Origin of the sequence: Pseudomonas iridis (assembly GCF_017980685.1) — a bacterium.
GTDB lineage: Bacteria > Pseudomonadota > Gammaproteobacteria > Pseudomonadales > Pseudomonadaceae > Aquipseudomonas > Aquipseudomonas iridis.
Genome location: NZ_JACXXO010000015.1, coordinates 57672 through 112581, shown reverse-complemented (window position 1 = coordinate 112581; position 54910 = coordinate 57672). Strand labels below are relative to the sequence as shown.

The 54910-nt window shown below is 58.6% G+C and carries 56 protein-coding genes, 1 other RNA gene and 1 riboswitch (2 of these 58 only partly in view); of the genes, 22 read left to right on the top strand and 35 right to left on the bottom strand.

Going from position 1 to position 54910, the window contains the following annotated elements:
* The 6 genes from IEQ42_RS21525 to rsmI form a co-directional block, all read right to left on the bottom strand.
* Positions 1–790 carry the start of a peptidoglycan D,D-transpeptidase FtsI family protein gene (locus IEQ42_RS21525; protein ID WP_210705117.1) on the bottom strand. It extends 950 nt beyond the left edge of the window, so the window shows 790 of its 1740 coding nt (coding positions 1–790); its start codon is at positions 788–790; the stop codon falls past the left edge of the window.
* Positions 790–1083: a cell division protein FtsL gene (gene ftsL, locus IEQ42_RS21520; protein WP_210705105.1), complete on the bottom strand. Its 294-nt coding sequence runs from the start codon at positions 1081–1083 to the stop codon at positions 790–792. Before ftsL ends, IEQ42_RS21525 begins: the two co-directional genes overlap by 1 nt.
* Positions 1080–2027, bottom strand: a complete 948-nt coding sequence (rsmH, locus tag IEQ42_RS21515; RefSeq protein ID WP_390896372.1) for a 16S rRNA (cytosine(1402)-N(4))-methyltransferase RsmH — start codon at positions 2025–2027, stop codon at positions 1080–1082. Before rsmH ends, ftsL begins: the two co-directional genes overlap by 4 nt.
* A complete protein-coding gene (gene mraZ, locus IEQ42_RS21510; protein WP_003228026.1) occupies positions 2024–2479 on the bottom strand; it encodes a division/cell wall cluster transcriptional repressor MraZ in 456 nt (151 codons plus the stop codon). Before mraZ ends, rsmH begins: the two co-directional genes overlap by 4 nt.
* Positions 2480–2881: 402 nt before the next feature.
* Positions 2882–3235, bottom strand: an RNA gene (gene rnpB / locus IEQ42_RS21505) — RNase P RNA component class A.
* Positions 3236–3308: 73 nt separating this feature from the next.
* On the bottom strand, positions 3309–4214 hold the full coding sequence (gene rsmI / locus IEQ42_RS21500) for a 16S rRNA (cytidine(1402)-2'-O)-methyltransferase (RefSeq protein WP_150592668.1): 906 nt from the start codon (positions 4212–4214) through the stop codon (positions 3309–3311).
* 178 nt (positions 4215–4392) lie between these two features.
* Between rsmI and IEQ42_RS21495 the strand changes: the two genes are divergently transcribed.
* The 4 genes from IEQ42_RS21495 (at position 4393) to IEQ42_RS21480 (ending at position 7839) form a co-directional block, all read left to right on the top strand.
* Positions 4393–6204, top strand: coding sequence for a penicillin-binding protein activator (locus IEQ42_RS21495; protein ID WP_210705104.1), 1812 nt, complete (start codon positions 4393–4395; stop codon positions 6202–6204).
* The gene (locus tag IEQ42_RS21490) at positions 6204–6566 is read left to right on the top strand and encodes a YraN family protein (RefSeq protein WP_150592666.1); all 363 of its coding nucleotides are present in this window, start codon (positions 6204–6206) and stop codon (positions 6564–6566) included. Before IEQ42_RS21495 ends, IEQ42_RS21490 begins: the two co-directional genes overlap by 1 nt.
* A 104-nt stretch (positions 6567–6670) precedes the next feature.
* Entirely contained in the window at positions 6671–7264 is a 594-nt protein-coding gene (locus tag IEQ42_RS21485) for a phosphoheptose isomerase (protein WP_008082788.1), read from the top strand.
* Positions 7261–7839: a BON domain-containing protein gene (locus IEQ42_RS21480; RefSeq protein ID WP_042560996.1), complete on the top strand. Its 579-nt coding sequence runs from the start codon at positions 7261–7263 to the stop codon at positions 7837–7839. The genes IEQ42_RS21485 and IEQ42_RS21480 overlap by 4 nt, the downstream gene beginning before the upstream one ends.
* 64 nt (positions 7840–7903) lie before the next feature.
* Here IEQ42_RS21480 and IEQ42_RS21475 read toward each other — a convergent pair whose 3' ends face one another.
* The 7 genes from IEQ42_RS21475 to rplM all read right to left on the bottom strand — a co-directional run bounded on the left by IEQ42_RS21475 (position 7904) and on the right by rplM (position 12789).
* Positions 7904–8317, bottom strand: a complete 414-nt coding sequence (locus IEQ42_RS21475) for a ClpXP protease specificity-enhancing factor (protein ID WP_150592664.1) — start codon at positions 8315–8317, stop codon at positions 7904–7906.
* Between the two features lie 16 nt (positions 8318–8333).
* On the bottom strand, positions 8334–8951 hold the full coding sequence (locus tag IEQ42_RS21470; protein WP_047303097.1) for a glutathione S-transferase N-terminal domain-containing protein: 618 nt from the start codon (positions 8949–8951) through the stop codon (positions 8334–8336).
* A gap of 146 nt (positions 8952–9097) precedes the next feature.
* Entirely contained in the window at positions 9098–9880 is a 783-nt protein-coding gene (locus IEQ42_RS21465; RefSeq protein ID WP_210705102.1) for a cytochrome c1, read from the bottom strand.
* Positions 9880–11091 (bottom strand): cytochrome b, encoded by a 1212-nt coding sequence (locus IEQ42_RS21460; protein ID WP_210705101.1) that lies wholly within the window; start codon positions 11089–11091, stop codon positions 9880–9882. The genes IEQ42_RS21465 and IEQ42_RS21460 overlap by 1 nt, the downstream gene beginning before the upstream one ends.
* Complete coding sequence (gene petA, locus IEQ42_RS21455; RefSeq protein ID WP_007917031.1) at positions 11091–11684, bottom strand: ubiquinol-cytochrome c reductase iron-sulfur subunit; 594 nt, start codon at positions 11682–11684, stop codon at positions 11091–11093. The genes IEQ42_RS21460 and petA overlap by 1 nt, the downstream gene beginning before the upstream one ends.
* A gap of 269 nt (positions 11685–11953) precedes the next feature.
* A complete protein-coding gene (gene rpsI / locus IEQ42_RS21450) occupies positions 11954–12346 on the bottom strand; it encodes a 30S ribosomal protein S9 (protein ID WP_008080273.1) in 393 nt (130 codons plus the stop codon).
* Between the two features lie 14 nt (positions 12347–12360).
* Entirely contained in the window at positions 12361–12789 is a 429-nt protein-coding gene (rplM, locus tag IEQ42_RS21445) for a 50S ribosomal protein L13 (RefSeq protein WP_007917032.1), read from the bottom strand.
* A gap of 245 nt (positions 12790–13034) precedes the next feature.
* On the opposite strand from rplM, the gene IEQ42_RS21440 reads away from it, so the two are divergent.
* A complete protein-coding gene (locus tag IEQ42_RS21440; RefSeq protein ID WP_210705100.1) occupies positions 13035–14075 on the top strand; it encodes an NADP(H)-dependent aldo-keto reductase in 1041 nt (346 codons plus the stop codon).
* 105 nt (positions 14076–14180) lie between these two features.
* Here the strand turns inward: IEQ42_RS21440 and IEQ42_RS21435 are convergent, their stop codons facing one another.
* Positions 14181–15317 (bottom strand): acyl-CoA dehydrogenase family protein, encoded by a 1137-nt coding sequence (locus IEQ42_RS21435; RefSeq protein ID WP_042561001.1) that lies wholly within the window; start codon positions 15315–15317, stop codon positions 14181–14183.
* 250 nt (positions 15318–15567) lie between these two features.
* Between IEQ42_RS21435 and IEQ42_RS21430 the strand changes: the two genes are divergently transcribed.
* The 5 genes from IEQ42_RS21430 to IEQ42_RS21410 all read left to right on the top strand — a co-directional run bounded on the left by IEQ42_RS21430 (position 15568) and on the right by IEQ42_RS21410 (position 21952).
* Positions 15568–16464 (top strand): GlxA family transcriptional regulator, encoded by an 897-nt coding sequence (locus IEQ42_RS21430; RefSeq protein WP_196304183.1) that lies wholly within the window; start codon positions 15568–15570, stop codon positions 16462–16464.
* 179 nt (positions 16465–16643) lie between these two features.
* A complete protein-coding gene (locus IEQ42_RS21425; RefSeq protein ID WP_210705099.1) occupies positions 16644–18593 on the top strand; it encodes a flavin monoamine oxidase family protein in 1950 nt (649 codons plus the stop codon).
* Between the two features lie 196 nt (positions 18594–18789).
* Positions 18790–19677: a nitrilase family protein gene (locus IEQ42_RS21420; RefSeq protein WP_210705098.1), complete on the top strand. Its 888-nt coding sequence runs from the start codon at positions 18790–18792 to the stop codon at positions 19675–19677.
* A gap of 15 nt (positions 19678–19692) precedes the next feature.
* The gene (locus IEQ42_RS21415; protein ID WP_210705097.1) at positions 19693–20901 is read left to right on the top strand and encodes a hypothetical protein; all 1209 of its coding nucleotides are present in this window, start codon (positions 19693–19695) and stop codon (positions 20899–20901) included.
* A 67-nt stretch (positions 20902–20968) separates the two neighbouring features.
* Positions 20969–21952: an asparaginase gene (locus IEQ42_RS21410; RefSeq protein WP_210705096.1), complete on the top strand. Its 984-nt coding sequence runs from the start codon at positions 20969–20971 to the stop codon at positions 21950–21952.
* Positions 21953–22012: 60 nt separating this feature from the next.
* Here IEQ42_RS21410 and zapE read toward each other — a convergent pair whose 3' ends face one another.
* The 3 genes from zapE to IEQ42_RS21395 all read right to left on the bottom strand — a co-directional run bounded on the left by zapE (position 22013) and on the right by IEQ42_RS21395 (position 25207).
* Positions 22013–23107: a cell division protein ZapE gene (gene zapE / locus IEQ42_RS21405; RefSeq protein WP_042561007.1), complete on the bottom strand. Its 1095-nt coding sequence runs from the start codon at positions 23105–23107 to the stop codon at positions 22013–22015.
* Positions 23108–23197: 90 nt separating this feature from the next.
* Positions 23198–24553 carry a tryptophan--tRNA ligase gene (locus tag IEQ42_RS21400; RefSeq protein ID WP_210705095.1) on the bottom strand — a complete coding sequence of 452 codons (1356 nt, stop codon included), beginning with the start codon at positions 24551–24553 and terminating at the stop codon, positions 23198–23200.
* Between the two features lie 24 nt (positions 24554–24577).
* Positions 24578–25207 carry an alpha/beta hydrolase gene (locus IEQ42_RS21395; protein ID WP_210705116.1) on the bottom strand — a complete coding sequence of 210 codons (630 nt, stop codon included), beginning with the start codon at positions 25205–25207 and terminating at the stop codon, positions 24578–24580.
* 144 nt (positions 25208–25351) lie between these two features.
* On the opposite strand from IEQ42_RS21395, the gene IEQ42_RS21390 reads away from it, so the two are divergent.
* Positions 25352–25786, top strand: coding sequence for a Z-ring associated ZapG family protein (locus tag IEQ42_RS21390; RefSeq protein WP_210705093.1), 435 nt, complete (start codon positions 25352–25354; stop codon positions 25784–25786).
* A gap of 254 nt (positions 25787–26040) precedes the next feature.
* Here IEQ42_RS21390 and IEQ42_RS21385 read toward each other — a convergent pair whose 3' ends face one another.
* Both IEQ42_RS21385 and IEQ42_RS21380 read right to left on the bottom strand, forming a co-directional pair.
* The gene (locus IEQ42_RS21385) at positions 26041–26772 is read right to left on the bottom strand and encodes a YiaD family glycine zipper/OmpA-like lipoprotein (protein ID WP_042561010.1); all 732 of its coding nucleotides are present in this window, start codon (positions 26770–26772) and stop codon (positions 26041–26043) included.
* A 116-nt stretch (positions 26773–26888) separates the two neighbouring features.
* Positions 26889–27533, bottom strand: coding sequence for an MBL fold metallo-hydrolase (locus tag IEQ42_RS21380; protein ID WP_042561011.1), 645 nt, complete (start codon positions 27531–27533; stop codon positions 26889–26891).
* A gap of 175 nt (positions 27534–27708) precedes the next feature.
* Between IEQ42_RS21380 and IEQ42_RS21375 the strand changes: the two genes are divergently transcribed.
* A complete protein-coding gene (locus IEQ42_RS21375; protein ID WP_210705091.1) occupies positions 27709–28518 on the top strand; it encodes a PP2C family serine/threonine-protein phosphatase in 810 nt (269 codons plus the stop codon).
* A 52-nt stretch (positions 28519–28570) separates the two neighbouring features.
* Here the strand turns inward: IEQ42_RS21375 and IEQ42_RS21370 are convergent, their stop codons facing one another.
* The 5 genes from IEQ42_RS21370 to IEQ42_RS21350 form a co-directional block, all read right to left on the bottom strand.
* Positions 28571–31303: a winged helix-turn-helix domain-containing protein gene (locus IEQ42_RS21370; protein ID WP_210705089.1), complete on the bottom strand. Its 2733-nt coding sequence runs from the start codon at positions 31301–31303 to the stop codon at positions 28571–28573.
* A 309-nt stretch (positions 31304–31612) separates the two neighbouring features.
* Positions 31613–32977 carry a DUF1329 domain-containing protein gene (locus tag IEQ42_RS21365; protein ID WP_210705087.1) on the bottom strand — a complete coding sequence of 455 codons (1365 nt, stop codon included), beginning with the start codon at positions 32975–32977 and terminating at the stop codon, positions 31613–31615.
* A gap of 27 nt (positions 32978–33004) precedes the next feature.
* Complete coding sequence (locus tag IEQ42_RS21360) at positions 33005–34894, bottom strand: DUF1302 domain-containing protein (RefSeq protein WP_210705085.1); 1890 nt, start codon at positions 34892–34894, stop codon at positions 33005–33007.
* A 337-nt stretch (positions 34895–35231) separates the two neighbouring features.
* Positions 35232–36914, bottom strand: coding sequence for a fatty acid--CoA ligase (locus tag IEQ42_RS21355; RefSeq protein ID WP_210705083.1), 1683 nt, complete (start codon positions 36912–36914; stop codon positions 35232–35234).
* Between the two features lie 192 nt (positions 36915–37106).
* Positions 37107–37736, bottom strand: coding sequence for a LysE family translocator (locus tag IEQ42_RS21350; RefSeq protein ID WP_042561016.1), 630 nt, complete (start codon positions 37734–37736; stop codon positions 37107–37109).
* Positions 37737–37893: 157 nt separating this feature from the next.
* On the opposite strand from IEQ42_RS21350, the gene IEQ42_RS21345 reads away from it, so the two are divergent.
* From IEQ42_RS21345 to IEQ42_RS21335, 3 genes are all read left to right on the top strand, one after another.
* Positions 37894–38859, top strand: a complete 966-nt coding sequence (locus tag IEQ42_RS21345) for a 2-hydroxyacid dehydrogenase (RefSeq protein ID WP_210705082.1) — start codon at positions 37894–37896, stop codon at positions 38857–38859.
* Between the two features lie 32 nt (positions 38860–38891).
* On the top strand, positions 38892–39890 hold the full coding sequence (locus IEQ42_RS21340; protein WP_210705081.1) for a class I SAM-dependent methyltransferase: 999 nt from the start codon (positions 38892–38894) through the stop codon (positions 39888–39890).
* 39 nt (positions 39891–39929) lie between these two features.
* A riboswitch (yybP-ykoY riboswitch) is annotated at positions 39930–40054 on the top strand.
* 88 nt (positions 40055–40142) lie between these two features.
* The gene (locus tag IEQ42_RS21335; RefSeq protein ID WP_042561019.1) at positions 40143–40727 is read left to right on the top strand and encodes a TMEM165/GDT1 family protein; all 585 of its coding nucleotides are present in this window, start codon (positions 40143–40145) and stop codon (positions 40725–40727) included.
* 148 nt (positions 40728–40875) lie between these two features.
* Here the strand turns inward: IEQ42_RS21335 and IEQ42_RS21330 are convergent, their stop codons facing one another.
* From IEQ42_RS21330 to IEQ42_RS21315, 4 genes are all read right to left on the bottom strand, one after another.
* Positions 40876–41694, bottom strand: a complete 819-nt coding sequence (locus IEQ42_RS21330) for a M48 family metallopeptidase (protein WP_210705080.1) — start codon at positions 41692–41694, stop codon at positions 40876–40878.
* Positions 41695–41999: 305 nt separating this feature from the next.
* Positions 42000–42623, bottom strand: coding sequence for an SOS response-associated peptidase (locus IEQ42_RS21325; protein WP_210705079.1), 624 nt, complete (start codon positions 42621–42623; stop codon positions 42000–42002).
* 36 nt (positions 42624–42659) lie between these two features.
* The gene (locus IEQ42_RS21320) at positions 42660–42920 is read right to left on the bottom strand and encodes a putative signal transducing protein (RefSeq protein ID WP_210705078.1); all 261 of its coding nucleotides are present in this window, start codon (positions 42918–42920) and stop codon (positions 42660–42662) included.
* Positions 42921–42929: 9 nt separating this feature from the next.
* Positions 42930–43112: a CPXCG motif-containing cysteine-rich protein gene (locus tag IEQ42_RS21315; protein ID WP_042561023.1), complete on the bottom strand. Its 183-nt coding sequence runs from the start codon at positions 43110–43112 to the stop codon at positions 42930–42932.
* Positions 43113–43254: 142 nt separating this feature from the next.
* Here IEQ42_RS21315 and IEQ42_RS21310 point away from each other — a divergent pair, with 142 nt between their 5' ends.
* On the top strand, positions 43255–44418 hold the full coding sequence (locus IEQ42_RS21310; protein WP_210705077.1) for a 1-acyl-sn-glycerol-3-phosphate acyltransferase: 1164 nt from the start codon (positions 43255–43257) through the stop codon (positions 44416–44418).
* Between the two features lie 90 nt (positions 44419–44508).
* On the opposite strand, the gene IEQ42_RS21305 is transcribed toward IEQ42_RS21310, so the two are convergent.
* The gene (locus IEQ42_RS21305) at positions 44509–44787 is read right to left on the bottom strand and encodes a hypothetical protein (protein ID WP_210705076.1); all 279 of its coding nucleotides are present in this window, start codon (positions 44785–44787) and stop codon (positions 44509–44511) included.
* Between the two features lie 191 nt (positions 44788–44978).
* Here IEQ42_RS21305 and IEQ42_RS21300 point away from each other — a divergent pair, with 191 nt between their 5' ends.
* Positions 44979–45185, top strand: coding sequence for a hypothetical protein (locus tag IEQ42_RS21300; RefSeq protein WP_008083982.1), 207 nt, complete (start codon positions 44979–44981; stop codon positions 45183–45185).
* A gap of 187 nt (positions 45186–45372) precedes the next feature.
* Here IEQ42_RS21300 and IEQ42_RS21295 read toward each other — a convergent pair whose 3' ends face one another.
* Positions 45373–45957: a YajG family lipoprotein gene (locus IEQ42_RS21295; protein ID WP_007912832.1), complete on the bottom strand. Its 585-nt coding sequence runs from the start codon at positions 45955–45957 to the stop codon at positions 45373–45375.
* A gap of 205 nt (positions 45958–46162) precedes the next feature.
* Between IEQ42_RS21295 and IEQ42_RS21290 the strand changes: the two genes are divergently transcribed.
* Both IEQ42_RS21290 and mqo read left to right on the top strand, forming a co-directional pair.
* Positions 46163–46396, top strand: coding sequence for a hypothetical protein (locus tag IEQ42_RS21290; RefSeq protein ID WP_042561026.1), 234 nt, complete (start codon positions 46163–46165; stop codon positions 46394–46396).
* Positions 46397–47105: 709 nt separating this feature from the next.
* Positions 47106–48614: a malate dehydrogenase (quinone) gene (gene mqo / locus IEQ42_RS21285; RefSeq protein WP_042561027.1), complete on the top strand. Its 1509-nt coding sequence runs from the start codon at positions 47106–47108 to the stop codon at positions 48612–48614.
* Positions 48615–48758: 144 nt separating this feature from the next.
* On the opposite strand, the gene IEQ42_RS21280 is transcribed toward mqo, so the two are convergent.
* The 3 genes from IEQ42_RS21280 to IEQ42_RS21270 all read right to left on the bottom strand — a co-directional run bounded on the left by IEQ42_RS21280 (position 48759) and on the right by IEQ42_RS21270 (position 50327).
* A complete protein-coding gene (locus IEQ42_RS21280; RefSeq protein WP_210705074.1) occupies positions 48759–49046 on the bottom strand; it encodes a PA4642 family protein in 288 nt (95 codons plus the stop codon).
* A 63-nt stretch (positions 49047–49109) separates the two neighbouring features.
* The gene (locus tag IEQ42_RS21275; RefSeq protein WP_047303133.1) at positions 49110–49589 is read right to left on the bottom strand and encodes a hypothetical protein; all 480 of its coding nucleotides are present in this window, start codon (positions 49587–49589) and stop codon (positions 49110–49112) included.
* Between the two features lie 180 nt (positions 49590–49769).
* The gene (locus IEQ42_RS21270) at positions 49770–50327 is read right to left on the bottom strand and encodes a hypoxanthine-guanine phosphoribosyltransferase (protein ID WP_042561030.1); all 558 of its coding nucleotides are present in this window, start codon (positions 50325–50327) and stop codon (positions 49770–49772) included.
* A 177-nt stretch (positions 50328–50504) separates the two neighbouring features.
* Between IEQ42_RS21270 and upp the strand changes: the two genes are divergently transcribed.
* Positions 50505–51143 (top strand): uracil phosphoribosyltransferase, encoded by a 639-nt coding sequence (upp, locus tag IEQ42_RS21265; RefSeq protein WP_042561031.1) that lies wholly within the window; start codon positions 50505–50507, stop codon positions 51141–51143.
* A gap of 2 nt (positions 51144–51145) precedes the next feature.
* Complete coding sequence (locus IEQ42_RS21260; RefSeq protein ID WP_210705073.1) at positions 51146–52420, top strand: uracil-xanthine permease family protein; 1275 nt, start codon at positions 51146–51148, stop codon at positions 52418–52420.
* A 119-nt stretch (positions 52421–52539) separates the two neighbouring features.
* Here IEQ42_RS21260 and hemH read toward each other — a convergent pair whose 3' ends face one another.
* Together hemH and IEQ42_RS21250 are read right to left on the bottom strand one after the other, a co-directional pair.
* Entirely contained in the window at positions 52540–53565 is a 1026-nt protein-coding gene (gene hemH / locus IEQ42_RS21255; protein ID WP_210705072.1) for a ferrochelatase, read from the bottom strand.
* A gap of 13 nt (positions 53566–53578) precedes the next feature.
* On the bottom strand, positions 53579–54481 hold the full coding sequence (locus IEQ42_RS21250; protein WP_210705071.1) for a TIGR01777 family oxidoreductase: 903 nt from the start codon (positions 54479–54481) through the stop codon (positions 53579–53581).
* A 197-nt stretch (positions 54482–54678) separates the two neighbouring features.
* Here IEQ42_RS21250 and IEQ42_RS21245 point away from each other — a divergent pair, with 197 nt between their 5' ends.
* Positions 54679–54910, top strand: partial view of an NAD(P)/FAD-dependent oxidoreductase gene (locus IEQ42_RS21245; RefSeq protein ID WP_047303137.1) — the 5' end (the start) only. 755 nt of this gene lie beyond the right edge of the window; only the first 232 of its 987 coding nucleotides appear in the window; the start codon lies at positions 54679–54681; its stop codon lies beyond the right edge, outside the window.

Sequence of the window (54910 nt, the reverse complement as noted above, 5' to 3'; positions counted from 1 at the left end):
TGGGCTGGTTGACCATGGCGAGGATCTCGCCGGTCTTCACGTCCATGATCACCAGGCTGCCAGCCTTGGCGCCGTTCTCGATGATCGCGTTACGCAGCTCGCGGTTGGCCAGATATTGCAGGCGCAGGTCAATGGACAACGCCAAGGGCTTGCCGGCCTTGGCGTTCTTGGTGACCTGGACATCCTTGATCAGCCGACCGCGCCGATCCTTGATGACTTGTCGCTTGCCCGGCACACCGGCCAGCCATTCGTCGTAGGCCAGTTCGACGCCTTCGCGCCCGTGATCATCGATGTCGGTAAAGCCGACCATGTGCGCGGTAACCTCACCGGCAGGGTAGAACCGGCGGAATTCTTCGATGCCGTAAACGCCCGGCACTTTCAGGTCGAGCACGGACTGGCCCTGCTCAGGGGTTAGCCCGCGCACCAGATAAATGAATTCTTTACTGGCCTGCGCCTCAAGGCGTTCGGCCAGGGCTTTAGGGTCCTGACCCAGTGCGGCAGCCAGTGCTGGCCACTTCTCTTTGGCCGCCTGCATTTCCTTGGGGTTGGCCCACAGGGTGGTCACCGGGGTACTGACGGCCAAAGGCTCGCCGTTACGGTCGGTGATCAGACCACGGTGAGCAGGAATCGGGATGTGACGAAGACTGCGTGCATCGCCCTGACCCTTGAGGAAGTCACGGTCAACCACTTGCAGGTCAATGATGCGCCAGCAGATCGCAGCCACCATCAAACCGAGCAGCGTCACCATCAGGCGGAAGCGCCACGGAAACAGTGCGCCTTCAAGTTTCATCATGGCGCCACCATCTTCACGTCAGCCGCGCCAGGGATATGCATTTTCAGTTGTTCGGTGGCCAGCACTTCGATCCGGCTGTGCGCGGTCCAGGTGCTTTGCTCGAGAATCAAGCGCCCCCACTCGGCCTGCGCCTTGTCGCGCACGCTGAGTTCGTTGTAAAGATTGTTGAGCAGCTGGCGGTTCCAGTGAGCGCTGTAAGACACAGCGATGGCCGACACGAGCACGCCAATAAACAGCAGCAGCATGAAAAAGCTGCCGCCGGGCAGTGGCTTGGCGAAAAGCTTGCTCAACGCAGTTTCTCCGCGACGCGCATGACGGCGCTACGGGAACGTGGGTTGGCTTTGAGTTCGGCGTCGGAGGCCGTCTGCGCTTTGCCATGGACTTTGATTTTCGGCTCGAACGCCACATGGCGAACCGGCAGGTTGCGCGGCAGGTTATCGGCTTCGCCTTTCACCAGCTTGCGCATGAACAATTTGACGATGCGGTCTTCCAGCGAATGGAAGCTGATCACGACCAGACGGCCGCCCACTTCCAGGGCTTCCAGCGCCGCTTCGAGGCCGGCTTCCAGATCGCCCAATTCGTTGTTGACGTGAATGCGCAAACCCTGGAACGCACGGGTGGCCGGGTTCTTGCCCTTTTCCCATGCCGGGTTGGCAACCTTGAGCACTTCGGCCAGATCGGCGGTACGCTCGAAAGGTTTGATATCGCGACGCTCGGCGACGGCACGCGCCATGCGACCGGAGAAACGCTCTTCACCGTATTCCTTGAACACCCGGGCGATTTCTTCAGCCGGCGCGGTGTTGACGAATTCAGCGGCGCTGATGCCGCGGGACGGATCCATGCGCATGTCCAGCGGACCGTCGTTGAGGAAACTGAAACCGCGCTCAGCGTCATCGAGCTGCGGCGAGGACACGCCCAGGTCGAGCAGAATACCGCTGACCTTGCCGGCCAGACCGCGTTCGGCGATTTCCGAACCGAGTTCGGCAAAGCTGCGCTGCACAACGACAAAGCGGCCGTCTTCGGCCGCTAGCGTTTGCCCGGTGGCAATCGCTTGAGGATCTTTGTCGAATCCGATGAGTCGACCGTCCGGCCCGAGCTGGCTGAGGATCAACCGACTGTGTCCGCCGCGCCCGAACGTACCGTCCAGATAGCAGCCATCAGGACGTACGGCGAGAGCCTCGACGGCTTCGTCAAGCAGTACGGTGATGTGGTTAAAGCCGCTATCAATAGTCACAGGATCAAATCACGCAGTTCATCAGGCATCGCGCCCGGTTGTTGAATGGCAGCAAGGTCAGCGGCAGATACCGCATTCCATGCATCCTCGTCCCACAATTGGAACTTGTTCAGTTGGCCCACCAGCATCGCTTTCTTATCAAGCTTTGCGTATTCGCGCAGACGCGGTGGAACCAGAAAACGACCACTGCCATCGAGTTCGAGGTCGACGGCATTACCAATCAATAAACGCTGCAAGCGGCGGTTCTCTTCACGAAGCGAAGGGAGCGCGCGCAACTTGGTTTCAATAATTTCCCACTCGTCGAGCGGGTAGACGCAAAGGCACGGATCAACGGCATCAATGGTGACGATCAATTGGCCAGAACTACGCGAAACCAGCTCGTCACGGTACCGGCTCGGCATAGCGAGACGGCCCTTTGCATCGAGACTGATAGCGTTAGCTCCGCGAAACACGTCTGCGTTTCTCCAATTTTTATCGTTTTGAGCTCAAAAAACCCACTTCATGCCACTTTCCGCCACTTGTGCACACTATAGGAATGCGGCCACCACACCGTCAAGGCGCGGATTAAAGGAAAAGCCTTACAGAACGGAGATTTAGGAGCATAAAAGGAGGAGTAACGAGAATCTGACGGAGACTTTTGACCCATAACTTGATGCAGCACTGAAAGCTGCGCTCGAAAGTTAAAGTAATTTGTTAAGAGTAAGATTTTTTCGGTATTACAAAAGCGCTTCTGCTGTTGATTGAAGCAAGGTGGGAAAAGGCTATTACTGCAATTGCCGCTGCCGAACTTTCAGAGCAGGCCTGCTGATATTACACAGCCCCGATGCCATTGATTCAAGCAGGGAAAGAAAAAGGTGGAGAGTCGATCTGTAAGCCGGGTTCTGTCTTGAACAGTCATTCGTCTACGATGGCCATCACTGGACATCTTTAGCAACCTACCCGGTCCCAGCGCGGGCCACGCCTTGGGACCCTATTTGGTCTTGCTCCAAGTGGGGTTTACCTAGCCACGAACTGTTGCCAGACGCGCGGTGCGCTCTTACCGCACCTTTTCACCCTTACCGGCGCTTGAGCGCTTAGGCGGTTATTTTCTGTGGCACTTTCCGTAGGCTCACGCCTCCCAGGCATTACCTGGCACTTCGCCCTATGGAGCCCGGACTTTCCTCCCCCCCCTAATTTTCATAGAGGGCAGCGACTGTCCGATCGACTCTCCGCCGCGAAGGTTAACGGCAGAGCGAGCGAAGAACAAGCGCTAAAAGCCTCAAGACCGCTACGGGCGACGGCTTACACGTCTTTCTGTTTATCCAGCGCGACCTGATACAGGACGTTTTTACGCTCACCGGTGATCTGCGCTGCCAGCGCGGCGGCACGCTTGAGCGGCATCTCTTCGAGCAACAGATTGAGGATGCGCATGGCTTCGCTGCTGACCGCGTCCTCGCTCTCAGGGGCAGTCCAGCCGGCGACCAGCACCACGCATTCGCCGCGCTGCTGATTGCTGTCGGACTCGACAAATGCGCGCAACTCAGCCAGTGGCAGCCCCTTGAGCGTTTCAAAGGTCTTGGTGATTTCACGGGCCAGCAGTGCCTGCCGTTCGCCGCCGAACACTGCTTCCATGTCCTGTAGACATTCCAGAATGCGGTGCGGGGCTTCATAGAAAATCAGCGTACGCGGCTCTTCCTTGACTGCTTCGAGCCGCGCCTTGCGCCCAACCGACTTGGCCGGCAGGAAACCTTCGAAAATGAATCGATCAGACGGCAGGCCTGCTGCCGACAATGCTGCGATCAAAGCGCAGGCACCCGGCACCGGCACCACATTGATCCCGGCAGCACGGGCCTGACGCACCAGGTGATAGCCCGGATCGGAAATCAGCGGCGTGCCCGCGTCGGAAATCAGCGCGACGCTATCTCCCGCCAGCAGACGGGTGATAAAGCGGCTACCTTCATCTCGTTCGTTATGTTCGTGGCAAGCGGCCAACGGCGTCGAAATACCGAAGTGCTGCATCAGTCGTTGCGAGTGACGCGTATCCTCGGCAGCGATCAGCGCCACTTCACGGAGGATTTTCAGTGCCCGGGCGCTGATGTCGTCCAGGTTGCCGATGGGCGTCGCCACCACATAAAGCGAGCCGGCAGCGGAATTCAGGGAACCTGGAGCAGTCAAAGCGCACACCTCATGATCGGTAAAAACCGGCATTGTAACGCGTCACGAGGCTTGCTACGTCCTCTGCTAGCCTGCGGTTTTTGCGCGCAGTCATGCGACGCCGCAACATTTACTTCAGCTAAATTGACCGATTCACGCCAGCAACATCGCGCCCCGGCCAGTGCTTGGGTACAATTCCACGCTAATTTGATCGAGTATCAGGAACACTTACATGATCGCTTGCCTGCGGCTGTTCACTGCCCTCTGCCTCGCTGCCCTTTTGGCGGCTTGCGCCAGCTCCCCTTCCTCCAGCCTTGGCGAACTTCCACGGACTCCGGACGCCAGCATCGAGCAACTGCTCGAACAGGCTTCCCAGGCTAAAACCCCGGAAAAAGCCGCCCTGTTGCGCCTGAGCGCAGCAGACCTGGCTTATCGCCAAGGCAATGCCGGGCAGTCTGCGCAGATCCTGCAACAAGTGCCGGTGGAGCAACTCAAGCCGGGCCAGCAGATTTTTGCCAATACGCTGTCCGCCGAACTGGCGATGACGCGTAACCAGCCGAAAGCGGCGCTGACCGCCCTGAGCCATCCAAGCCTGCAGAAACTGGGTGAAATGCCGGAAGAGCAACAGGTCCGCACCGGCACCGTTCATGCCCGCGCCCTCGAAGCCGATGGCCAGACCCTGGCCGCCGCCCGCGAGCGCATCTTCATTGCGCCGATGCTGAAAGACGAAGCTGCGAGCAAGAACCATGAAGCGATCTGGACATTGATCGCCTCGCTGCCGACCGATCAACTGCAACCGAACACCACCGATGACCTCGGCGGCTGGATGGGTCTGGCGCTGGCCGTGAAAACCGCCGGCACGCTCGAACAGCAACAAGCCGCAATCGATACCTGGCGCGCGCAGAATCCAAAGCACCCGGCGGCAATCAATCTGCCGCTGCCGCTGACCAGGCTCAAGGAACTGACCAGCCAGCCGCTGAGCAAAATCGCCCTGCTGCTGCCACAGGACGGCCAACTGGCGTCGGTCGGCAAAGCACTGCGCGAAGGGTTCATGGCTGCGCACTATCAGGCCCAACAGGCCGGGCAGAAGCCACCAGCGATCGAGTTCTATGACAGCTCGAAACTGACCTCCATGGACGAGTTCTACCGCAAGGCTCAGGCTGACGGCGTGCAACTGGTCGTCGGCCCACTGGAAAAAACGCTGGTCAAACAACTGAGCACCCGCCCGCAACTGCCGATCACCACCCTCGCGCTGAACTACAGCGAAGGCGATCAAGGTCCGGCGCAACTGTTCCAGTTTGGCCTGGCCGCTGAAGACGAAGCACGAGAAGTATCCCGCCGTGCCCGCGCCGACGGCCTGCAACGCGCCGCGATCATGGTGCCGAAAGGCGAATGGGGCGACCGCGTCCTGCGTGCGTTCAGCCAGGATTGGCAAGCCAATGGCGGCAGCATCATTGCCACCGAGCGTATCGACCAGCCAGTGCAACTGGCCCAGCAAATTGCCGACATGTTCCAGCTGCGCCAGAGCGAAGCCCGCGCCAAGAGCCTGCAAAATGCTGCAGGCACCAACGTCGCCGCTCAGCCATCGCGCCGCCAGGACATCGAATTCATCTTTCTCGCCGCGACTCCGCAACAGGCGCAGCAGATCAAACCGACCCTGAATTTCCAGTACGCCGGTGACGTTCCTGTCTATGCGACCTCGCACGTTTACAGCGCCAGCGGCGATGTGAACCAGTACAACGACATGAACGGCGTCCGCTTCTGCGAAACGCCCTGGCTGCTGGAAACCAGCGATCCGCTGCGCCAGCAAGTCACCGCGCAATGGCCACAAGCCGCCGGCAGCCTTGGGCGCCTGTACGCCATGGGCGCCGATGCTTATCGTCTGGCACCGCGTCTGGGCCAACTCAAAGCTCTGCCGGACAGCCGCATCGAAGGTCAGTCGGGCAGCCTCAGCATGACCCAGACTCAGCGTATTGTGCGTCAACTGCCTTGGGCTCAGTTCGTCAGCGGCCAGGTTCAGCGCCTGCCGGACACCCAGCGCTAATGCCTGACAGGTCACGCTCGCAAAGCGGTAAGGATGCCGAGCGCCAGGCGCTCGAACATCTACAAAATCAGGGGCTGCGCCTGCTGGCGCAGAACTGGTTATGTAAACGCGGCGAGCTTGATCTGGTCATGCTTGATGGCGATACAGTAGTATTCGTTGAAGTTCGCTATAGAAAAAACACTCAATGGGGTGGTGCGCTCGCTAGCATCGATGGGCGCAAGCAGCAGAAACTGATTTTCGCTGCACAGTATTTTCTTCAGCGCGAGTCGCGTTGGGCCAATTCCCCCTGCCGCTTCGACGTGGTGGCCATCGACAGCCATCCGAGTCAGCTGAATTGGTTGCAGAATGCTTTCGACAGTTGATTGCCTGCCGCCAACCCGGATATTTCCACCCGACAACTTTTGCTCTTTGCTTTGCGGGCTGCACATTCATGTGCCGAACAGCCGCGCTACTTAAGGTCACACAGATGGACATGCAATCGCGAATTCGCCAGCTTTTTCAGGCCAGTATCGACACCAAGCAACAGGCGATGGACGTACTTGCACCGCACATCGAGCAAGCCAGCCAGATCATGGTCAACGCCCTGCTCAACGAAGGCAAAATGCTTTCGTGCGGCAACGGTGGTTCTGCCGGCGACGCCCAGCATTTCTCCTCGGAACTGCTCAACCGCTTCGAGCGCGAGCGCCCGAGCTTGCCGGCCATCGCCCTGACCACAGACACGTCGACGATCACCTCGATCGCCAACGACTACAGCTACAACGAAGTGTTCTCCAAGCAGATCCGCGCACTCGGTCAGCCAGGCGATGTTTTGCTGGCGATTTCGACCAGCGGTAACTCGGCGAACATTATTCAAGCGATCCAGGCCGCACATGATCGCGAAATGATTGTCGTAGCTTTGACCGGACGCGATGGCGGCGGCATGGCGTCACTGCTGTTGCCCGAGGACGTCGAGATTCGCGTACCGGCCAACGTCACTGCACGTATTCAAGAAGTCCACTTGCTGGCGATCCATTGCCTCTGCGATCTGATCGACAGCCAACTGTTCGGGAGTGAAGAATGACCCCTAATCGCCTTGGCCTTCTGGCCTTGACTCTGTGCCTCGGCATCAGCGGCTGCACTTCGGTGGTGAATGCCAGCCGTGAAGCGCCGATTGATGACGACCGCGGCACTCGCACCTTCGGCAGCAAGATCGATGACTCGCTGATCGAAACCAAAGTGGGCGTTAACGTGGCCAAGGCCGACCCGGCTCTGGACAACGACTCGCACGTGGTCGTCACCAGTTTCAACGGCGTCGTGCTGCTGGCTGGCCAGACACCGCGTGCAGACCTCAAGGCCAAGGCCGAACAGGCCGCTGCCAACGTTCAGCGCGTGAAGAAGGTGCACAACGAGCTGCAAGTGCTGCCACCCTCCTCCCTGCTGGCGCGTCAGAACGACACGTGGCTGACCACCAAGATCAAGACCCAGATGCTCACCGACGCCAGCATTCCGGGCTCGCGCATCAAGGTCGTGACCGAGAATGGCATCGTCTATCTGCTGGGTCTGCTGACCAAGCAGGAAGCCGCTCAGGCGACCAACCTGGTGCAGGGCGTATCCGGCGTGCAGAAGATTGTGAAGCTGTTCGAGTACATCGACTGACACCTGCTTTTGTAGGGGAAAAACAGGCAATAAAAAAGGCGATCCATCCGGATCGCCTTTTTTATTACTTCACTACCTTCAGACTTGGCCGGCCGCTTGGGCGCGGTGGCTCGCTGTCCGGTGGCGGCAGGTCATCGTCCTGCTCGATATCGTCTTCGTCACCCATCGGCGACTCGATATCGAACACCATGCCCTGACCGTTCTCCCGGGCATAAATGCCCAGGATGGCGCTGATCGGCACGTACAGACTGTGCGGGACACCACCGAAGCGACCTTCAAAGGTCACCACGTCGTTGTCCATGTGCAAATGACGCACAGCACTTGGCGAGATGTTCAGAACAATCTGTCCGTCACTGGCGAAACCCTGCGGCACCTGCACGGCTGGGTACTCGGAATTAACCAGCATGTGCGGGGTGCAATCGTTATCCACAATCCACTCGTAGAGCGCGCGGACCAGATAAGGTCGACTGGAGTTCATAGCGGCTCCTTAAGCCTTAGCGCATGTCGCGTTCGACACCAGACAGACTCGCCTGGAAAGCCTCACGCGCAAACGAGCGCTCCATGTAATCAAGCAACGGCTTGGCAGGCCGCGGCAGTTCAATACCCAGAATCGGCAAACGCCAGAGTATTGGCAATAGGCAGCAATCCACCAGACTTTGTTCCTCACTGAGGAAAAACGGCTTGTCGGCAAACAGCGGCGACACGCCAGTCAGGCTTTCGCGCAATTCCTTGCGCGCCACGACGCGCGCGGCCTCCTTGCTTTTAGGATCCAGAATCAGATCCACCAGACCACACCAGTCACGCTGAATGCGATGAATCAGCAGTCGGCTGTTGGCACGTGCCACCGGGTAAACCGGCAGCAACGGCGGGTGCGGGTAACGCTCATCCAGATACTCCATCACCACGGTCGACTCCCACAACGCCAGGTCACGATCGACCAGCGTCGGCAGACTTCCGTAAGGGTTCACCTCAATCAGTTTAGGCGGCTGGCGACCAGCTTCCACATAAATGATTTCGGCGCTGACACCCTTCTCTGCAAGCACGATGCGCACTCGGTGGGAATAGTGGTCGGCGGGGTCGGAGTAGCAGGCCAACCGATTGGTCACGCCCATGGCGATCCTCCTCGCTTGTTGAAATTATCGGAACCGGAAAAACGCGCGCGCCCAGAGGGCGCCTCCCGCAACACCTGGCTTACCAGGCGCTACGTTGTCGGAGGCGCCCTTGGGCGCGCGCGATCAACAGCAATGCTTGAAGCGTATCAGTGCACGTCTTTCCAGTATTCACGCTTGAGCAAATAGGCGAACACAAAGAAGAACGCCAGGTACAGCAAAACGTAAGTACCGATGCGCTGATGTTGCAGCTTAACCGGGTTAGCCGAGTAAGCCAGGAAGGTTACCAGATTCTTGACCTTCTCATCGAACTGCTCTTCATTCAGAGCACCGGATTTCGGCACGATGGTCAGTTGATCGCACGCTTCGTGAGTCAGAGGCGTACCGGTCAGCGGATCATATTGCTTCTTGCCGTCCTCGACGATCTGCACCTGTTTGCAACCTACGACCTGACGACCTTGCAGGCCGACCAGCACGTTAGGCATGCCGACGTTCGGGAAGACCTTGTTGTTCACGCCCCATGGACGTGCAGGGTCTTCGTAGAACGACTTCAGGTAACCGTAGAGCCAGTCAGTACCACGAACGCGAGCCACCAGCGTCAGATCCGGCGGCGCTGCGCCGAACCAGGTCTTGGCGTCGTCCGGCTGCATGCCGATGTTCATGTGGTCACCGATCTTGGCGCCAGTGAACACCAGCTTCTCCAGCATCAGTTCGTGGGGTACGCCAAGATCATCGGCAACCCGCTCGTAACGCTGAAACTTGGCACTGTGGCAACCCATGCAATAGTTGGCAAAGGTACGCGCACCATCCTGCAGAGCGGCCTTGTCGCCGACGTCAATGTCGACTTTTTCCAGTTCCGGACCACCGTGTGGTGCCGCGAAAGACAGGGCAGGCAAAGCAGCAAAAATCAGAGCGAAAAATAACTTTTTCATCAGCCAGTCACCCTTTCCGGAACCGGTTTGGTCTTCTCGAGCCTGGTGTAGAACGGCATCAGAATGAAGTAGGCGAAGTACAGGAAGGTGCAGACCTGCGACAGCAACGTACGACCCGGGGTTGGCGCCAGAACGCCGAGAATGCCGAGGATCACGAACGAAATGCAGAACACCACCAGCCAGATTTTGCTCATCCAGCCTTTATAGCGCATCGACTTGACCGGACTGCGATCGAGCCACGGCAAGACGAACAGCACTGCAATGGCCGCGCCCATGGCGATAACGCCCATGAGCTTGTCCGGTATCGCCCGCAGGATCGCGTAGAACGGCGTGAAGTACCAAACCGGCGCAATGTGCTCTGGCGTCTTGAACGGGTTGGCCGGTTCAAAGTTAGGCTTTTCGAGGAAATAGCCACCCATTTCCGGGAAGAAGAACACGATAAAGCAGAAGATGAACAAGAACACCACAACACCGACAATGTCTTTCACGGTGTAGTACGGATGGAAAGGAATGCCATCCAGCGGGATGCCGTTCTCGTCTTTGTGCTTCTTGATATCGACGCCGTCAGGGTTGTTCGAACCCACTTCATGCAGCGCCAGAATGTGCAGCACCACCAGACCGAGAATCACGATCGGCAAGGCCACAACGTGCAAGGCGAAGAAGCGGTTCAGGGTGATCCCGGAGATCAGGTAGTCACCACGAATCCACTGGGTCAGGTCGTCGCCGATCAGCGGAATCGCACCGAACAGCGAGATGATCACCTGCGCACCCCAGTAGGACATCTGCCCCCAAGGCAGCAAATAACCCATGAAGGCTTCGGCCATCAGCGCCAGGTAGATCAGCATGCCGAACACCCAGACCAGCTCACGCGGTTTCTGGTACGAACCGTAGAGCAAACCACGGAACATGTGCAGATAGACCACGATGAAGAACGCCGAAGCGCCAGTCGAGTGCAGCAGACGCAGGATCGAGCCGTACTCGACGTCGCGCATGATGTATTCAACGGAAGCGAACGCTTCTTCTGCCGACGGGGTGTAGCTCATCGTCAGCCAGACACCGGTGACGATCTGGTTAACCAGAACCAGCAGCGCCAGCGAGCCGAAAAAGTAGAAGAAGTTGAAGTTTTTTGGAGCGTAATACTTGCTGAGATGGTCTTCCCACATTTTTGTGGCAGGGAAGCGCGCATCAACCCAATCCATGAACTTGCTCATCACGCTTTCTCCGTATCGACGCCAATGACAATCAGGTCATCGGTCTCATAGGAATGCGGGGGAACTGGCAGGTTCAAAGGCGCGGGTTGCGACTTGTAGACGCGGCCAGCCAGATCGTAGTGGGAACCGTGGCAAGGGCAGAAATAACCGCCTACCCAGTCTTTACCCAGATCCGCAGGTGCCACTTCGGGACGGAAGGTCGGTGAGCAACCCAAGTGTGTGCAAATCCCGATCAGCAGGAGAATTTCCGGCTTGATCGAACGCACTTCAGGGTCGACATAGGTGGGTTGCGTGGAGTTTTTGGAGGTCGGATCGGAGAGTTGCCCCTCGATCTTTTTAAGATTCCCCAGGATTTCCTCGGTACGGCGGACAATGAACACCGGCTGGCCGCGCCACTCAGCAATCATCTGCTGTCCTGGCTCGATCTTGCTGACATTCACTTTCACCGGTGCACCAGCGGCTTTCGCCTTGGCACTGGGAAACCATGACCCCACGAACGGGACCGCAGCCCCCACCGCTCCTGCAGCACCCACCACGGATGTGGCTGCTACCAAGAAGCGACGCCGGCCTGCATTCACGCCGTCATTGCTCATTCAGTCCTCTCCCATCAGCTTTTGTGGCCTGTTAAATCAGGCATCTACTAAATAAATCAATGTTACTTATAAAAATTTTGCCGAATGGTAATGAAAAGCCCCAATTCTGACAAGGGAATTACCCGGAGCTCTCACCCTCAAGCCTTGCAGTATAGGGGCTCTGCGAATGTGGCAAGTTGTCACAGCGCAATTCTTTTGATAAATCGCAGGCATAAAAAAACGCCCGCTTCCGTGAGGAGGCGGGCGTTCTTTTGAACGCGGAAGCGGAATTAACGCTTCGAGTACTGCGGACGCTTACGCGCTTTACGCAGACCAACTTTCTTACGTTCAACTTCACGGGCGTCGCGAGTAACGAAGCCAGCTTTGCGCAGAGCGCCACGCAGGGTTTCGTCGTAGTCCATCAGAGCGCGAGTGATGCCGTGGCGGATTGCGCCAGCCTGACCACTTACACCACCACCGATCACGGTGACGTAGATGTCGAACTTCTCGACAGTCTCAGTCAGCTCCAGCGGCTGACGAACTACCATGCGGGCAGTTTCGCGGCCGAAGAAGTTTTCCAGCGAACGGTTGTTGATGGAGATATTACCAGTACCCGGACGCAGGAAAACGCGTGCGGTTGCGGTCTTGCGACGGCCAGTGCCGTAATTTTGAGTCGCCGACATAATGTACTATTCCGTTAAAACTTCAGTTCTTGGGGCTGCTGAGCAGTATGTGGGTGTGCAGCGCCCGCATAGACTTTCAGCTTACGGTACATGTCGCGACCCAGCGGGTTTTTAGGCAGCATGCCTTTAACCGCGGTCTCGATCACGCGCTCAGGGGCTTTAGCGATCAGCTTTTCAAAGTTGATCGACTTGATGCCGCCCGGGAAACCGGAGTGGGAGTAGTACATTTTGTCAGTGGTTTTAGCACCGGTAACACGAATCTGCTCAGCATTGATTACGACGATGTAGTCGCCGGTATCAACGTGAGGAGTGTACTCAGGCTTGTGCTTGCCACGCAGACGGCTCGCGATTTCGGTGGCCAGACGACCCAGGGTCTGACCAGCAGCGTCGACGACAAACCAGTCGCGCTTTACTGTTTCTGGTTTAGCAGTAAAAGTTTTCATTCTTTATAGCCTCAGGGGCCGCCCTGTAAATTAGACGGCGGATCTTACTGAATAGTGCGTACTTTGACAAGTCAAAGGCAGCCGGATACAGACGCTTTCGGGGGCTCGGGTCGGCGCGTCCGTTCAACGGCAAGATTCTTCGGCGGCGGCGCATCACTTCCACTGCAGAAAGAGGTCGGCAATTATGCAGATTGCGAAAAATATTTCAACCTGCTTTTATGATTGTTTTGCCCAAGGAGCACCCGATGGACTATCGCCAGCTAGGCCGTACCGACCTGAACGTGAGTGCAATCTGCCTCGGCACCATGACCTGGGGCGAGCAAAACACTGAAGCTGAAGCCTTCGCCCAGATCGAACGGGCCAAAGAGGCCGGGATCAATTTCATCGACACCGCCGAGATGTATCCGGTACCGCCGAAAGCCGAAACCTACGCCACCACCGAGCGTTATATCGGCAATTACTTCAAAAGCCGTGGTGATCGCGCCGACTGGATCCTGGCCAGCAAGATCGCCGGCCCCGGCAACACCATCGACTACATCCGCGACAAAAACCTGCGCCACAACCGCCAACACATCACGGAAGCGGTGGATGCCAGCCTCAAGCGTCTGCAGACCGATTACATCGACCTCTACCAACTGCACTGGCCGGAGCGCAGCACCAACTTTTTTGGACAGCTGGGCTACAAACACAAGATCGAAGCCAACCTGACGCCACTTGAAGACACCCTCGAAGCACTCGACGAGCAAGTGAAGGCCGGCAAAATCCGCCACATCGGCCTGTCCAACGAAACGCCGTGGGGCACCATGCGCTTCCTCGCCCTGGCCGAAGCACGGGGCTGGCCGCGTGCCGTGTCGATCCAGAACCCGTACAACCTGCTCAACCGCAGCTTTGAAATTGGCCTGGCAGAAATCGCCATCCGCGAACAATGCGGCTTGCTCGCCTATTCGCCGCTGGCGTTCGGTTTCCTGTCCGGCAAGTACGAAGGTGGCGCGCGCCCACCAAAAGGTCGTCTGAGCCTCTACAGCCGCTTCAGCCGCTATTTCAACGCGCAATCGGAAGCGGCGTGCAGCCGTTATGTCGCACTGGCCCGTGAACACGGTCTGGATCCGGCGCAAATGGCCTTGGCGTTCGTGACTCAGCAGCCGTTCGTCACCAGCAACATCATTGGCGCGACGACGCTTGAGCAACTGGACAGCAACATCGCCAGTTTCGATCTGAAACTGTCGGATGAAGTGCAGGCGGGGATCGAGGCGATTCACAAGGATCATCCGAACCCTGCGCCGTGATCGTTTGATGCACCGCCTTCGCGAGCAAGCTCGTTCCCACAGGAGATCACCGTACCTGTGGGAGCGAGCCTGCTCGCGAAGGGGCCTGTCAACTCACTGCAAGACTCAAAGCGACCGCGCAATGATCTCCTTCATGATTTCATTGGTGCCGGCATAAATCCGCTGCACCCGCGCATCCGCCCACGCCCGAGCCACCGGGTATTCCCACATGAACCCGTAACCGCCGTGCAACTGCACGCATTCGTCGAGCACCTTGCATTGCAGGTCGGTGCCCCAGTACTTGGCCATCGCGGCCGTCGGCACGTCGAGCTTGCCTTGCAGATGCAGCTCAAGACAGCGATCAACGAACACGCGACCGATCTGAATTTCCGTGGCCATTTCCGCCAGTTTGAAGCGGGTGTTCTGGAAATCGGCAATCGCCTTGCCGAATGCCTTGCGATCACGGGTGTAATCGATTGTCCATTGCAACGCTGCTTCTGCCGAAGCAAGACCACCAATCGCCACGGTCAACCGTTCTTGCGGCAATTCCTGCATCAGGTAAGCGAACCCCGCCCCGGCCTGCCCCAGTAAATTTTCCTTCGGCACGCGTACGTCCTGGAAGAACAATTCCGACGTATCCTGGGCCTTCATTCCGACCTTCTCCAGGCGTTTGCCCTTCTCGAAGCCCGGCGTATTCGCCTCCACCAGAAACAGACTCGTCCCCTTGGCGCCGGCCTTCGGATCGGTCTTGGCGACGACAATCACCAGATCAGCAAGAAAGCCGTTGGTGATAAAGGTCTTGGAGCCGTTGATCACGTACTCGTCACCGTCCAGCACGGCGGTGGTCTTGACGCCTTGCAGGTCGGAACCCGCGCCGGGCTCAGTCATGGCAATGGCCGTGACCATCTCGCCCGACACCAGTTTCGGCAGGTATTTATGCTTCAGCGCTTCGCTGCCGTAATGCAGGATGTACGGCGCAACAATGTCTGAATGTAACGAAAAACCGATGCCGGTAAGGCCCAATCGCCCAACCTCTTCGATCACCACCGCACTGTAAAGAAAGTCCGCCCCCAAGCCTCCGTACTCTTCCGGCAGATGCGAGCAGAGCATCCCCGCCTCCCCTGCCTTGTTCCAGAGTTTACGGTCGATGTGGCCTTGTTTCTCCCATTGCCCGTGAAACGGCACGGCCTCTTTTTCGAGGAAGGTTCGTACGCTGTCGCGGAACAATTCGTGCTCGGAACTGAACAAGGTTCTGGGGATCATGCGGCACCTTTCTTTCTTGTTGGAGGGCTGTGTCCTTCAGAGACTAAGCCTCCCCTCCGATAGAGGACACTGGACACATCCGACAAAAAATAAGACGATCCAGCCGTCTGGTGACCACTTTCCCTTATAAAAACAAAACAAAAGTTGAATTATGTCCAAGCACGTCTCCACGCCCTTGCGGCGCGTCAGCATCCTGGCGATCGACCAGGTTTTCGCCTACACACTCATGCAAGCCAAGGACTTCTTCCATGTGGCGAGCCTGCGTTACGGCAAGCAACTGGGCCAAGGCCTGACTCCTGCGTTCGAAACCCGCCTGGTCAGCCCCGATGGCAAGCCGGTGAAAAGCTTCAGTAATGTGGTCATGCCAGTGGACGGCGGCCTGGAAAATACCGATATCATCATCCTCCCGGCGTTCTGGGACGATTTCGACACGCTGTGCACCCGCTACCCGCAAGTCCTGCCGTGGCTGCGTGAGCAACACGCTCGCGGTGCCGTCCTGTGCGGCGAAGCCACCGGGGTGTTCTGGCTGGCCGAGGCCGGCCTGCTCGATGGCAAGGAAGCTACGACCTACTGGCGCTTTTTCAACGCTTTCACCGAGCGCTTCCCGAAGGTCTACCTCAATCAGGACAAACACCTGACCGACGCAGACAATCTCTACTGTGCCGGCGGCACCACCTCGGCCTGCGACCTCTACATCTACTTGATCGAGCGCTTCTGCGGCGCCAACGTCGCACAGGCTGTAGCGCGCGACATCCTCTACGAAGTGCAGCGCAGCTACTCGCCGGGCCGCATCGGTTTTGGCGGGCAGAAGCTGCATCAGGACGTGATCATCCTGCAGATCCAGCACTGGCTCGAAGAGCACTTCGCCGACAAGTTTCGCTTCGAGGACGTCGCGCGCGAGCACGGCATGAGCATCCGCAATTTCATGCGCCGCTTCCAGACCGCCACCGGCGACAAACCCCTGCACTATCTGCAACGCCTGCGCATCGAAACGGCCAAGGGCTTGTTGTCCGCCAGCCGCAAGAGCATCAAGACCATCAGTTATGAAGTCGGTTATGACGATGCGAGCTTCTTCGCGCGGCTGTTCCGTCAGCACACCGAATTGTCGCCGAACCAGTATCGGCAGCAGTTTCAGCAGGCTGCATAAACACAATCAGACAGACGTCCATGTGCGAGTAGTCCTTTCACATGGACGGCTCCTGGCGTGTTTTTTCCCACATAAACCAGCGAAAACAGATCAGCTTCCCGCCCCCTTTTACGACTGTCCATACATGGCTTCGCCGTACAGACTCCTTCACATGCACAACGCATCAAGGAAGATGAACAGTGACCATCGGATCCAGTTACAACTACCCATCACAAGCCGCAAGCGTTGAGGTTCGCAAAAAACGTTCTACGCCATCCAAATGGAAGCCCCGCTTTCCCAATCCTCCCGACTTGTGCTTTGACTATCGCGCATTGGTCGAGCAAAAAGACGGCATCGCTCGCGCCACTGACCCACAACACCGGATCTGCATCATTGGCGCTGGCGTGACCGGTCTCACAGCCGCCCGAGAGTTGCTGCGCTGCGGCTTCAGGCATATCACGCTGATCGAGCAATCCTCCCGCATAGGCGGCAGACACCTGACCGTTCCGGGAAGCCCTCAATCCAGCGCGAGTCATACCCCGTTTGAAATGGGCGCGATGCGCATGCCTCTGTTCAACCGCGAAGGCGAGTTGCCGACTGAGGGTCGATCGCTGATGGCCTATTACGCGAAGACCTTTGACTTGTCGCTTTCGGACTTCGCCAACCCTGGCAGCCAATGGGTCAAATCAACCGGCATTTACCTGCGCGAGGGCCGTCTGGCGGTCGAAGCGGCACCGCAAATGCTGATCTGGAAAAATACCGACGGCCAGACGCCGCCTCCCAGCGATGAACTGCAAGCGGTGTACGCCAAGTGGAGGGCTTTCGCCGACCGCATGACCCGGCATGTCGCCGAAATGTACGCGAGCGAGGACTGGGAAGCCGCTTGGGCCGCTATCGTCGAAAAATACCACGCCGTATCCTTCCGCGAACTGGTTGGCATGCCTGCCTTGCAGCGCTGGAATCGCGACGCCCCCGGTGACTTTGGCGGGATGGGCATGTCGGCAAAGGAGTCGGCCATTTTCTACGCCATCGGGATTGGCGACGGTAGCTGGGGAGCCTTCTATGACGTGTGCGCGTTATACCCTCTGCGCACCGCCATATTTGGTTTCAGCAGCCATTTGCAATTAGTGCATGGCCGAGTGGATGAACAAGGCGACCCGCTGCCTGACTCCCCCCTTGTCAACAGCAATGCGGTTTTCGATTCGACTGGCCTGCCCTTTGATAAACCACGCTATCTGGGGCTCGCTGCGTTGAGTGAATGCCTGATGTTCATGAAGCCCGACGAGTCCACCCAATCGTTTTATGAGCACTGCCAGCAAAGCAGTGAAGGCCTGTTGACCGACTGCGCCGTCAGCAGATTGAAAAAACTCGGCAGCGGAAAAATCCGCGTCTATTTCAACCGCAAACATAGCCAGCCGGAGTTGACCCAGGAACACTTCAATGACTTTGATTCAGTGATCATGACGCTGCCCTCATGGTTGATAGAGACCCGAGTCAAGCTGGAAGACTTCACGCCTCAGATGCTGCCGTTCGAAACCATTAACGCGTACAAAACCGCGCACTGGGAAACCAGCTGCAAGGTCTTCGCACCGCTGAAAAAATCCTTTTTGTCGGGCAATACCAACATCCCCCAAGTGATTGTCACGGACAGCTTTATCCATGACGTTTATACCTACCGCTACAACGAGAACTACAGCTACGACTGCATTCTTTTGAGTTACACCTGGGAGGACGACGCAACCAAACTTTCCTGCTTCAGCGACAAAGAACTGGTCGCAAAGTGCGCAGAAGAACTGGACAGAATCCTCATGAACTCCAGCAATATTCAGCAACGCATATCCCCGTACATCGGCCTGCAACAAGCCGTCGTACAGCGCTGGATGACTGATAAAAATTCGTTGGGGTGCGCCAAGCTTTACCGTCCCGGGACTTACCACGATGCCGTCCGCCTGCTGAAATACAACCGAGACTATTCAAAGGCTTCGGGCCTGTATTTATCGGGGGAGTCATTTTCAGTCGATGCCGGTTGGACCGAGCCCTGCTTTCGCGGTGCCGTCGATGCAGTCATTCATATTTGCGACAAGACCGATGCGAGTTTCAACGGCGGCTTCACCATGGATGACTACCCGCATTTTCACCACGCCACCTGATTTTCTGCGCACGCCATCCACTGTTCACGAAGGGTCCCGGCAGCAGACCGAGGACCTTACGATGACGCGGGACTACGCTTCCTAGGAGAAGACCTACAACTTAACCGGAAACCGCCGACTTACGCTTTGCTCCCGACTCGACTCTTATGACCCCGCCATTCAACGGCGTGAAAACAATAATAAGAGGTCATGAAAAATGAGTGAGTCCACAAGCCCCGTTCGTATTGCGGTCGTGCAATTTGATCCGCAGGTCGGCACGCAAAACCGCGCGGCAAACTTGAGTACCAGTCTGGAGTTGGCACTGGAAGCGGTTAACAACGGCGCAAACCTTATCGTTTTGCCCGAACTGACCAACACCGGTTATTTCTTTCAGAACCGGCAGGATGCGTTTGACCATGCCGAAGCGGTTCCAGAAGGGCCGAGTGTCGGCAGTTGGGAAGATTTCGCCCGTCATCATCAGGTTTATCTGGTAGCCGGGCTGACCGAGCGCGAGGGATCGAAGCTATACAACACTGGCGTGCTAGTGGGGCCTGACGGGTTTATCGGCAAGTACCGCAAGGCTCATCTCTGGAACCTGGAAAAGCTCTGGTTTACTGCCGGCGACTCGGGATTCCCGGTCTTTGACACGCCTATCGGTCGCATTGGATTGCTGATCTGCTGGGACATCTGGTTTCCCGAGGTCCCGAGGATCCTGAGCCAGCAAGGCGCAGACATCATTTGCAGCCTGAACAATTGGGTCTGGACTCCGCCACCGTTGTTCGATGACGCCGGCAAATGCATGGCCTCGTATCTGACCATGACCGCCGCGCATGTCAACAATGTTTTTATCGCCGCGGCGAGTCGAATCGGCGAAGAGCGCGGCGCTCGATACCTTGGATGTTCATTGATCGCCGGCACCAACGGCTGGCCGATCGGCCGCGTGGCATCTGCCGACCAGCAGGAAATTCTCTATGCCGATATTGACCTGACCAGCGCTCGCAGCGCGCCTATCTGGAATGACTTGAACGACCTCCATCGGGATCGTCGCTGCGATGTCTACGACCGAATGCTCGGTTACACCCAGCATCCGTGCCTTGCGCGCTAACCGGGGGGCCAAGCAATGGGAACTATCCACGCAAAACCACGGAAACAAATCGCCGCCAGAACAATGCTCGACAGCATGATCATTGGATTGCTGCTGAGTGCTACAGCGCTGATTGTCTGGCTCTCAATGAACAATCACTCACTTTGGTCAGCACGCTGGCCGGATTACGGCCACATGGTCTCGAATCTTCCCGAGCCGACCGCCTGGCTGCGCTGGGTGTTGGGAGATATCAGTGAGGTGGCATTTTATAAACACGAGTTCGCATCCATTGGCCTTTTGGCAGGTGCTTATCTGGGTTACTGGGCGAATCGAACGGGGAAATCCTGGCAAGGCTTTACCATCTGTTACGGCAGCGGACTATGGCCGTGGCTCGTCACCAGCTCGTTGCTGGGTCTGGTACTGAGCAATCTCGTGTGGGGCTGGACCGTCACCGCCACGAGCTGGCAGCCCACGTTTGCGGCATTTGTGTCGTTGCCCGCGGCCATGGTTCTGATGTTTGGGGGCGGCTGGAAGGTCGCGATCAATGGCGCAATCATGGGAGCCCTTTTCGTGACGCCCATGTGCATGCTGATCGTGAATTACGTCTGCAACCCCCTCGGCCTGCCCGTGGTGATCGGCAATGTATCGGGCATGGCAATCGCCAGCATCGGCGCCTTCGTACTCTGCCGCTGCGTGCCGAGTCTGGTGACATCCGCGGCGCCCGAACAGGTCGCCGAGGAGGCCAGCATCCCTGTAACCGCCAAGGCTCCCGATTATGGTGTGGTCTGGAGCATTCGCCGGGTCTTGGCGGACTTCTCCGAAGCGCCTTTTTTCGGCAATGAATGGGCCAGTCTTGGGCTGATCGTCGGCGCATTGCTGGCGTTCACCCTGAACCCGATGAGCCCTGTCTATGGCACCGGTTTGCTGCCGCAATTACTGGCGGGCCAGGCATTGACCTCGGCACTGGGCGTGCTGATCTGGCGCAAACAATGGATAGCCCGAGGCTGGTACCCGACCTATGTGCCACTGGTATCAGTCGTTCCGGCAGCTATTTTGACCTACGGCGGCGACTGGCAAGTGATTGCCTCAAGCGCATTGCTCGGTGCCCTGATCGCCCCACCGCTGGCTTGCGCTCTGGCGCAACGAGTGCCGGGGCACATGCACGGTTTCATCGGGAATGTGTTGTCCATGGCCATCAGCACGCTGCTGATCCTTCCGCTCGTCGGCTGGCTGGCAAGCCACTGACGTCCCCCTTCCCGGCTGGCGCTTGAATCCGATTCAGGAGCCGCCGGTTTCCTTTGCGAGGTATCACATGGACTTGCCCAAACTGGCCATTGCCGCACTCGGCGGTACTGTCAGCATGCAATCGCTTCAAAGCGGCGAAGGTGTCGTTCCATCGGTGTCCGGCGAGACGCTACTGAACACGGTGCCGGAACTGAAAACACTCGCGCAGTTGACCGTTGAGACACTCGGCCTATTGCCTGGCGCCTCACTTGATTTCGAATACCTGCTGAGCGTGTTGTGCTGGGCGAACTTTCAGATCAATCAAGGTGCGGCAGGAGTAATCATTGTTCAAGGCACGGACACGCTGGAGGAATCCGCTACTTTTTTTGATCATCTATGGGACCACGACGAGCCACTGGTGCTGACTGGTGCCATGCGCTCGGCGGCCCAGGCGGGTGCCGATGGCCCGGCAAACCTGCTGGATGCCGGCCGCGTCGCACTGGCGCAAAGCAGTCGGGGTCGCGGCGTCCAAGTGGTTATCCAAGGGCAGATTCACCGGGCGAACGCCGTGCGCAAAGTCGACTCCATGGCGCTGCACGCGTTCGCATCGCCTGTGACCGGTCCGGCCGGCGTTCTAATGGAAGGTGTTGTGCGTTATTTGCAGCCGCCTGTTGCACGTCAAGTCTTGCCCCTGCCGCAAACCACCAACCAGACGATCGCCTTGCTGGAAGCATCGCTTTCTGCGGACAGTCTGCTGCTGGAAAATGTCGTCGAGTTGGGCTATGACGGGCTGGTGATCGCCGGATTCGGTGCCGGACATGTGTCCGCAAACTGGGCCAAAGTCATCGAAACCATCGCCCGACACATTCCGGTAATAATCGCGACACGCACCGGCTGTGGCTCCACGGCACGGTCAACCTACGGCTTTGAGGGCAGCGAAATCGATTTGCAGCGCAAGGGTGCTGTGATGGCCGGGTTCACCTGCCCGCGCAAAGCGAGGATTTTGCTCTGGCTGCTGGTCGGGTGCAGACAGCAAGAGCATCTGGCGTCTTGCCTCGATCAAACCGGTTGACCAAACGCGCAAAAAAAAGGGCCTGCAATTGCAGGCCCTTTTTCTGAATTCGAGATCTGCTTAAGGCTTATGGGCCCGCGACAGGAATTCGTGCGACTGCATCTCCAGCAGGCGACTCAGCGTGCGCTGGAACTCGAAGTTCAGGCGCCCGCCGGTGTACAGATCCTTCAACTCGACTTCAGCAGAGATGATCAGCTTCACGTTACGGTCGTAGAACTCGTCGACCATGTTGATGAAGCGGCGAGCGATGTCATCGGTGGTGACGCTCATCTGCTCGACACCGCTGAGCAGCACGGCGTGGAAGATTTTGCCCAGTTCGATGTAGTCGTTCTGGCTGCGCGGGCCGTCGCACAGTTCGCGGAAGTCGAACCAGGCCACGTCATCACAAGTGCGCAGGGCGCGGATCTCGCGATTTTCAATGATCAGCACGTCGTTTTCCACCGCCGCCGTGCATTCCGGTGTCAGTGCCTTGAAGCTCTTGCGCAGGCTTTCGTGAGCGGCTTCGTCGAGCGGATAGTGGAACAGTTCCGCCTGCTCGAGGTGGCGCAAACGATAGTCGACGCCGCTGTCGACGTTGACTATTTCGGTGTGCTGCTTGATCAGCGCAATGGCCGGCAGGAAGCGCGCGCGTTGCAGGCCGTCCTTGTACAGACCATCGGGAACGATGTTCGAGGTCGCGACCAGGGTCACGCCGTTCTTGAACAGCTCTTCCATCAGCGTGCCGAGGATCATTGCGTCAGTGATGTCGGAGACAAAGAATTCATCGAAGCAGATGACCCGCGACTCAGTCGCAAAACGCTTGGCGATGATGGTCAGCGGGTTTTTCTCGCCGCCGAGGGTTTTCATCTCTTCGTGCACACGCTTCATGAAGCGGTGGAAGTGCGTGCGGGTCTTTTCCTTGAACGGCAGCGCTTCGAAGAAGGTGTCGACCAGGTAAGTCTTGCCGCGACCCACGCCGCCCCAGAAGTACAGACCCTTGACCGGCGTCTGATCCTTTTTGCCAAACAGCTTGCTCAAAAGACCCGGCTTGTTCTGATCGGCGGCGATCAGATCCTCGTACAGGCGCTGCAAATGACGCACAGCAGTTTCCTGCGCGGCGTCATGGAAGAAGTCCGGGCGTTTCAGATCAGCTTGGTATCGTTCTAGGGGCGTCATAATTCGTTAGCAAGGCAACAAAAACGGGCCGTCACTGTAGCGACGGCCCATGGGAATGGCAATCAGCCCTTGGTCGGGCCGAGCCGCTGATTATTCCTGTACCGGGGTCAACGCGATGCGCAGGGCCTCGATGGCCGTGTCCCGCGCCGTGCTGTCAGCGAATGCCGGGCTGTCGCCGATGCACTCGCCTTCCAGCCACACGCTGAAGCTCAAGTCTTCGCTGCGCAAGTCCAGAGGCTGACCGGATTGCAGTTGCTTGGTCACCTGGCCAGCGGTTTTGCCATCGGCGAAGTTGCGCGACAGCAGCAATTGCTCGCCATCGGCCGCCAGCAGACGGAAACGGAAACTGCCGTCGTCCTCGCGGAAACTGACGAAGCGTGCGGCTTTTACGGCTTTCTTCTTGGTGGTCGCAGCCACCTGAACCTGATTGACGAACGAACGCAGGCCCACGGCTTCACGCAGTTCGTTGAGGAACGGCGTTGCCACGGCACGGGCCTTTTTCGCGCCTATCTGCAGGATGTCTTCCAGATCCGCCGGACGCTCGATCAACTGGTGATACTTGTCGCGCGCTTCGCCCAGTTCGTTGTCGAGCAACTGGAACAGGCGGTTCTTCGCCTCGCCCCAACCCAGGCCACCGAGCAGTTCACTGCGGAATTCGTCAGCCTGTGCTGGCGTGGCGAAGGCCTGAAACAGAGTGAACAGGTGCGAGTTGTCCGGATCCTTGGCTTCGCCTGGCGCTTTGGAGTCAGTGACGATCCGCGAGATCGCGTCCTTCATCTCTTTGGCGCTGGAGAACAACGGAATGGTGTTGTCGTAGCTCTTCGACATCTTGCGACCGTCGAGACCAGGCAGTGTTGCCACGCTTTCTTCGATCAACGCTTCAGGCATGGTGAAGAATTCTTTGCCCTGGCCAAACAGGTGGTTGAAGCGCTGGCCGATGTCGCGGGCCATTTCCACGTGCTGGATCTGGTCACGACCGACCGGCACCTTGTGCGCGTTGAACATCAGGATGTCCGCAGCCATCAGCACCGGGTAGCTGTAGAGGCCCATGGTGATGCCGGCATCCGGGTCTTCACCGGTTTCGACGTTCTTGTCCACCGAGGCCTTGTAGGCGTGCGCACGGTTGAGCAAGCCCTTGGCGGCGACGCAGGTCAGCAGCCAAGTCAGCTCGGGGATTTCCGGGATGTCCGACTGACGGTAGAAGGTCACGCGGTCGACATCCAGGCCACCGGCCAGCCAGGTCGCAGCGATTTCCAGACGCGAGCGCTGGATGCGCAGCGGGTCATCGCATTTGATCAGGGCGTGGTAGTCGGCCAGGAAGTAGAACGAATCGGCATTGCTGTCGCGGCTGGCGAGGATCGCCGGACGGATGGCGCCGGCGTAGTTGCCAAGGTGTGGCGTGCCGGTGGTGGTGATGCCGGTGAGGATGCGGGTACGGTTCGTCATGGGTAATCGCTTGTCAGACTGCAATCAATTCGAGAGACGCGGCAGGATCAGATCCTTGAGATCGGTCAACTTGCCATGAAAAAAGTGTCCGCATTCTGCCACTTTCAGCAGCTCATGGGGGCGCTGGAGTTCGTCCGACCAGTCATAGACCAATTGCGGATCGATGACTTCGTCGGTTTCCGGCTGGATCACGGTCAACTCGCCATGCGCTGGCAGTTGATCCTGCTCGCCCAGACGCATCACCGCCGGCGCGACCATGAACAGGTGCTTGAGTTGCACGCCCTGGGCTTCGAGACGACCGCCGAGACTTGCTGCAACAAATCCGCCGAAGGAGAAACCGAACAGGGTCAGTGGCAGATTCGGGTGTTTTTCCAACAGCCATGCGGCGGCGGCTTGAGCGTCGTCGACCTCTCCGGTGCCCATGTCGTGGCTACCTTCGCTGGCGCCGACGCCGCGATAGTTGAAGCGCAGGGTGATCAGACCGGCGTCGCGGGCCGTGCGCTGCAGGGTCGAGACGACCTTGTTGAGCATGGTGCCGCCCTGCACAGGGTTCGGATGGCAGATCAGCGCGATGCCGCGCGGCTGCTCGTTATCCAGGTAAAGAGCTTCAATTTGGCCGACCGGGCCATCAATCACTACAGGGGTTTCACGCATCAGCAAGGAAGGAACTCCGTGACCTCGAATCGGGTCGACTCGTCTAGCAAATTGTCTGTGCCAATCTATTGCGAGTGAATCGCGGTATACAGCGCAGGTTCGAGCCGTTAACGTAAAGCAAAGCCGTTTATAGAGGAAGGACTCGTGGAACACTCGCTCTTAGTTTGGTTGTTACCGACTCTTGCCCTGGTTGTGGGTGTCGCCATTGGATTCCTGATCGCGCGCGTTGCGCCGAACGCTGCGCCGAGCCGTACGCAGCGTCAACTGGATGATATCCAGGAGCGTTTCGACAGTTATCAAAACGAAGTGGTCACCCACTTCAACAGCACCGCGATGCTGGTCAAGAAACTGACCCAAAGCTATCAGGAAGTGCAGGATCATCTCGCCGAGGGTGCCAATCGTCTGGCCCTGGACGAGCAGACTCGCCAGCGCTTGCTCGCCTCGTTGCACTCTGAATCGGTGCAGGTCCCGCGCGAGCGTCTGACGCCACCGCGCGATCAGGAGCCGCCACGCGATTACGCGCCGAAGACTCCGAATGCGCCAGGCATGCTCGATGAGCATTATGGCTTGAAGAAGTAATCAGTCGCAGCGACAAGCAGAAAGCCCCCGGACAATTCCGTTGTCCGGGGGCTTTTTTGTGCATGAGGATTTTACGGTGAATGTACCGGCCCTATCGCGGGCAAGCCCGCTCCCACAGGTTTCTTTGGTGTACACAAAATCCGTGTTCCACACATAACCCTGTGGGAGCGGGCTTGCCCGCGATGGAGCCAGCACCGGCCACACAAAAAAATGCCCGATCACAGGATCGGGCATTTTTTCATTCAGGCAATCAGTTACGGATACTGCTGAACCGTGCCCGGCTGTTGCTGAGCACCATACTGCTGGCCCGGAATCGCCTTCAGGTTGACCTCAACGCGACGGTTCTGAGCTCGGCCATTGACGTCGCCGTTACTGGCGATTGGGTTATCCGGACCGGCGCCACGGGCCGACAGGTTGGCACCGCTGACACCTTGCGACGTCAGGTAGGTCGCCACGCTCTGCGCACGACGCTGGGACAGGTCCATGTTGTGCTGGCGGCTGCCGGTGCTGTCGGTATAGCCGACGATTTCGATCTGGTTCTGGCTGAACTCCTTCAGGGAGCCGGCGAGGTTATTCAGTGGCTGATAGAAGCTGGAGGCGATATTCGCCGAATCGGTGGCGAACGTGATGTTGCCCGGCATGATCAGCTTGATCTGATCGCCCTGACGCTGCACTTCAACCCCGGTATTGGCCATGCTCGCGCGCAGTTTCTTCTCTTGCTGGTCGGCGTAGTAACCGTAACCGGCCGCCGAAGCACCCACCACGGCAGCACCGATCAAGGCACCCTTGCCACGGTTGTCGTGACCGATAGCTGCACCAGCCAGTGCACCGGCCAGAGCGCCGAGGCCGCCGTACTTGGCGGTTTTGCTCATGCCTTGGGAGCCGCCGTCGGCCTGGCCCTGGTTGTCATAAGGGTTAGGCGAGGCGCAGCCGGACAACAAGGCCACGGCAGTAGCGACAATAATCAAACGACGCTTGGTGAACATGAAGAGCTCCTACTTTTCTGCATTCTGAGGTGCAGCGGCCGGTTGGCAATAAACCTCTGCGGGCGTTGGATCACGACAATGGACAAAAATTCCGCCGCCCACCCATGACAAAATTTTTACGCCCGCACAAAAGGGTTTTCGCGCATTTCATCACCCAGACGCGTATCCGGACCATGCCCGGTAACCACCGTTGCATCTTCGTCCAGGGTGTACAGCCGCTGCTTGATCGATCGCACGATGGTCGCCTGATCGCCACCCCATAAATCCGTGCGCCCTACCCCGCGACGAAAAAGTGTGTCGCCGGCAATCAACAGCTTAGCCTCGGAAAACCAAAAGCTCATGGAACCGGGCGTATGACCCGGCGTATGCAGTGCCACCCCGCAACCGCAAGCCAGCTCCTCATCGTCGGACAACCAGCGATCCGGTGATGGCACCGGAACGTAGGGCACACCGAACATCTGGCATTGCATCTCGAGGTTGTCCCAGAGGAACTGATCTTCCTTGTGCAAATGCAGGGTCGCGCCGGTCTTTTCCTTCATCTGCCCGGAAGCAAGGAAGTGATCGAGATGGGCGTGGGTATGGATGATGCTGACCACTTTCAGGCCCAGCGCATCGAGGCGGGCCATGATCAGGTCGGGATTGCCGCCCGGGTCGACGACGATGGCTTTTTTTGTGATCGGATCGCCGATGATCGTGCAGTTGCACTGGAGCGGGCCGACGGGGAAGGTTTCGCGGATGAGGGCTGTGTTTGGTGTTTGCATAATTTTGATCCTGATACCAAGGCGTGCCGCTGCGGTTGTGATCCGCAAAATCGATAGGTTATCCTCGTGCCCAGCCAATTGCTAAACAAGACGGCAGGTAGTCAATCCCTACCCAATGGAACACGTGCTCGTCGATAAAAGCGCCCTTTTATGGACGCCTTCCCTTAAGGACACCATGTCTGACCTCACGCTGGACTTCACCTGTAAAACCGCTTTCGCGTCTGTGGCAGGACGCTCGCATCTGGAAACTCGAACAACTTGCCAGGACTACGTCGCGGCAAGAGAGTCGAACGCTGTGACCTGCATTGCCTTGGCCGAAGGCGCTGGCTCCAGAGCCCGCTCGGACGTCGGCGCCCAAGTCGCAGTAACCGCGACACTCGCCTACGTCTGCAAAAACTTTGAAAGCCTTTGGCAGAACATGGAAAAGCACAACGCCAAGGCAGCCCAGCGTCTGATCAATCGTTGCCTGGACGCGTTCAGACGCAAATCCGCCAAGCTCGGCTGCGAGATCAACGATCTGGCCTGCACTCTGTCGTTCGTCGCTTACTCACAAGGTCGCTATATGGCGGGCAACTTGGGAGTCGGCGTCATTGCACTGATTGATCCGGACGGGCAACTCGAGACCCTTTCGCCTCCAGAAAATGACGAGCTCACCAATACCACCTCGTTGCTGAATGACCCTAAAGCGATATCGAAGCTCAGGCTGTACCGCGGGCAAGTCTTGGCGCCGACGGGTTTGGCGATCATGAGTGCCGGCACCGCAGAAAGCCTTTACCAAAAGTCCAGCGGCGTTCCCGCACCGGCAGTGCAAAAACTGCTGGAGTGGAATGCAACGTTGCCGGGAAAAAAATTAAAGGCTGTTTTGAGCGAGCACCTGCAACAGTCCATCGCCAGCGAAACTGCAGATGATTGCGCCTTGGGGCTGATTTCAATTCTCCAGCGTGAGAATTCGATAAAACGCACGGACTTTGCCGGAACAGAGTGAACGACAAACTCTGGTTCAAGTTTCTCCTTGCTCCAGAGGCGTCAGACGGCGGTCACTGCAACACCCCCAACTCCTTCGCCCGCGCCACTGCCTGCGTACGCCGCTCAACCCCAAGCTTGCTGTTGATATGGCTGGCATGAGTCTTCACGGTATGCAGCGAGATGAACAATTGCTCGCTGATTTCCTGATTCGAGCAGCCCTGAGCAATCAACCGCAATACCGCCAGTTCGCGACTGCTGAGCTGTTCGGTCGTATTAGATTCCACGGCCGGACGGGGCACGGCTGGCGGAAAGTGTTGCAGCAATTGCTGTCCTGCCAGCGTTGGCGACGTCAGCAATTGTCCGCGCAACCAGTCCACGTGTCCTTTGACCAAAACCTCGAAAGGTTGCAGCACGCCCCCGGCCGCTGCCTCCAGCGACTGATTCAGCGCTTTGCGCGCCTCCGCCTCGCGCCCGCTCGCCAACAGCAACGCCACCTTCTGCGTCAACGCCATCACGCTGAGCAACTGACGCCCGGTTTGCTGGCCGTTTTCGTGCAATACGTTCAAGCGCCCTTCGGCGAGCATCGGTTGCCCTTGAATCACATCGAGCAGTGCCTGTTGCAGTTCGACATGCAACGGCAATTGTGGATGAAATTCCGGCGGCGCCGCCGCACGTTCGCCCGTATAAGTCTGGCCCAACCGCGCGAGCCAGGCTTCGGCCAGATCGGTGCGACCCTGCGCCAGCCACAGTTCACATTTGACCAGGGTGATCATCGCCAGATAGTAGATCGGCGGCACATCCCAGATGTGCATCAGCCGCTCGGCCTCGGCGAGTTCGGCGAAGGCTTTGGCGAACTCACCGCTGGCGCCATCCAGACGCGCGATCACGCAGTGACCGATCAACACGCTGATGTCACGACAGGCTCGCGCTTCACTGAGCCCGGCCAATAACCGCACGCGTGCGAGCTGCGGCTGCAAACGCATCGCCAACAGAAAACCTTCGTATAGCGTCAGTCGCGCGCGCACGGCATACAGGCGCTGCGGGGACAGTCCGCGCAACCGTTCCAGGCCCTGATGAACTTCATCGAGCGAACGCAGAATTTCACCGCGAGCCTGCAAAACGCGGGCGCGATCGTAGTGCGCCAATGCTTCGAATAACGGATTACCGACGCGTTGCGCCAACTCAAGAGACTCACGATTCAATCCCCGCGCGCGCCACAGATCACCGTCGGCAATCGCCAGGTTGGATAACGTCGACAAGCACATCAACCGCTGGCCGTAGCGCTTGGCCGGCAGACTTTCGAGCGCTTCGCTGCAGTACTTGAGCGTCAACTCGCGATGACCGCGTCCGCGCGCGATGATCCCGCTCAACGCCAGCCATTGCGCCAGCATCGACTTTTGCGCCGTGGCCGATGGCGCCGGCAGGAAGCGGCTCAGATGGCTGGACAATTCTTCGGCCGCATCGAGCTGACAGGCCAATCCCAAGGCCCAGCTGTACAAAACGATCAAGCGCGGCGTGCTGATCAACAGGCTGTCGGGCAAGTCCATCTTCCAGCGCAACAGCATGCCGACATTCTGCTCGGCCAGCAGTTGCTCCTCCGACAGGTTCTGCACCAGATTCGCCGCGACGTCGAGGTGGCCGGCACGCAACGCCTGCTCCACGGCCTCATCGAGTAAACCCTGAGCGTTGAACCAGCGACAGGCGCGCAAATGCAGCGTTGCGGTGGGCACCATGGCCTGAGCAACCGGGCGACTGCGCAACAGGTCGGAAAACAAATGGTGATAGCGATACCAGTGCCCGTGTTCATCCAGCGGCACCAGAAATACTTGATGCGCCTGCAGGAAACGCAGGATCTCGGCACTGTCATGGGCTTCGCGCACGGCATCGCACAGTTCGCTGCAAAAGCGTTCCTGCGGTGCGGTGTCGTAGAGAAATGATTGCACTTCGATGGGCAGGCAATCGATGACTTCTTCGAGCAGATAGTCGCGGATCAGCCCTTCCCCGCCGTTCAGCGCTTGCGGCAACGCCGCTTCACTGCCGGCTTCGGATGCTGCCAGCAGCCAGAACCGCAGCCCGGCGACCCAGCCTTCGCTGCGCTGGATGAGGTTTTCCAACGCTTCGCCGCGCAATGAAGTGCTGTGGCGATCAAGCAATGTCAGGGCTTCGTCGTGGGTCAGGCGTAAATCCTGCTCATGCAGTTCCAGCAATTGCCGCGACAGTCGCAAGCGCGCCAGGTGCCAGTCAGGGCGCTGCCGACTGGTGACCATCACCAGCAAACCCTCGGGCAAGTGATTGAGGAAAAACTGCAGGCAACGGTCGAGCACCGGGCCCTGAGCGAGATGATAATCGTCGAGCACCAGTAACAAGGGTATCGCCGGATCAAGGTGCTGCGCCAGCTCGTCGAGCAGGCCGTCGAGCCATTCTTCAAAGGCAAACGGCTGGTGGCGTTGACGCATCTTCAGCAGGCCGAGCGCGCGGCTGCCCAGTTGGGGGAAATAGTCCTGCAGGCCTTCGAGCAAGCGCTCGAGAAAGCGACCGGGGTCGCTGTCCCGTGGGCTCAAGCCCAGCCAGAGACTTTGCCAATGCGCCGGCAGGCTTTGGCAAAACTCCACGGCCAGCGAACTCTTGCCGAAGCCTGCGGGGGCACTGACCAGCAACAGCCGTCCACCGAGTCCTGCTTGCAGGCGCTCGCAAAGGCGTGGTCGCAATACGTGTCCGTCAGGCAGCGGCGGGCGAAAAAAACGCCCGTCAAGTGCCGCGACGGCAACGCTTGCGGGACCCGGAAGTGGGGACAGATCAGTCATGGCCGGCTCTTGTTCGAATTGCTGTTGGCGGCGTTGCAGATGTCCGCAGACTAGCCTTAAACGAACCGGTTATGAAGGTAGTTGCTACAAATGGCTACAAAAAGGCTACAACGACCTGCACGCCCAATCCTGTAGGAGCTGCCGATGGCTGCGATCTTTTGACGTGGATGTTTCTGAATCCAAAGCAGGATCAAAAGATCGCAGCCTGCGGCAGCTCCTACACAAAGCGGTACAAAAATGATCATAAAAAAAACGCCCCGAACCAGTCGGGGCGTTTTCACGAGGATGCGGCCTCGGGTTTACAGCGGTTTAACGAACACCTTCCTGACGCAGAGCGGCCGGGGTGAAGTCGCTGGTGGTCGCGGTGAAGCCGAAGTCATACGCACTCTTCTCTTCGTTCTTCATGCCCAACGCCAGGTAGCGGCCGGACTGCAGGTCGTAAAGGGTTTCCAGGGCATACCACGGCACTTGTTTGTCGTAGTAGTTCTCGGCATGCGCCTCGGCCACACGCCACAGCTGACCACGACCGTCGTAATGGTCGATGACCGCTGCTTGCCAGGTGTCCTCGTCTATGTAGAAGTCACGCTTGGCGTAGATGTGGCGCTGACCTTCCTTCAGGGTCGCAATCACGTGCCAGACGCGGCGCAACTCGTAACGCGCCAGATCCTGGTTGATGTGGCCGGCCTTGATGATGTCGGCGTATTTCAGTTTCGGATCGTCGAGCTTGTAGCTGTCGGAAGCGATGTACATCTCTTTCTTGCCTTCAAGCTTCCAGTCGTAGCGATCCGGCGCGCCGTTGAACATGTCCAGGTTGTCGGAGGTACGCAGACCGTCCGCCGCAGTACCCGGGCCGTCATAGGACACTTGCGGTGCGCGGCGCACACGGCGCTGACCGGCGTTGTAGACCCACGCCGAACGTGGCTCTTTAACCTGGTCGAGGGTTTCGTGCACCAGCAGCACACCACCGGCCAGACGTGCCGGTGCGGTCACTTTCTGCTTGAAGTAGAACAGGATGTTGCCTGGGTTCGCCGGATCGTAGTCTTTCATCTTGTCGCGGAACACGAACTGATCCTGGAAATACACCAGGCTGTACGAGCCGTTCGGTTGCGGCGTGGCCTGGGTCACCAGACGCGTTACGCTGCCGCCACGATAGCGGGTGATGTGGTTCCAGATGACTTCGACACCGGTTTTCGGAATCGGGAACGGCACAGCCGTTTCGAAGTTTTCCAGACCGTTGCCGCCCGAAACCAGCGTGGTGGTAGTGGCGTTTTTCTTGATGGAGGCGAACACCTCATCCGGCACGGTAGCGCCGCGATGCGATGGATAAACCGGCATCTTGAAGGTTTCCGGGTAGCGCTTGAACATCGCGTACTGGCCCGGCGCAAGTTTGTCCTTGTACTTGTCGACATCCTTGGCGGTGATGGTGAACAACGGTTGCTCACTGGCGTAAGGGTTGGACAGGAAACCACGCGCATCGACCGTACCGGCATTCTTCGGCAACGGCTTCCAGGCCGGGATCGAGCCATCGGCGTTACCCGCCATTTCTGCGCCCATCGGGGTCAGGCTCTTGCCCAGCTTGTCCGCTTCGCCAGCAGGCACTGCGGCCATGACGCCGGTCGCCAGCAGCGACAGACCCAGAACACCGGCGTGGAACAGACTTTTTGTTATTTTCATAAATTCGTTCGTCCTGAAATGCAGTGCTTAGAAGTTCACGCCGAAGCTGAGCGCAACGAAGTCGCGGTCATCCACGGTGGTGTACTTGCCGTCGAAGAAGTTGGTGTAGGCCAGGCTCGCGGTGTAGGTGTTCTGGTACTCGGCATCGACGCCCAGACTGACCGCTTTGCGACCTTCCTCGAAGTTACCGCCAGGGCCAGGCGAGTAGCCGCTGACGTCATGGGACCAGGCTACGTTCGGCTTGAGGTTCACACCGGCGAAGACGTCGTTGTAATCCCAGATGGCCCGACCGCGATAGCCCCACGACATCGATGTGGTGAAGCCATCGTTGTCGCAATTGCGGCTACGGTTGTTCTGCGGCGAACCCGGCCCTGCACCATTGATGGTGCTGGCGTTGAGAATGTTGGCGCAGGTATTGATACCGCCAGTGGCCGGCAACTCACCCGGACCAAAAACCGGATCCCGGCCATAACGCTTGTCGGAACGGCTTTCCAGCCCGCCGACGTAGGTCGCGCCGATTTCACCCACGAGTGTCATACGGCTGGCGCCCATGACCTGATCGAAGAAGTGCGTGAAGGTCGTCTGCAGTTGAGTGACTTCCTTGCGCTCATAGCCATGCAGGTCCTGGCCAGGAACGCCAGTGAGCAGCGAAGCGTTGGTCAGTGCGCCGCCCAGCGGGCGTACACCGGCGAAGAGGATGTCGGTGGAGTTCAGTTGCACCGGAGCATTCGGCCGGTAGCTGATTTCACCGCTCCACGCCGTACCGGTAGGCAGGGTGGTGGAGAAGCTCAGGCCGTAGAGGCGGATGTCTTCCGGGTATTCGACGAAGTAGTTCGAGTTGCCCGCCACCAGCAGCGGTGCAAGAGCAGCGAACGGCCCAGGCAGACCGGCGGCAGTGTTGTAGACCGATTGCGGTGCGCCGGTTGCGCTGAAGATCGGCGCACGGCTGTGGTAGTTCATGAAGTACGCGCCGAACTCGGTATCGAGCGGTTCGAACATGTATTTCAGAGACGCGCCCCACTGGCCGCTGTCGCGAGCATCACGATCCGGGCCACGACGCACCAGCACGCCTTCATTGTTGACGTCGACGCCGTTGGCAGCCAATGGCCCCAGGGCGATCGCTGGAATGGTCGAGCGCTTGTTCAGCACGCGCAGGTTGTTTTCACAGCCGTCGGCAATGATGTCAGGCTGCGAGAAGAAGGTGCCGCAGTTGTCGACGACGGTCTGGTCCCATTCGAGCTGGTAAAAGGCTTCGGCCGACAGGTTGTCGGTCAGGCTCTGAGACACGTAGAACATGTTGACCGGGATCAGGCCTTCCTTGATCTCGGCACCTGGGCGGCGGAATGCAGACACGTCGATCGGGTTGATCGAGTTGATGCCGCCACCGATGAAGGTACTTTCACCCCAGCTCACTACCTGCTTGCCCAGACGAACCGAGCCCGGCTGATCGGCGATGGCGTAGTTGTGGTAGACGAAGGCGTCGAGGATCTGCCCGCCGGAAGACTTGGCGCCTTCCTTGCGATTGCTGTCGCTGATGTCCTTGAACTGACGGCTTTCGTCCTTGAGTTCGAAGTCGTACCAGTATTTGCCACGGACGAACACGCCGGTGTCGCCGTATTTCAATTCAAGGTCATGGATGCCCTTGAAGATCTTCGAAAAGGTTTCGCCGCTCTTGAAGTTGGCGTGGCCATCGTCAGAAGTCTGCGACAGACCTTGACCACCATTGTTGACGCCGATGAGGTTCTTGTTCGGGCTCTGGGTAGACCAACTTGCGCCGATCGACAGGGATGAATCGAACTGACCTTCGATTTCACCAACGTTGAAACTGACGCCGAATGCAGGCCCGGCGAGCGAAGAAGCAAGACTGACCGCCAGAGGCAGTTTCGCCCGGCGCCAGAACTGGTTTACTGAGGTCATCGACGCTACTCCATGTGCATTATTGTTATGGCAGTGAGTACTTTTAAAAACGTCTGAAGGACCGGATGCCAAAGGCTCTCCGACGTCACTCCAAAGATGCATCGCCCCATCTTGTGCGTGTGCCACGTTCTTAAAAATCCTTAAGTGGACTATAGCCAGCAGGTTGTAGAGCTTGATCCCTCTAAAGTGTGATTTGCAGCTGCCGACCACTCTGGAACAGTCCTTTCGCCAGGCCGACACGTGTCGGCATGGCAAGGATGGCTGAAATTTTCGATTTCACAAGGCAAGCGCTTGCTTGGCGGGTCTGGCGCGCCGTTTTCGGCGCGCCAGCAGGTACTCAAAGGGTCGAGAGGAAGGTGCTGTTATTGGCCTGCCATTCAGTGATGTCGAGGCGGATGCGCTTCTTGTCGAGCTTGCCGACGCTGGTCTTGGGAATTTCCGTAACAAGAGCGATCTGGCTCGGAATCGCCCACTTGCTCAGATGCCCCAGTTCCACAAATGGCTTGAGGTGCTCCTTGAGCTCCCGTGCCCCGATTTCATGCCCTTCACGGATCACCAGCAGGGCAAACGGGCGCTCGCCCCACTGCGGATCGGCGATGCCCACCACTGCTACTTCGCGTACCGCAACGTGACGGCTGATCAGGTCTTCGAGGTCCAGCGAGGAAATCCATTCGCCACCGGTCTTGATCACGTCCTTGATCCGGTCACGGATGTCGATCACGCCCATGCTGTCGAGCGTCGCGACGTCGCCGGTGTGCAGCCAGCCGCCGGCCCACAGTTCGGCGCCTTTTTGCGGTTCGTTGAAATAACCTTCGGTCAGCCACGGCGCACGCAGCACCAGCTCGCCCTGGGTTTCGCCATCGGCCGGGAGGAAGTTGCCTTCGGCATCGACAATCGCGGCTTCCACCAGCGGGCCCGGCACACCGGCCTTGATTCGATAAGTGGTGCGTTCGTCCTCGGTGCCGGCCATCAGCTCGTCGTTGAGGTGTGCGCACGATACCAATGGCCCGGTCTCGGACATGCCATAGGCGGCGGTGAGTTGAATGCCGCGAGCCTTGGCGGTTTCGTACAGGGTACGGTTGAGTGCGCTGCCGCCGATGACGATTTTCCAGCCGCCGAAATCGGTGTCCTGCGCACCTTTGGCGTTGAGCAGCATTTGCAGAATGGTCGGCACGCAATGAGAGAACGTGACCTTCTCCTTGCGCCACAGCTCCACCAGAAACTCCGGATCGTAGCGCCCCGGATAAACCTGTTTGAGTCCGAGCATGGTCGCCACATAAGGCAGGCCCCACGCGTGAACATGGAACATCGGCGTGATTGGCATATAGACGTCGTTGGTGCCGAGCAGGCGCACGCTGTCGATGGAGCCCATGATCGTCGACACGCCCATGGTGTGCAGCACCAGTTGCCGATGGGTGAAGTACACGCCTTTCGGGTTACCGGTGGTGCCGGTTGTATAGAACGTGGTGGCGACCGAGTTTTCGTCGAAGTCCTCAAAGTTGTACTGCGGGCTGGCGGCGGCCAGCAGTTGCTCGTACTCGCCCACCAGATTCGGCAGCTCGGCGGTTTTTTCCGGCAGATCGGTCAGCAGCAGGGTTTTCTCGACCGTGGTCAGTTGCGGCGCAATCGCCTGGTACAGCCCGACGAACTCGCTGTTGACCAGCACAAAGCGGTCCTCGGCGTGGTTCATGGTGTAGAGGATCTGCTCCGGCGACAGGCGCACGTTGATGGTGTGGATCACCGCGCCGATCATCGGAACGGCAAACATGCATTCCAGGTAACGGTGACTGTCCCAGTCCATCACCGCCACGGTGTCACCGGCCTTGACGCCGGCAGCCGTCAACACGTTGGCCAGCCGCGCCACGCGCTCGATCAGGGTCGGGTAGCTGTAGCGAAACTGGTCACGGTAGATGATCTCGCGGGTTTTCTCGTAACGGGCACCGGACATCAGCAGCCGTTTGATCAGCAATGGATACTGGTAGGCCCCATCGGCTGGGGGAATGACGCGAGTCTGCAACATAAGAATCCCTTTTCTGACGGCTCGGTGTTGGCGTAGAGATTTGTACTCTAAAACCCTTATACGCCAGCCAAATCAGCCAAAGGAATGATTTGCAGAGCCGTACAAATGCTAGCTTTGCGCCAGCATTTGCAGGATGGAAGGGGAAAGTCATGAACGAGCCCTTTGTATGAGCTGCCCAAGGCTCTCGCCGGATCAATGCATTTCGGTGAACGCGATTTTCACACCGAGGGCGATCAGCACAGCGCCCATCGTGCGGTCGAACCAGTGGCCCATGCGGGCGAAACCGGCGCGTACGCGTTGCTGGCTGAACAGCATGGCCACCAGGCAGAACCAGAAAGCGGTCGCAACGGCGAGGTAAACGCCGTAACCGGCCTGCATCGCCAGGGGCGTGTGCGGGTTGATCACTACAGTGAACAACGACAGGAAGAACAGTGTGGCTTTCGGATTCAGGCCGTTGGTCACGAAACCCGAAGTGAACGCACCACGGGCGGTGCGCTCGCCCGCTTCCTTGTGCAGATCATCGCTGACGGCTTTTGCCGGTTGCGCACGCAACGCCTTGAAGCCGATGTACAGCAGGTACGCCGCAGCCGCCCATTTCAGCGCGTTGAACAGCACAATCGACTGCGACACGATCAAACCGATGCCCAGCAGCGAATAGCCCACATGCAGGAAAATCGCCGTGCCCACACCCAGCGCCGTCCAGGTACCGGCGCGTCTTCCGTGGGTGACGCTCTCGCGCACCACCACGGCAAAGTCCGGGCCGGGGCTGGCAACGGCCAGCAGGTGGATCAGTGCAACGGTCAAGAACTCGGTCCAGTACATGGGGGCTCCTCTGGAGTTGATCAGTCAAATCGGACCCAAGGCGCAGGTGCTCGCTCCCACAGGATTCTGGAGCACCGCAGCCACCGAGTAACCAATTGTTTCATCTGGTAGGCTCGGCAGATTACGCCTTCCGTTCACAGCACAAAAGGTACAGTTGATGACGAACCCGCGCCGCGCCGTATTCCTTGATCATCCTTCACTGGATCTTGGCGATCTCGACCTCAGCCCGTTGCGCGCCTGCTTCAGCGACTTGCAATTGTTCGCTCAGACCTTGCCTGAACAGGTTGCCGAACGCCTGCAAGGTGCCACCGTGGCGATCAGCAACAAGATCCTGATCGACGCCGCCGCCATGGCCGCCAACCCTGACCTGAAACTGATCCTGATCACCGCCACTGGCACCAACAACGTCGATCTGGTGGCCGCTCGCGCCCACGGCATCACGGTGTGCAACTGCCAGGGTTACGGCACGCCATCGGTGGCGCAGCACACCATCATGCTGTTGCTCAACCTCGCCACCCGCCTGGCCGATTATCAAAAAGCCGTCGGTGACGGTCGCTGGCAGCAGGCGAAACAGTTCTGCCTGCTCGACTACCCGATTGTCGAACTGCAAGGCAAAACCCTCGGCTTGCTCGGTCATGGCGAACTCGGTGGCGCCGTTGCGCGACTGGCCGAAGCCTTTGGCATGCGCGTATTGCTCGGACAGATTCCAGGACGCCCTGCCCGAGCGGATCGTTTGCCGCTGGATGAATTGCTCCCGCAGATCGACGCCCTGACGTTGCACTGCCCGCTCAACGAACACACTCGCCACTTCATCGGCGCTCGCGAACTGGCCTCGATGAGACCCGGCGCGTTCGTGATTAACACTGCCCGCGGCGGACTGATCGATGAGCAGGCGCTGGCCGATGCCTTGCGCGCCGGTCATCTAGGCGGCGCCGCCACTGATGTGCTGAGTGTCGAGCCGCCCACTCAGGGCAATCCGCTGCTGGCCGCCGACATTCCGCGTCTCATCGTCACGCCGCACAACGCCTGGGGCAGCCGTGAGGCGCGGCAGCGCATCGTCGGTCAATTGACCGAAAACGCCGAAGCGTTCTTCAGCGGTAAGGCGCTGCGGGTCGTCAGTTGATAAACTGCGGCACTTTTTTTTGAGGAGCAGATATGGATCCGCGCAGTGAAGTACTGCTTCGTCAGCCCGAGTTATTCCAGGGTTCGCTGTTGTTGGCCGGTTTGCCTGCCGACGATTTGCTCGGTCGCCTGCCCAACGCGTTTGGCTGGTGCTGGCATGCCGGTGATCAAAACGCCCTGGAGGCGCGCTTCGAAGGCCGCAGCCATTTCGGCGTGAACATCCCCGAGCGCGAGTTCGACAGCGCCGTGGTGTTCCTGCCCAAGTCCAAGGACTTGACCGACTACATCCTCAACGCCGTGGCCGCGCGCCTGGCCGGGCGCGATGTCTTTCTGGTCGGGGAGAAACGCAGCGGCATCGAAGGCGCTTCCAAGCAACTCAACCCGTTCGGCAAGCCGCGCAAGCTCGACAGCGCGCGGCACTGCCAGCTCTGGCAAGTCACGGTAGCCAATGCCCCTGAAGTGAAGTCGCTGGAAAGCCTGGCACAAACCTATGAATTGCCGCTGGCCGAAGGTCCGCTAAAAGTCATCAGCCTGCCGGGCGTGTTCAGCCATGGTCGACTGGATCGCGGCAGCGCGCTGTTGCTGGAGCATCTGGACAAACTGCCGAGCGGCCACCTGCTGGATTTCGGCTGTGGTGCTGGAGTGTTGGGGGCTGCGGTAAAACGTCGCTACCCGCACAATCAGGTCACGTTGCTGGACGTCGACGCTTTTGCCGCCGCCAGCAGCCGTCTGACCCTTGCAGCCAACGGGCTGGAGGCTGAAGTGCTGACCGGTGACGGTATCGACGCTGCTCCGATGGGTCTGAGCGCGATTCTGAGCAATCCACCGTTCCATGTCGGCGTCCATACCGATTATTTCGCCACCGAGAACTTGCTGCGAAAAGCGGCCAAACATCTGAAAAACGGTGGCGAACTACGCTTGGTTGCGAATAGTTTCCTGAAGTATCAACCACTGATTGAAGAGCACCTCGGGATCTGTGCGATCAAGGCTGAGGGTAACGGTTTCCGGATTTACCGGGCCAAGCGCGGCTGAAAATTTGTTCTTGCTCTATCGGATTTGCGAAGGCAGAATCCGCTCCGTCCTAGGGGAGTAGTCTCCCACGAGCACCAAGCTCGTCCGGCATACGTCAACATACTTGATCCTCAGATCATGGCGTATGCGACCCAAGCGTCCGCATCAGACGGATTGCAGGGTTTGACAAGACCTATGACACGCACACCTTACCCGGGGCGGGAAGGCTGTACGTGTCATAGCCGTGTCGACCCGCCCCTTAGGAAAATCCTGATGCTGGACTCGTTACTCGTTCCCACCGCAATCGTTGCCTTGGCCGAAATCGGCGACAAGACGCAACTGCTCGCGCTGATTCTGGCCGCACGCTTTCGCAAACCCTGGCCGATCATTGCCGGCATCGTCGCTGCAACCCTGGCCAACCACGCAGCAGCCGGTGCGGTAGGTGCCTGGTTTGGCAGCTTCTTCTCCGACTCCGTGTTGCACTGGATTCTCGCCGCAAGCTTCGCAGCCACTGCACTGTGGACGCTGGTCCCGGACAAAATGGATGACGATGAAGCCAGCACCGCGCGCAAGTTCGGGCCGTTCCTGACCACGCTTATCGCGTTCTTCCTTGCTGAAATGGGCGACAAAACCCAGGTTGCGACGGTGATGCTCGCCGCGCAATATCCGGAGTTGTGGCTGGTGATCATCGGCACCACATTGGGCATGCTGATTGCCAACGTGCCGGTTGTACTGGCGGGTAATTTTGCCGCGGACAAACTGCCACTGACCTTGATCCGACGCCTGGCGGCCTCGGCATTCCTGATTCTGGCGCTCGTTGCGGTGTACAAGGCGATGCAGAGCAGTGGCTGGGTTTAACGGCACAAGTCGATAGACCGCGTCACCGTTCTTCGCGAGCAGGCTCGCTCCCACGGGGATTTACGGCGCTCACAGATTGTGTGAGCAATACCGAACCTGTGGGAGCGAGCCTGCTCGCGAAGGGATCATCAGCCTCGCTGAAAGATGATCAGGACTTCGGAGCTTTTTCGTACAGCGGCATCACCTTCGGAATCGCCGCCTGCAACGAAGCGATCCGGCTGGTCGACGCCGGGTGTGTGCTCATGAACTCTGGCGGCGAGCCTTCCGATGCCTTGCTCATCTTGTTCCACAGGGTGATCGCGGCATTCGGGTTGAAGCCGGCACGAGCAGCCAGCTCCAGGCCGATCAGGTCGGCTTCGTTTTCGTTGGCGCGGCTGTTAGGCAGGGTCATGCCGTAGTTGGCCACGGTATCGGCCAGCGCCAGGCTGTCCTGGCCAAGACCGAGCAGTGCGCCCGCGCCCTGTTTGGCCATTTCAATGCCATAGGCCTTGGACATCGCTTCACGACCATGCTCGCGCAGAGCGTGGGCGATTTCATGGCCGATGATTGCGGCGATTTCATCGTCGGTGAGTTTCAGTTTGTCGATCAGCCCGGTGTAGAAAATGATCTTGCCGCCGGGGCCGCAGTTGGCGTTGAGCTCGTCGCTCTTGATCAGATTGACCTCCCACTTCCACTGCGCCGAATCCGGACGGAAGTTCGGCGCCTGGGCGATCAGACGGCTGGAAATCGCCTGAACCCGCTTGGCGTCGCTGCTGGTCTTGTCCAGCACACCCTTGGACGACGCCTCGCCCACGGTCTTCTGATAGGACTGGGCATACATCTGATCGACCTCTTGCGAGGACAGCATGCTGAACATGTATTGCTTGCGCTCCACACCCACGGCGCCGCCGCTGGTGGTGTTGACCGACTGACAACCGGCCAGCAACAGCGCTGCGCTCAGTGCACTTACAACCAATGTCTTGTTCATTCAAAAGCTCCCTGAAAACCTGTCGCGTATCGTAGGTGGGTAATTGTATTGGCGCCAGATACAACGGACGTGTTGCAGCGACTTTCAGACATATCCCGTCAGAGCAAAAGCCCCTCACCCTAACCCTCTCCCAGAGGGAGAGGGGACTGATTGGGGAATGCTTCAGAAATAAGATGACTTGAACGCTCTGCTTTGAATCCATAATCGCCTGGTTTTTTCAGGTCGATGTATAACGCAAAACACCTCGGTGGATCCCCTCTCCCTCCGGGAGAGGGCTAGGGTGAGGGGCTCTTGATCTACGCGGCCTAACCCGGGGTCAGACACTCCGGCCCATTGAGTTTCGGATCATTGACCATGTTCGCCAACACCCGCTCGCGCAACGCGGCCGGTTCACTGGCGAGCAATGCTTGCAAGGCATGCAACGGCGTCGCGGGATCAAGCCACGCAGCCTGCCCCGCCTCATCCAGAATCAACGGCCGACGCTGACTGGCCGCTGATTGAGTGATCACCGCGGTGCTCAACCAAACCTGCTCCTGCACCGGGTACGCTTCCCAGATCGCCGCAAAAAACAGCGAAGCCCCCTCGCCCGGCGTCAGCCAGTACGGGCGCTTGCGCTGGGTGCCGCGCCATTCATAAAAGCCGTTGGCCGGCAGCAGGCAGCGACGCAAACGCAGCGCCTCGCGAAACATCGGTTGCTCGGCCACGGTTTCGGCGCGGGCATGCGCCGGCGTGCGCGACAAGTCCGTCAGCCACGGCGGCGTCAGCCCCCAGCGGGCGCGGGCCAGCATGCGCTCGCCGTCTTCACCGGCACGCAGCATCAACACCGAATCGTTGGGGGAAATGTTCCACTGCGCCAGTTGATCGGCAGGAAAACCTGGCAGAGCCGCGAAGTCGCGGTTCCAGCGAAACAGGGCATAACGTCCACACATGGGGCAACACAACTCAAAAATAAAACGAACGTCAGCCTAACAGACCAGCGTACCGGGGAAGCTCTCCGGTTCGTCGCCGGGCAACGGCAGCGCGGCATTGTACGCGGTGATCAGTTCGAGGGCGTATTGGGCCTGATCGTTATCGACCGACAGCCCCAGCAAACCGAAAATCGGCAACTCGCCCGTGCCGCCGAGCAAATCCCGGCCCACCAGATGCGCCTCGATACCTTCGCTGGCGAGCATGCCCTTGAGCATTTCGCCTTCCAACAGGTTTTCCGGTTCGTAGATCCGCTGCATGGGCGCCCCTCACTCGTTTTCGCTGAACACTTCCAGATGCCATTCCTCACCGTGAACCTGCAATACAAACGTGATCGGACGACAACACACCTGGCAGTCCTCGATATAAGTCTGATCGCCGCCGGACAAGTCCACTGACGTCTCGACCTGCTCCCCACAATAAGGACATTCATACAGTGCAGCTTCCAGCATCGCGGTCTCCCAAGTGACTTGTGCGTATAATCGCCGGTCTATTTGCAGGGCTATTTTTGTCTGGCTATTTTTTCAGACCGTGCCCCGTTGGTTTTCGATCAAAACCTTTACTTACCCTAGCCGTTTCCAACAAGAGAGCATGATGGGCGAATTCGATGCCATCCGACCTTACGACGACAGCGAAGTACCCGTGGTACTGGCAAGACTGCTCGGCGACAAGGCGTTTCTAGATATCCTCACCCACTTCCGCTTCCCGCGTTTTGCCGGTCCTTTCGGCTGGATGCTCAAACCACTTATAGCCCATCGGCTGCGTCGTGAGTTTGCCGACGTGACATCGGTGGCAACTTTGCAGGACAAAATCGAGGCGTACGTCGACCACACCATCGAGCGCGCCACCGACGGCGTGACCTACACCGGGGTCGAGCAATTCAAGTCCGGCAGCGCGTATCTGTTCATCGCCAACCACCGTGACATCGTCATGGACCCGGCCTTCGTCAACTACGCCGTGTACCACGCCGGCCTGCCGACGCCGCGTATCGCGATTGGTGACAACCTGTTGCAGAAGCCGTTTGTCAGCGACCTGATGCGCCTGAACAAGAGTTTCATCGTGCATCGCTCGATCACCGGCCGTCGCGAGAAAATGGCCGCGTATCAGTTGCTGTCGGCGTACATCAACCACTCGATCCGCAATGATTGCGCCTCGATCTGGATTGCACAGGCCGAAGGCCGGGCGAAGGATGGCGACGACCGCACCGAGTCGGCGATCCTCAAGATGTTCCACATGAGCCGCAAGGACGAGCCGTTCGGCGAAGTGATTCAGTCGCTGAACGTCACCCCCGTGTCGATCAGCTACGAATACGATCCGTGCGACCAGGCCAAGGCCCGAGAGCTGTACATCCGCGCCACCACCGGCACCTACAGCAAAGTGTCGGGCGAAGATGACGTGAGCATTGCCAAGGGCATCACCGGCTATAAGGGCCGGGTGCACGTGAACTTTGCCGCGCCCATTACCGAGCTGTTTGAAGACGCCAAGCAATTGGCGGTCGAAATGGACAAGCAGATTCTCGGCGGCTACCGGTTGTTCCCGGTGCATTACCTGGCGTATGCGCAGTGGGCCGATGCTGATCCGCAACTGAATGTGCCGAAAGCTGCCGAGGTGTTCCCGGCGGATGAGCTGGCCAAGGCGCAGGAAGAGTGGCAGTCACGGCTGGACGCTTGCCCTGAAGAGCATCGTCCGTATCTGGTGCTGCAATATGCAACGCCGGTGCGTAACCAGTATCGGGTCAAAGCCGGGTTGCCGTTGTAAGCGGCTTCGATACGACGCAAAAACGGCGCCCTCGGGCGCCGTTTTTTTGCCTGACACCACGTGACGGTGGCGAGGGGTTTTGCATTCAATTCAGAATTGGGTGCTGATCCAGGAAATGACCAGCGCCAAGCCCAGGCAGGCAAAACCGAAGCGATAGAAAAAGCGGTTCATGCGCAACGTCGACCAATCGAGGACCGGTTCGGCGTTCGGCTGAGCCTGGCGCTGCGCGGCGATGCTGGCCGATGCGCGTTGTTCGCGGCGGCGGGTCGCGTGCAGCAGCCAACTGCCGGGGAACGCCAACAGCAGCGCCAGCAGATTGATCAATTTGGCGGGATGGTTGGTAAACAGCGTCATCAAATGCAGCGACATCACAGACCTCAAACTTAATCAGTGTGGCAGACGCCAGACAGACGACCGCGCCAGGATTCTACCGAAACCTGTCCCCGACGCCTCTTCTTTACGACAAATAACCCGGCAATCGACCGATGGCTGTCCTGTGTCACGGCTTCGTAATGTGGATGCACCACCATGCGCGCCTCGAAACACACATGGAACGCGTCATGCTTCACGCTGAAAACCAGGATCGTCTGTACCTCATCACCCCCTACGACGAGCAGCAAAGTCTCGTTGGCAGCCTCGCCTTCAATGTTCAGGACCGCCATTGGCTGGTGTATTGCGCGCTGGGCGGGCATCAGCATGCGGATTTGCCCGAGACCGATTTGCTGACGGGGGTCAGCGTTCTCGATTTTTATTCGCAGGCTGCCTGAACGATACGCCCCCTGTAGGAGCTGCCGCAGGCTGCGATCTTTTGATTTTGATTGTTTGAAAACAAGATCAAAAGATCGCAGCCTTCGGCAGCTCCTACAGGGATGGGGGTTATGCAGATAGAGATGTAGGCATGAAAAAGCCCGGAACCATCACTGGCCCCGGGCTTTTTCACATCAGGCGAGCCGCTTATTCAGCCAGAACCTGACCCACGGTCGGATCCTTGAACAAACGCGTCAGCGCATCGCTCAACACATCGCTGACCAGTTTGGTATTGGTTTCCTGGTTCGGCGCCATGCCGAAGCGCTGGTCCAGCGAAGCACCGTAACGGCCGCTGTAGCGACGATTGGCGTTCTGCACGTCAGAGCGGAAGGTCGCGCCGATGGTCGCCTCAGTCACGTACATGCCTTCTTTGGGCGACTGATACTTCAGTTCGGCCAGGGTCACCGTCAGTTGCGGAGCGTTGGGTGCGTTGTTGGTCGGGGTGAACCCGAGCAAACGCACGGCGGCTTCAGCCTGAGCCTGCAACTTCGGCAGGATCTGCTCGCGCTGCACGGTAATGGCACTGGTCTCAGGATACAGACCGCCACGGGTGCCCAGAGTTGGCGACGGACGACCGTCAACCACACGCACGACGACTGGCTGGCCACGGCCGACCGCAGGCAATTGCGTGGTCAGCTTCGGTTCCGGACTCAGTTGTTGCGGGCTGTGGGCGCAGCCGGCCAGAGTCAAACCGGCCACAGTGATCAAACCGAACAACAGGCGTTGCAACATGCTTTTCTCTCCAGAATCAGGCACAAACAGGCCGGCAGTATAGCGGTGGGCCACTGCGGGTAACCAGCGCCGCACAGTGAATACTGAAATGTCTGACAAACCCCGTCGAAAGCGGTTCCTGTCACAGATTCTTCACCCGCCATACATGTACACGTCATGGCTGGTCGGCATCCTTCAAATCAGTCCTCCAGCCAGGTACTCGGCCATGCGTTATCTGATCTCGTTGTTCGCGCCACGCCCGCTGCATCGCAGCTTTGCTCTGCTCGACCGCAACGGTCACTGTCAGGCCTTCAAGCAGTGCAGCCTGCAACCGATGGGTGACGGTTGGGTGGAAATAGAAGAAATCCGCCTTACCTGGTTGAACCAGCCGCTGCCCGCGAGCGCCCGGGTCGTACCGCGTCAAATGCGCGCACGGGCGCAGGTGCAGTTGAGCATCTGACCGGATGCCTAATAAAAGTCATTAAACTCGACCAACTCCGCGCATTTCTTCGATACAATCTCCCCCCGATTATAAGGACGTCTCCTGATCGGGCCCCGCAACACCGTCAATGCGCTTGCATTGGCATCCAAAATCGCCCACAGAGAGTCGCCCACACAGATCGAGTGAAGTTGGCGCGCTTGCCTGTTCTTCCGGCAAAACCCCCGCTTTTCGCGAATCTGCAGAGCTGTCATGACGCTCGGCCACCGCGTTGTTTTGCCTTTGCGGGCAGGGTGCCAGGCTTGGACAGCCCTTTTTTGAGGTTCACGTCTTCAAAAGAGCGTGAAAAAAACGGGTTTTCACAACTTCACAAGAGTGTGGCGAGCAAATGAATAGTTTTGCGTCTGAACATGCACCATTAGCGTCTGAAACAGCCCAACGACACAGGACCGGGTATACCTCGAATACCGGAGCCTGAAGCCTGTCCGCTACGGATTTGGTTGCACAAAAACGGATGTCTCGACCATAAGTCGAATTGCCAGCCGGGCGCTGAAATGAGTTCATGGAGCTCTGGAAGCCACGCCGCACGCATCCGTCAAAGTTGCGAAAAATTGCGAAGATTCGGACATGGCGAACCTGACCACGGATAGCCGGGACATAATTGACCTGTCCCTGAATGCCTGGCAGCCATGCCGACAATTTGGTGCTGCAGATTTTGGAGACGCGTTAAATGGCGCATAACGAAGCAGTCGACGTAGTACTGGTTGGGGCCGGCATCATGAGTGCCACCCTTGCAGTGCTGCTCAAAGAGCTCGATCCGGCGATCAAACTGGAAGTTGTCGAGCTGATGGACTCCGGTGCTGCGGAGAGTTCCAACCCGTGGAACAACGCCGGTACCGGCCACGCTGGCCTGTGCGAGCTGAATTACACGCCGCAAGCGGCCGACGGCAGCGTCGACATCAAGAAAGCCGTGCACATCAATACCCAGTTCGAAGTGTCCAAGCAGTTCTGGTCGTACCTGACCAAAAAAGGCACCTTCGGCTCGTGCAAATCCTTCATCAGCCCGGTGCCGCACCTCAGTTTCGTGCAGGGCGACAGTGGCGTGTCCTTCCTCAAGTCACGCTTCGATGTGTTGAGCAAGCACCACGCCTTCGCCGACATGGAGTACACCGAAGACAAGGCCAAGATGGCCGAGTGGATGCCGCTGATGATGCCGGGCCGTTCGCCGGACGAAGTGCTCGCCGCGACCCGCGTGATGAACGGCACCGACGTCAACTTCGGTGCCCTGACCAATCAGTTGCTCAAGCACCTGACCAGCGCTCCCGACGCCCAGGTGAAATACTGCAAGCGCGTCACCGGCCTCAAGCGTAACGGCAGCGGCTGGACCGTCAGCATCAAGGACGTCAACAGCGGCAGCAGCCGTGAAGTCGATGCCAAATTCGTCTTCCTCGGCGCCGGTGGCGCGGCCCTGCCATTGCTGCAGGCTTCGGGCATTGAAGAAAGCAAAGGTTTCGGCGGCTTCCCGATCAGCGGCCAGTGGCTGCGTTGCGACAACCCGCAAGTGGTCAAACAGCACCAGGCCAAGGTTTACAGCCAGGCTGCCGTAGGTTCGCCACCGATGTCGGTGCCGCACCTGGACACCCGCGTGGTCGATGGCAAGAAATCCCTGCTGTTCGGGCCATACGCCGGTTTCACCACCAAGTTCCTCAAGCACGGTTCGTTCATGGACCTGCCGCTGTCGGTTCGCGCCGGCAACATCGGGCCGATGCTGGCGGTGGCAAAAAACAACATGGACCTGACCAAGTACCTGGTCAGCGAAGTGATGCAGTCGATGGAGCAGCGCCTGGATTCCCTGCGCCGTTTCTACCCGGAGGCGAAAGCCGAAGACTGGCGCCTGGAAGTGGCCGGCCAACGGGTACAGATCATCAAGAAAGACCCGAAAAAGGGCGGCATCCTGCAATTCGGTACCGAACTGGTCGCGGCCAAGGATGGTTCCCTTGCGGCCCTGCTCGGCGCATCGCCAGGTGCATCGGTGACCGTTTCGATCATGCTGGAACTGATCGAGAAGTGCTTCCCGGGCAAAGCGTCCGGCGAGTGGGCTGGCAAACTGGCGGAAATCTTCCCGGCCCGTGAAAAGGTTCTGGAAACCGATGCTGCGCTGTATCGCAAGATCAACACGCAGAACAACATCGCCCTGGAACTGGTTGAAGAAAGCAGCGAGACGCCAAGCTACGCTTGATCGTGCCGCATAAAAAACGCCCCGCAGCTCACTGAGTGCGGGGCGTTTTTTTTGGGACCGCCAAACAGCAAAAGATCGCAGCCTTCGGCAGCTCCTACAGGGTCAACACTAATCCTCTGCAGGATCTGATCTTGTCTTTAGACCTTAAGCGCGAGCCTTGTCGATCAGCTCGATGTATTCCGGCGCGTTGCGTTGATCGCGGATCTGATCAACAAACGTCTGGCCCTGCTCGTCCTTGCCGTCGACGTCGTACCCAGCCGCCACAAAGAACGTCAGAAACCGTTCGAAATCGTCGATTCGCAGACCACGGTAAGCCTTGATCAGTTTGTGCAACGACGGCGAAGTGGCGTCGACCGGTTCAAAATCGAGGAACAGCTTGATCTGCTCATCGCCGATCTCGTCACCAATCACTTGTTTCTTATCTTTACGCATTGCCGACTCCAGCTCGCAGACATGACACGGGGCGGGCAGTTTACCCCTGCCCTGCCGCTCGGCTCAACGCGCACGCACGCTGCCGGTGTGCAAATCGGCCCAGATATGGCCGTTGGCGTAACTGAGGAATTGCACATAGACGGTGTCGTTGCGCAGCAGATCGATCACCACACGGTATTGCGCCAGCGGATAAAACAGCGTCAGGGTTTTGCTTTTGTCGTCATAGAGCGGTTTTTTCAGGCTTTTGCTTTCGCCATCGAAGCTGACCAGCACCTGAGTGATTGTCGCGCCTTTGTTCAGGGATTTGCCTTTAAGACGGATCATCAGTGGCGAGGTGACCGGAATCGGCTGCTGATTGGACTGGCGTTGCGCGCCGACCACCACCGAATAGTCAGTGACCTGCATCAGTTGCTGATGTTCGGGCTCGGCATCGCGCAGAGTCAGATCGTCCGGCGGAAGGAACTGGCTGTGCATCGGCGCGGCGGACAAAGGCAGGCTCAGGGTGAGCAACAGGGCGGCAAGGCTGCGAATCAAGAGGCTCATGGCAGGCTCCGGAGGGCGGGGCCAAGCACTCTAGCATGGGTATCACCGATGTATCAGCACACACAAAACAACTGTGGGAGCGAGCCTGCTCGCGAAGGCAATTTCACATTCAACACTTATGCTGAATGAAAGATCGCTTTCGCGAGCAGGCTCGCTCCCACAGGGGATAGCGCGGGGGGATTACATGCCTTTAACGGCAAAGATCCCGTTGGCGTTACGCCAGTAGCCTTTGTAGTCCATGCCGTAACCGAAGATGTAACGGTCGATGCACGGCAGGCCGACGAAGTCTGCTTTCAGGTCAGGACGCGCCTTGCGGTCGTGATCCTTGTCGATCAGCACGGCGGTGTGCACTTTGCGCGCGCCGGCGTGTTTGCAGTAATCGATGATCGCGCCAAGGGTGTGACCTTCATCGAGGATGTCGTCGATGATCAGCACGTCACGGTCAAGAAACGAGACTTCTGGCTTGGCCTTCCAGAACAGATCGCCGCCGCTGGTTTCGTTGCGATAACGGGTCGCGTGCAGGTAGGACGCTTCCAGCGGGAAATGCAGATGAGTCAGCAGCTTGCCGGAAAAAATCAGCCCGCCGTTCATCACGCAGAACACCACCGGGTTGCTCTCGGCCAGTGTTTCGTTGATTTGTGCACCGACGCGGGCAATGGCGGCCTCGACTTCAGACTCGGTGTACAGGCAGTCAGCCTCTCGCATGATTTGACGGATATGCTCGAGATCAGCGGACATGGCGCTCTCCGGGGGGTGGTTGAAGGGGGGTATAGTCGCGAAAAGCGGGCAAAGGTACGCATCTCGCACGGCTGAATCAAGCCTTTATGGACTAACGTACTCTATGTCCTATAGGACATCACCCTCGGATAGATTAATCTAGGCCGGTTTTTTTGCCCGCCGCCGGAGCCTTTCCCCATGTCCATCCAAGAGATCCGCCATCCGCTGATCCGTCACAAACTTGGCCTTATGCGCCGCGCAGACATCAGCACCAAGAATTTCCGCGAGCTCGCTCAGGAAGTCGGTGCGCTGCTGACCTACGAAGCTACTAAAGACCTGCCGCTGGAAACCTACGATATCGAAGGTTGGTGCGGCACCGTGTCGGTCGAGAAAATCGCCGGCAAGAAGATCACTGTCGTGCCAATCCTGCGTGCCGGCATCGGCATGCTCGAAGGCGTGCTCAGCCTGATCCCGGGTGCCAAGGTCAGCGCTGTGGGTGTTGCCCGCAACGAAGAAACCCTGCAAGCCCACACCTATCTGGAAAAACTGGTTCCGGAAATCGACGAACGTCTGGCGATGATCATCGACCCGATGCTCGCCACCGGCAGCTCGATGGTTGCGACCATCGACCTGCTGAAAAAGGCTGGCTGCAAGGAAATCCGCGCGATGGTGCTGGTTGCAGCGCCAGAAGGCATCGCCGCTGTAGAAAAGGCTCACCCGGACGTGACCATCTACACCGCCTCGATTGACGAACGTTTGAACGAACACGGTTACATCATCCCAGGGCTTGGCGATGCCGGTGACAAGATCTTCGGCACCAAGCAGAAGGACGCGTGACCATGCAACAAGAGTTCAACGATCCGCTCTGGCGCACGGTGCTGTCCGGCGCCCAGATGCTGTTCGTGGCTTTCGGCGCTTTGGTGCTGATGCCGCTGATCACGGGCCTCGACCCGAACGTGGCACTGTTTACCGCAGGTCTTGGGACGATTCTGTTCCAGATCGTCACTGGCCGTCAGGTGCCGGTGTTCCTGGCGTCCAGCTTTGCGTTCATCACCCCGATCATTCTCGCCAAGGGCCAGTTCGGCCTGGCCGCGACCATGGGCGGCGTAATGGCGGCCGGTTTCGTCTACACCTTTCTTGGCCTCGCCGTGAAGATCAAAGGCACCGGTTTCATCGACCGTCTGCTGCCGCCAGTGGTCATCGGTCCGGTGATCATCTCCATCGGCCTGGCCATGGCGCCGATTGCCGCGAACATGGCGATGGGCAAGGCTGGCGACGGTTCCGAGCTGATCCATTACCAGACTGCAATGATGATCTCGATGCCAGCGCTGCTGACCACGTTGATCGTGGCAGTGTTCGGCAAAGGCATTTTCCGTCTGGTGCCGATCATTTCCGGCGTGCTGGTCGGGTTCGCCATGGCGTTCTATTTCGGTGTGGTCGATACCGCGAAAATTGCCGCAGCACCGTGGTTCGCGATCCCGCATTTCACCGCGCCGGAGTTCAACTGGCAGGCGATTCTGTTCATCGTTCCAGTGGCATTGGCCCCGGCGATTGAACACATCGGCGGCGTGATTGCAGTCGGTAGCGTGACCGGTCGTGACTATCTGAAGAAGCCGGGCCTGCATCGCACTCTGCTCGGTGACGGCATCGCCACCACCGCAGCCGGGATGTTCGGCGGCCCGCCTAACACCACTTACGCCGAAGTGACTGGCGCCGTGATGCTGACCAAGAACTACAACCCGAAAATCATGACCTGGGCGGCGATCTTCGCCATCAGCCTGGCGTTTGTCGGCAAGTTCGGTGCGCTGCTGCAAAGCATCCCGGTACCCGTGATGGGCGGGATTTTGTGCTTGTTGTTTGGTTCGATCGCGGCAGTGGGCATGAACACCCTGATCCGCCACAAGATCGATCTGGGCGAAGCACGCAATCTGGTGATTGTCTCGGTCACGTTGGTGTTCGGGATTGGCGGTGTGCTGGTTGGCACTGGCACCGGTCCGGACGACTTCGGCCTCAAAGGCATCGCGCTGTGCGCGGTGGTGGCGATTGCGCTGAACCTGCTGCTGCCGGGCAATGATGGCTGGAAGAACAAGAAGGCGGATGAGCCGCTGATCTAAGGCTTCAAGATGTTTATTGCCTGACAGATAGCTTTCCCGAGCAGGCTCGCTCCCACAAGGGTTCTTCAGCGCACTGAAGATCAAATGTGGGAGCGAGCCTGCTCGCGAAGCTTTTGGCTTTAAAGGGCCAACGGCGCTCTTTCGCAAAGAGTGGCCAACGCCTTCGCCCATTGCGGGTCGTCATTCAGGCACGGCACCAGCACCAACTCCTCGCCTCCCGCTTCGCGGAACTGCTCCTTGCCGCGATCACCGATCTCCTCCAGCGTCTCGATGCAATCGGCCACAAACGCCGGGCACATCACCAGAAGCTTCTTCACACCGCTTTTCGCCAACTCATCCAGCCGCGCTTCGGTGTACGGCTCGATCCATTTGGCACGACCCAATCTCGACTGAAAAGAGACAGACCATTTGCCCTCCGGTAAACCCATACGCTCAGCGAACAGGGCAGCCGTGCGCAAACATTGCGCGCGATAACAGGTTGCCAATACCGCAGGCGACGCATTCTTGCAGCAGTCTTCATTTTTGAAACAGTGATTGCCGGTCGGGTCGAGCTTGGTCAGGTGACGTTCCGGCAGGCCATGGAAGCTCAGCAGCAAGTGATCGTAATCCTGCTGCAAGTGCGGCCTGGCGCTGGCGACCAGCGCGTCGAGGTATTCCGGCTGATCGTAGAACGGTTGCAGGATCGACAACTTCACATCGAGGTTCTTCGCACGGATTACACGCCTGGCCTCTTCGATCACCGTGGTCGTCGTACTGTCGGCGAACTGTGGGTAAAGCGGCGCCAGCGTGATCCGCCTGTGCCCTGCCGCGACCAGTCTTGTCAGGCACGTTTCAATTGAAGGCTCGCCGTAACGCATGGCCAGGTCGACCGGGCCATGCTTCCACTGCGCCTTCATCTGCTCTTGCAAGCGACGGCTGAGCACCACCAGCGGCGAACCCTCCTCCCACCAGATCGAGGCGTAGGCGTGGGCGGATTGCTCGGGGCGCTTGATCAGGATCAGCGACACCAGCAAACGCCGCACCGGCCACGGCAGGTCGATCACGTACGGATCCATCAGAAATTGGTTGAGGTAGCGGCGTACATCGGCCACCGAGGTGGAGGCCGGGGAACCCAGGTTGACCAGAAGCAAGGCGTGATCGGTCATGCAACGTCCTATTTCAGAGGCGGCTGGAGAGATCATCCAGAGCCGCGCGTAAATCCGTGAACTGGAAACTGAATCCCGCTTCCAGCAAGCGTGCCGGCGTTGCCCGTTGGCCGCCCAGCAACAGCAATGACAACTCGCCCAGACCGACCTTCAGTGCCAGGGTCGGCATTGGCATAAACGCCGGACGATGTAAAACACTGCCCAGCGTCTTGGCAAATTCGCGATTGCGCACAGGTTTTGGCGCGCACGCATTATAAGGACCACTGGCCTCATCACGATGCAGAAGAAAATCAATCAGGGCGATTTGGTCGTCGATATGAATCCACGGCATCCACTGCCGGCCATTGCCCAGAGGCCCGCCCAATCCAAGTTTGAACGGCAGCAACAGGCGCGACAAAAAGCCGCCCTCGGCCGACAGCACCAGACCGGTTCGCACCAGCACCACGCGAATGCCCAACGCCTCTGCGCGCTGGGCAGTCTCTTCCCAGGCAATGCACAACTGACTGGCGAAATCGTCGATTACTGGCGGTGAGTCTTCGCTCAACTCGCGCTCACCACCGTCGCCGTACCAGCCGATGGCCGACCCCGAAATCAGCAGCGCCGGTTTCTGCGCGCGTTTTTCCAGCCACGCCAACAAGGTTTCCGTGAGCGTGATGCGGCTGCTCCATAGCAACGCTTTACGTCGATGGGTCCACAGTCGGTCGGCAATCGGCGCGCCAGCAAGATTGATGATTGCGTCGACGGGTTCTTCGCCAAGCTCTTCCAGCGTTGCAATGCCGCGCACCTGCGTCCCGCAGATTTTCGCGACCGCTTCCGGGCGTCTACTCCAAACCGTCAGGTGATGCCCCTGCCCCGACCAATGCCGACAGAGTTGACGCCCGATCAAACCAGTACCGCCGGTCAGCAATATGTGCATGACATCTTCCTCGCGTGGCGTTTTACCCGGATCACTAGTCTATTTTTAAAAGCAGGGATCTTTTCTATCGGGCAGGTTCTATTGTTTAACCATAGGCCAAGCTGCCAGAACGAGAACGCTAGAAGTTATACCAAAAAACAAAATTGTACAGGTTTCAACGACGGCGTAGTCTGTACAGAAAGGTAAACGAGGCCCCTATGACTGTACCTATCGCAATCATCGGCACCGGCATCGCCGGACTCTCGGCGGCTCAGGCTCTTACGGAGACTGGGCACACCGTCCAATTGTTCGATAAAAGTCGCGGCAGCGGCGGACGTATGTCGAGCAAACGCAGCGACGCCGGTTCGCTGGATCTGGGCGCGCAATATTTCACCGCCCGTGATCGGCGTTTTGTCACCGAGGTACAGCGCTGGCAAAGTCAGGGCTGGG

What these genes read in the sequence shown, in the direction of transcription:
- IEQ42_RS21395 (WP_210705116.1), bottom strand. Translation starts at nt 25,207, where the DNA reads ATGCGTGAAACCCCTGTAGTGATTGATGGCCCGGTCGGCCAAATTGAA.
- IEQ42_RS21350 (WP_042561016.1), bottom strand. Translation starts at nt 37,736, where the DNA reads ATGTACTGGACCGAGTTCTTGACCGTTGCACTGATCCACCTGCTGGCC.
- IEQ42_RS21275 (WP_047303133.1), bottom strand. Translation starts at nt 49,589, where the DNA reads ATGAGCCTCTTGATTCGCAGCCTTGCCGCCCTGTTGCTCACCCTGAGC.
- IEQ42_RS21310 (WP_210705077.1), top strand. Translation starts at nt 43,255, where the DNA reads ATGGGCGAATTCGATGCCATCCGACCTTACGACGACAGCGAAGTACCC.
- rplM (WP_007917032.1), bottom strand. Translation starts at nt 12,789, where the DNA reads ATGAAAACTTTTACTGCTAAACCAGAAACAGTAAAGCGCGACTGGTTT.
- IEQ42_RS21370 (WP_210705089.1), bottom strand. Translation starts at nt 31,303, where the DNA reads ATGACTGATCTGTCCCCACTTCCGGGTCCCGCAAGCGTTGCCGTCGCG.
- rpsI (WP_008080273.1), bottom strand. Translation starts at nt 12,346, where the DNA reads ATGTCGGCGACTCAAAATTACGGCACTGGCCGTCGCAAGACCGCAACC.
- mqo (WP_042561027.1), top strand. Translation starts at nt 47,106, where the DNA reads ATGGCGCATAACGAAGCAGTCGACGTAGTACTGGTTGGGGCCGGCATC.
- IEQ42_RS21400 (WP_210705095.1), bottom strand. Translation starts at nt 24,553, where the DNA reads ATGACGAACCGTACCCGCATCCTCACCGGCATCACCACCACCGGCACG.
- IEQ42_RS21270 (WP_042561030.1), bottom strand. Translation starts at nt 50,327, where the DNA reads ATGTCCGCTGATCTCGAGCATATCCGTCAAATCATGCGAGAGGCTGAC.
- IEQ42_RS21420 (WP_210705098.1), top strand. Translation starts at nt 18,790, where the DNA reads ATGAGTGAGTCCACAAGCCCCGTTCGTATTGCGGTCGTGCAATTTGAT.
- IEQ42_RS21440 (WP_210705100.1), top strand. Translation starts at nt 13,035, where the DNA reads ATGGACTATCGCCAGCTAGGCCGTACCGACCTGAACGTGAGTGCAATC.
- IEQ42_RS21415 (WP_210705097.1), top strand. Translation starts at nt 19,693, where the DNA reads ATGGGAACTATCCACGCAAAACCACGGAAACAAATCGCCGCCAGAACA.
- IEQ42_RS21295 (WP_007912832.1), bottom strand. Translation starts at nt 45,957, where the DNA reads ATGTTGCAACGCCTGTTGTTCGGTTTGATCACTGTGGCCGGTTTGACT.
- IEQ42_RS21485 (WP_008082788.1), top strand. Translation starts at nt 6,671, where the DNA reads ATGGACATGCAATCGCGAATTCGCCAGCTTTTTCAGGCCAGTATCGAC.
- IEQ42_RS21470 (WP_047303097.1), bottom strand. Translation starts at nt 8,951, where the DNA reads ATGGGCGTGACCAATCGGTTGGCCTGCTACTCCGACCCCGCCGACCAC.
- IEQ42_RS21410 (WP_210705096.1), top strand. Translation starts at nt 20,969, where the DNA reads ATGGACTTGCCCAAACTGGCCATTGCCGCACTCGGCGGTACTGTCAGC.
- IEQ42_RS21340 (WP_210705081.1), top strand. Translation starts at nt 38,892, where the DNA reads ATGGATCCGCGCAGTGAAGTACTGCTTCGTCAGCCCGAGTTATTCCAG.
- IEQ42_RS21365 (WP_210705087.1), bottom strand. Translation starts at nt 32,977, where the DNA reads ATGAAAATAACAAAAAGTCTGTTCCACGCCGGTGTTCTGGGTCTGTCG.
- IEQ42_RS21480 (WP_042560996.1), top strand. Translation starts at nt 7,261, where the DNA reads ATGACCCCTAATCGCCTTGGCCTTCTGGCCTTGACTCTGTGCCTCGGC.
- zapE (WP_042561007.1), bottom strand. Translation starts at nt 23,107, where the DNA reads ATGACGCCCCTAGAACGATACCAAGCTGATCTGAAACGCCCGGACTTC.
- IEQ42_RS21360 (WP_210705085.1), bottom strand. Translation starts at nt 34,894, where the DNA reads ATGACCTCAGTAAACCAGTTCTGGCGCCGGGCGAAACTGCCTCTGGCG.
- IEQ42_RS21330 (WP_210705080.1), bottom strand. Translation starts at nt 41,694, where the DNA reads ATGAACAAGACATTGGTTGTAAGTGCACTGAGCGCAGCGCTGTTGCTG.
- IEQ42_RS21305 (WP_210705076.1), bottom strand. Translation starts at nt 44,787, where the DNA reads ATGTCGCTGCATTTGATGACGCTGTTTACCAACCATCCCGCCAAATTG.
- IEQ42_RS21495 (WP_210705104.1), top strand. Translation starts at nt 4,393, where the DNA reads ATGATCGCTTGCCTGCGGCTGTTCACTGCCCTCTGCCTCGCTGCCCTT.
- rsmI (WP_150592668.1), bottom strand. Translation starts at nt 4,214, where the DNA reads ATGCCGGTTTTTACCGATCATGAGGTGTGCGCTTTGACTGCTCCAGGT.
- IEQ42_RS21380 (WP_042561011.1), bottom strand. Translation starts at nt 27,533, where the DNA reads ATGCAAACACCAAACACAGCCCTCATCCGCGAAACCTTCCCCGTCGGC.
- IEQ42_RS21280 (WP_210705074.1), bottom strand. Translation starts at nt 49,046, where the DNA reads ATGCGTAAAGATAAGAAACAAGTGATTGGTGACGAGATCGGCGATGAG.
- IEQ42_RS21260 (WP_210705073.1), top strand. Translation starts at nt 51,146, where the DNA reads ATGCAACAAGAGTTCAACGATCCGCTCTGGCGCACGGTGCTGTCCGGC.
- IEQ42_RS21325 (WP_210705079.1), bottom strand. Translation starts at nt 42,623, where the DNA reads ATGTGTGGACGTTATGCCCTGTTTCGCTGGAACCGCGACTTCGCGGCT.
- IEQ42_RS21465 (WP_210705102.1), bottom strand. Translation starts at nt 9,880, where the DNA reads ATGAAAAAGTTATTTTTCGCTCTGATTTTTGCTGCTTTGCCTGCCCTG.
- IEQ42_RS21250 (WP_210705071.1), bottom strand. Translation starts at nt 54,481, where the DNA reads ATGCACATATTGCTGACCGGCGGTACTGGTTTGATCGGGCGTCAACTC.
- IEQ42_RS21335 (WP_042561019.1), top strand. Translation starts at nt 40,143, where the DNA reads ATGCTGGACTCGTTACTCGTTCCCACCGCAATCGTTGCCTTGGCCGAA.
- IEQ42_RS21345 (WP_210705082.1), top strand. Translation starts at nt 37,894, where the DNA reads ATGACGAACCCGCGCCGCGCCGTATTCCTTGATCATCCTTCACTGGAT.
- IEQ42_RS21315 (WP_042561023.1), bottom strand. Translation starts at nt 43,112, where the DNA reads ATGCTGGAAGCTGCACTGTATGAATGTCCTTATTGTGGGGAGCAGGTC.
- IEQ42_RS21290 (WP_042561026.1), top strand. Translation starts at nt 46,163, where the DNA reads ATGCGTTATCTGATCTCGTTGTTCGCGCCACGCCCGCTGCATCGCAGC.
- hemH (WP_210705072.1), bottom strand. Translation starts at nt 53,565, where the DNA reads ATGACCGATCACGCCTTGCTTCTGGTCAACCTGGGTTCCCCGGCCTCC.
- IEQ42_RS21320 (WP_210705078.1), bottom strand. Translation starts at nt 42,920, where the DNA reads ATGCAGCGGATCTACGAACCGGAAAACCTGTTGGAAGGCGAAATGCTC.
- IEQ42_RS21475 (WP_150592664.1), bottom strand. Translation starts at nt 8,317, where the DNA reads ATGAACTCCAGTCGACCTTATCTGGTCCGCGCGCTCTACGAGTGGATT.
- upp (WP_042561031.1), top strand. Translation starts at nt 50,505, where the DNA reads ATGTCCATCCAAGAGATCCGCCATCCGCTGATCCGTCACAAACTTGGC.
- petA (WP_007917031.1), bottom strand. Translation starts at nt 11,684, where the DNA reads ATGAGCAATGACGGCGTGAATGCAGGCCGGCGTCGCTTCTTGGTAGCA.
- IEQ42_RS21300 (WP_008083982.1), top strand. Translation starts at nt 44,979, where the DNA reads ATGCTTCACGCTGAAAACCAGGATCGTCTGTACCTCATCACCCCCTAC.
- IEQ42_RS21435 (WP_042561001.1), bottom strand. Translation starts at nt 15,317, where the DNA reads ATGATCCCCAGAACCTTGTTCAGTTCCGAGCACGAATTGTTCCGCGAC.
- IEQ42_RS21375 (WP_210705091.1), top strand. Translation starts at nt 27,709, where the DNA reads ATGTCTGACCTCACGCTGGACTTCACCTGTAAAACCGCTTTCGCGTCT.
- IEQ42_RS21490 (WP_150592666.1), top strand. Translation starts at nt 6,204, where the DNA reads ATGCCTGACAGGTCACGCTCGCAAAGCGGTAAGGATGCCGAGCGCCAG.
- IEQ42_RS21355 (WP_210705083.1), bottom strand. Translation starts at nt 36,914, where the DNA reads ATGTTGCAGACTCGCGTCATTCCCCCAGCCGATGGGGCCTACCAGTAT.
- IEQ42_RS21460 (WP_210705101.1), bottom strand. Translation starts at nt 11,091, where the DNA reads ATGAGCAAGTTCATGGATTGGGTTGATGCGCGCTTCCCTGCCACAAAA.
- IEQ42_RS21385 (WP_042561010.1), bottom strand. Translation starts at nt 26,772, where the DNA reads ATGTTCACCAAGCGTCGTTTGATTATTGTCGCTACTGCCGTGGCCTTG.